General features: G+C 60.4%; 50 protein-coding genes (2 of these 50 running past the window's edge). 17 read left to right on the forward strand and 33 right to left on the reverse strand.

The window, feature by feature from the left end; all coding sequences use genetic code 11:
* On the forward strand, positions 1–1,211 hold the 3' portion of the coding sequence (locus ACL2XM_RS18795; protein WP_413731384.1) for a sugar porter family MFS transporter. 220 nt of this gene lie to the left of the window's left edge; the window shows 1,211 of its 1,431 coding nt (coding positions 221–1,431); its start codon lies beyond the left edge, outside the window; its stop codon occupies positions 1,209–1,211.
* A gap of 164 nt (positions 1,212–1,375) precedes the next feature.
* Here ACL2XM_RS18795 and ACL2XM_RS18800 read toward each other — a convergent pair whose 3' ends face one another.
* The 5 genes from ACL2XM_RS18800 to ACL2XM_RS18820 all read right to left on the reverse strand — a co-directional run bounded on the left by ACL2XM_RS18800 (position 1,376) and on the right by ACL2XM_RS18820 (position 6,565).
* On the reverse strand, positions 1,376–2,299 hold the full coding sequence (locus tag ACL2XM_RS18800) for a carbohydrate ABC transporter permease (protein ID WP_410012356.1): 924 nt from the start codon (positions 2,297–2,299) through the stop codon (positions 1,376–1,378).
* 9 nt (positions 2,300–2,308) lie between these two features.
* Positions 2,309–3,541: an ABC transporter substrate-binding protein gene (locus ACL2XM_RS18805; protein WP_410012357.1), complete on the reverse strand. Its 1,233-nt coding sequence runs from the start codon at positions 3,539–3,541 to the stop codon at positions 2,309–2,311.
* A 128-nt stretch (positions 3,542–3,669) separates the two neighbouring features.
* Positions 3,670–4,470, reverse strand: a complete 801-nt coding sequence (locus ACL2XM_RS18810) for a carbohydrate ABC transporter permease (protein WP_410012358.1) — start codon at positions 4,468–4,470, stop codon at positions 3,670–3,672.
* A 19-nt stretch (positions 4,471–4,489) separates the two neighbouring features.
* The gene (locus tag ACL2XM_RS18815) at positions 4,490–5,614 is read right to left on the reverse strand and encodes an ABC transporter ATP-binding protein (RefSeq protein WP_410012359.1); all 1,125 of its coding nucleotides are present in this window, start codon (positions 5,612–5,614) and stop codon (positions 4,490–4,492) included.
* A gap of 150 nt (positions 5,615–5,764) precedes the next feature.
* On the reverse strand, positions 5,765–6,565 hold the full coding sequence (locus ACL2XM_RS18820; protein ID WP_410012360.1) for an SDR family NAD(P)-dependent oxidoreductase: 801 nt from the start codon (positions 6,563–6,565) through the stop codon (positions 5,765–5,767).
* A gap of 155 nt (positions 6,566–6,720) precedes the next feature.
* Here ACL2XM_RS18820 and ACL2XM_RS18825 point away from each other — a divergent pair, with 155 nt between their 5' ends.
* From ACL2XM_RS18825 to ACL2XM_RS18835, 3 genes are read left to right on the forward strand one after another with little or no spacing between them, the layout of a single operon-like run.
* Positions 6,721–7,572: a DeoR/GlpR family DNA-binding transcription regulator gene (locus tag ACL2XM_RS18825; RefSeq protein ID WP_410012361.1), complete on the forward strand. Its 852-nt coding sequence runs from the start codon at positions 6,721–6,723 to the stop codon at positions 7,570–7,572.
* Positions 7,573–7,621: 49 nt separating this feature from the next.
* Positions 7,622–8,422, forward strand: coding sequence for a BtpA/SgcQ family protein (locus ACL2XM_RS18830; protein WP_413731386.1), 801 nt, complete (start codon positions 7,622–7,624; stop codon positions 8,420–8,422).
* 38 nt (positions 8,423–8,460) lie between these two features.
* Complete coding sequence (locus ACL2XM_RS18835) at positions 8,461–9,975, forward strand: FGGY-family carbohydrate kinase (protein ID WP_413731387.1); 1,515 nt, start codon at positions 8,461–8,463, stop codon at positions 9,973–9,975.
* Positions 9,976–10,091: 116 nt separating this feature from the next.
* On the opposite strand, the gene ACL2XM_RS18840 is transcribed toward ACL2XM_RS18835, so the two are convergent.
* The 5 genes from ACL2XM_RS18840 to dalD all read right to left on the reverse strand — a co-directional run bounded on the left by ACL2XM_RS18840 (position 10,092) and on the right by dalD (position 16,611).
* Positions 10,092–11,030: an ABC transporter permease gene (locus ACL2XM_RS18840; protein ID WP_410016644.1), complete on the reverse strand. Its 939-nt coding sequence runs from the start codon at positions 11,028–11,030 to the stop codon at positions 10,092–10,094.
* A gap of 55 nt (positions 11,031–11,085) precedes the next feature.
* The gene (locus ACL2XM_RS18845; RefSeq protein WP_413731389.1) at positions 11,086–12,585 is read right to left on the reverse strand and encodes a sugar ABC transporter ATP-binding protein; all 1,500 of its coding nucleotides are present in this window, start codon (positions 12,583–12,585) and stop codon (positions 11,086–11,088) included.
* A gap of 46 nt (positions 12,586–12,631) precedes the next feature.
* Positions 12,632–13,591 carry a substrate-binding domain-containing protein gene (locus tag ACL2XM_RS18850; RefSeq protein ID WP_331122048.1) on the reverse strand — a complete coding sequence of 320 codons (960 nt, stop codon included), beginning with the start codon at positions 13,589–13,591 and terminating at the stop codon, positions 12,632–12,634.
* Positions 13,592–13,709: 118 nt separating this feature from the next.
* A complete protein-coding gene (gene xylB, locus ACL2XM_RS18855; RefSeq protein WP_413731391.1) occupies positions 13,710–15,179 on the reverse strand; it encodes a xylulokinase in 1,470 nt (489 codons plus the stop codon).
* 31 nt (positions 15,180–15,210) lie between these two features.
* A complete protein-coding gene (gene dalD, locus ACL2XM_RS18860) occupies positions 15,211–16,611 on the reverse strand; it encodes a D-arabinitol 4-dehydrogenase (protein WP_410012366.1) in 1,401 nt (466 codons plus the stop codon).
* 186 nt (positions 16,612–16,797) lie between these two features.
* On the opposite strand from dalD, the gene ACL2XM_RS18865 reads away from it, so the two are divergent.
* Complete coding sequence (locus ACL2XM_RS18865; RefSeq protein WP_410012367.1) at positions 16,798–17,754, forward strand: sugar-binding transcriptional regulator; 957 nt, start codon at positions 16,798–16,800, stop codon at positions 17,752–17,754.
* Between the two features lies 1 nt (position 17,755).
* Here the strand turns inward: ACL2XM_RS18865 and ACL2XM_RS18870 are convergent, their stop codons facing one another.
* Positions 17,756–19,132 carry a hypothetical protein gene (locus ACL2XM_RS18870; RefSeq protein ID WP_413727266.1) on the reverse strand — a complete coding sequence of 459 codons (1,377 nt, stop codon included), beginning with the start codon at positions 19,130–19,132 and terminating at the stop codon, positions 17,756–17,758.
* Between the two features lie 224 nt (positions 19,133–19,356).
* Between ACL2XM_RS18870 and ACL2XM_RS18875 the strand changes: the two genes are divergently transcribed.
* Positions 19,357–20,121 carry an IclR family transcriptional regulator gene (locus ACL2XM_RS18875; protein WP_410012369.1) on the forward strand — a complete coding sequence of 255 codons (765 nt, stop codon included), beginning with the start codon at positions 19,357–19,359 and terminating at the stop codon, positions 20,119–20,121.
* Between the two features lie 59 nt (positions 20,122–20,180).
* Here the strand turns inward: ACL2XM_RS18875 and ACL2XM_RS18880 are convergent, their stop codons facing one another.
* From ACL2XM_RS18880 to ACL2XM_RS18895, 4 genes are all read right to left on the reverse strand, one after another.
* Positions 20,181–21,527 (reverse strand): GntP family permease, encoded by a 1,347-nt coding sequence (locus ACL2XM_RS18880; RefSeq protein WP_413731392.1) that lies wholly within the window; start codon positions 21,525–21,527, stop codon positions 20,181–20,183.
* Between the two features lie 232 nt (positions 21,528–21,759).
* On the reverse strand, positions 21,760–23,739 hold the full coding sequence (locus ACL2XM_RS18885) for a YjhG/YagF family D-xylonate dehydratase (RefSeq protein ID WP_413721991.1): 1,980 nt from the start codon (positions 23,737–23,739) through the stop codon (positions 21,760–21,762).
* A gap of 80 nt (positions 23,740–23,819) precedes the next feature.
* Positions 23,820–24,737, reverse strand: coding sequence for a dihydrodipicolinate synthase family protein (locus ACL2XM_RS18890; RefSeq protein ID WP_410012372.1), 918 nt, complete (start codon positions 24,735–24,737; stop codon positions 23,820–23,822).
* Between the two features lie 439 nt (positions 24,738–25,176).
* Positions 25,177–25,386 carry a hypothetical protein gene (locus ACL2XM_RS18895; RefSeq protein ID WP_410012373.1) on the reverse strand — a complete coding sequence of 70 codons (210 nt, stop codon included), beginning with the start codon at positions 25,384–25,386 and terminating at the stop codon, positions 25,177–25,179.
* Between the two features lie 352 nt (positions 25,387–25,738).
* On the opposite strand from ACL2XM_RS18895, the gene ACL2XM_RS18900 reads away from it, so the two are divergent.
* Both ACL2XM_RS18900 and ACL2XM_RS18905 read left to right on the forward strand, forming a co-directional pair.
* Positions 25,739–27,112 (forward strand): pyridoxal-phosphate dependent enzyme, encoded by a 1,374-nt coding sequence (locus ACL2XM_RS18900; protein ID WP_410012374.1) that lies wholly within the window; start codon positions 25,739–25,741, stop codon positions 27,110–27,112.
* Positions 27,113–27,167: 55 nt separating this feature from the next.
* On the forward strand, positions 27,168–28,319 hold the full coding sequence (locus ACL2XM_RS18905; RefSeq protein WP_410012375.1) for a trans-sulfuration enzyme family protein: 1,152 nt from the start codon (positions 27,168–27,170) through the stop codon (positions 28,317–28,319).
* On the opposite strand, the gene ACL2XM_RS18910 is transcribed toward ACL2XM_RS18905, so the two are convergent.
* The 4 genes from ACL2XM_RS18910 to ACL2XM_RS18925 all read right to left on the reverse strand — a co-directional run bounded on the left by ACL2XM_RS18910 (position 28,314) and on the right by ACL2XM_RS18925 (position 32,318).
* Positions 28,314–29,336: an isopenicillin N synthase family dioxygenase gene (locus ACL2XM_RS18910; protein ID WP_413731394.1), complete on the reverse strand. Its 1,023-nt coding sequence runs from the start codon at positions 29,334–29,336 to the stop codon at positions 28,314–28,316. The genes ACL2XM_RS18905 and ACL2XM_RS18910 overlap by 6 nt on opposite strands.
* A gap of 115 nt (positions 29,337–29,451) precedes the next feature.
* A complete protein-coding gene (locus ACL2XM_RS18915; RefSeq protein WP_410012377.1) occupies positions 29,452–30,750 on the reverse strand; it encodes a TRAP transporter large permease in 1,299 nt (432 codons plus the stop codon).
* Between the two features lie 17 nt (positions 30,751–30,767).
* The gene (locus tag ACL2XM_RS18920; protein ID WP_410012378.1) at positions 30,768–31,277 is read right to left on the reverse strand and encodes a TRAP transporter small permease; all 510 of its coding nucleotides are present in this window, start codon (positions 31,275–31,277) and stop codon (positions 30,768–30,770) included.
* A 63-nt stretch (positions 31,278–31,340) separates the two neighbouring features.
* Positions 31,341–32,318, reverse strand: a complete 978-nt coding sequence (locus ACL2XM_RS18925; protein ID WP_413721988.1) for a TRAP transporter substrate-binding protein — start codon at positions 32,316–32,318, stop codon at positions 31,341–31,343.
* A 416-nt stretch (positions 32,319–32,734) separates the two neighbouring features.
* On the opposite strand from ACL2XM_RS18925, the gene ACL2XM_RS18930 reads away from it, so the two are divergent.
* The 3 genes from ACL2XM_RS18930 to dhaR all read left to right on the forward strand — a co-directional run bounded on the left by ACL2XM_RS18930 (position 32,735) and on the right by dhaR (position 36,813).
* Complete coding sequence (locus ACL2XM_RS18930; protein ID WP_413727271.1) at positions 32,735–33,595, forward strand: SDR family NAD(P)-dependent oxidoreductase; 861 nt, start codon at positions 32,735–32,737, stop codon at positions 33,593–33,595.
* A gap of 317 nt (positions 33,596–33,912) precedes the next feature.
* Positions 33,913–34,707 carry a 5'/3'-nucleotidase SurE gene (gene surE, locus ACL2XM_RS18935; protein WP_413728964.1) on the forward strand — a complete coding sequence of 265 codons (795 nt, stop codon included), beginning with the start codon at positions 33,913–33,915 and terminating at the stop codon, positions 34,705–34,707.
* 186 nt (positions 34,708–34,893) lie between these two features.
* Complete coding sequence (gene dhaR, locus ACL2XM_RS18940; RefSeq protein WP_410016645.1) at positions 34,894–36,813, forward strand: dihydroxyacetone kinase operon transcriptional regulator DhaR; 1,920 nt, start codon at positions 34,894–34,896, stop codon at positions 36,811–36,813.
* A gap of 66 nt (positions 36,814–36,879) precedes the next feature.
* On the opposite strand, the gene dhaM is transcribed toward dhaR, so the two are convergent.
* Genes dhaM through dhaK form a run of 3 tightly spaced genes read right to left on the reverse strand, consistent with a single transcriptional unit; the run spans position 36,880 to position 40,138 of the window.
* Positions 36,880–38,391 (reverse strand): dihydroxyacetone kinase phosphoryl donor subunit DhaM, encoded by a 1,512-nt coding sequence (dhaM, locus tag ACL2XM_RS18945; RefSeq protein WP_413731395.1) that lies wholly within the window; start codon positions 38,389–38,391, stop codon positions 36,880–36,882.
* Between the two features lie 28 nt (positions 38,392–38,419).
* Positions 38,420–39,052, reverse strand: coding sequence for a dihydroxyacetone kinase subunit DhaL (gene dhaL, locus ACL2XM_RS18950; protein ID WP_410012383.1), 633 nt, complete (start codon positions 39,050–39,052; stop codon positions 38,420–38,422).
* Positions 39,053–39,067: 15 nt separating this feature from the next.
* Positions 39,068–40,138, reverse strand: coding sequence for a dihydroxyacetone kinase subunit DhaK (gene dhaK / locus ACL2XM_RS18955; RefSeq protein ID WP_410012384.1), 1,071 nt, complete (start codon positions 40,136–40,138; stop codon positions 39,068–39,070).
* Between the two features lie 275 nt (positions 40,139–40,413).
* Between dhaK and ACL2XM_RS18960 the strand changes: the two genes are divergently transcribed.
* The 4 genes from ACL2XM_RS18960 to ACL2XM_RS18975 all read left to right on the forward strand — a co-directional run bounded on the left by ACL2XM_RS18960 (position 40,414) and on the right by ACL2XM_RS18975 (position 44,162).
* Positions 40,414–40,917: a YgjP-like metallopeptidase domain-containing protein gene (locus ACL2XM_RS18960; protein ID WP_413721985.1), complete on the forward strand. Its 504-nt coding sequence runs from the start codon at positions 40,414–40,416 to the stop codon at positions 40,915–40,917.
* Positions 40,918–40,993: 76 nt separating this feature from the next.
* Positions 40,994–42,265 carry a putative hydroxymethylpyrimidine transporter CytX gene (gene cytX / locus ACL2XM_RS18965; RefSeq protein ID WP_413721984.1) on the forward strand — a complete coding sequence of 424 codons (1,272 nt, stop codon included), beginning with the start codon at positions 40,994–40,996 and terminating at the stop codon, positions 42,263–42,265.
* A 10-nt stretch (positions 42,266–42,275) separates the two neighbouring features.
* The gene (locus ACL2XM_RS18970) at positions 42,276–43,463 is read left to right on the forward strand and encodes a DUF1615 domain-containing protein (RefSeq protein ID WP_410012387.1); all 1,188 of its coding nucleotides are present in this window, start codon (positions 42,276–42,278) and stop codon (positions 43,461–43,463) included.
* A gap of 171 nt (positions 43,464–43,634) precedes the next feature.
* On the forward strand, positions 43,635–44,162 hold the full coding sequence (locus tag ACL2XM_RS18975; RefSeq protein WP_410012388.1) for a DUF1993 family protein: 528 nt from the start codon (positions 43,635–43,637) through the stop codon (positions 44,160–44,162).
* A gap of 151 nt (positions 44,163–44,313) precedes the next feature.
* On the opposite strand, the gene bhsA (ACL2XM_RS18980) is transcribed toward ACL2XM_RS18975, so the two are convergent.
* Both bhsA (ACL2XM_RS18980) and bhsA (ACL2XM_RS18985) read right to left on the reverse strand, forming a co-directional pair.
* Positions 44,314–44,571, reverse strand: a complete 258-nt coding sequence (bhsA, locus tag ACL2XM_RS18980; protein ID WP_410012389.1) for a multiple stress resistance protein BhsA — start codon at positions 44,569–44,571, stop codon at positions 44,314–44,316.
* Between the two features lie 119 nt (positions 44,572–44,690).
* Positions 44,691–44,948, reverse strand: coding sequence for a multiple stress resistance protein BhsA (bhsA, locus tag ACL2XM_RS18985; RefSeq protein WP_413721983.1), 258 nt, complete (start codon positions 44,946–44,948; stop codon positions 44,691–44,693).
* A gap of 297 nt (positions 44,949–45,245) precedes the next feature.
* Between bhsA (ACL2XM_RS18985) and ACL2XM_RS18990 the strand changes: the two genes are divergently transcribed.
* Positions 45,246–45,926, forward strand: coding sequence for a TetR/AcrR family transcriptional regulator (locus ACL2XM_RS18990; RefSeq protein ID WP_413731396.1), 681 nt, complete (start codon positions 45,246–45,248; stop codon positions 45,924–45,926).
* Between the two features lie 4 nt (positions 45,927–45,930).
* Here ACL2XM_RS18990 and ACL2XM_RS18995 read toward each other — a convergent pair whose 3' ends face one another.
* The 5 genes from ACL2XM_RS18995 to ACL2XM_RS19015 are packed head-to-tail and all read right to left on the reverse strand — an operon-like array spanning position 45,931 to position 52,000.
* A complete protein-coding gene (locus ACL2XM_RS18995) occupies positions 45,931–46,620 on the reverse strand; it encodes an amino acid ABC transporter permease (protein ID WP_410012392.1) in 690 nt (229 codons plus the stop codon).
* A 49-nt stretch (positions 46,621–46,669) separates the two neighbouring features.
* Positions 46,670–47,464 (reverse strand): amino acid ABC transporter ATP-binding protein, encoded by a 795-nt coding sequence (locus tag ACL2XM_RS19000; protein ID WP_413733238.1) that lies wholly within the window; start codon positions 47,462–47,464, stop codon positions 46,670–46,672.
* Between the two features lie 42 nt (positions 47,465–47,506).
* Positions 47,507–48,286, reverse strand: a complete 780-nt coding sequence (locus ACL2XM_RS19005) for a substrate-binding periplasmic protein (RefSeq protein WP_410012393.1) — start codon at positions 48,284–48,286, stop codon at positions 47,507–47,509.
* Positions 48,287–48,311: 25 nt separating this feature from the next.
* The gene (locus ACL2XM_RS19010) at positions 48,312–50,354 is read right to left on the reverse strand and encodes a hydantoinase/oxoprolinase family protein (RefSeq protein WP_413721980.1); all 2,043 of its coding nucleotides are present in this window, start codon (positions 50,352–50,354) and stop codon (positions 48,312–48,314) included.
* A complete protein-coding gene (locus ACL2XM_RS19015) occupies positions 50,351–52,000 on the reverse strand; it encodes a hydantoinase B/oxoprolinase family protein (protein ID WP_413731398.1) in 1,650 nt (549 codons plus the stop codon). Before ACL2XM_RS19015 ends, ACL2XM_RS19010 begins: the two co-directional genes overlap by 4 nt.
* 85 nt (positions 52,001–52,085) lie before the next feature.
* Between ACL2XM_RS19015 and ACL2XM_RS19020 the strand changes: the two genes are divergently transcribed.
* On the forward strand, positions 52,086–52,841 hold the full coding sequence (locus ACL2XM_RS19020; protein ID WP_413727277.1) for an IclR family transcriptional regulator: 756 nt from the start codon (positions 52,086–52,088) through the stop codon (positions 52,839–52,841).
* A gap of 62 nt (positions 52,842–52,903) precedes the next feature.
* On the opposite strand, the gene dhbA is transcribed toward ACL2XM_RS19020, so the two are convergent.
* The 4 genes in view from dhbA to ACL2XM_RS19040 are tightly spaced (at most 11 nt apart) and all read right to left on the reverse strand, a layout consistent with a single transcriptional unit that may run on beyond the window.
* Positions 52,904–53,662 carry a 2,3-dihydro-2,3-dihydroxybenzoate dehydrogenase gene (gene dhbA / locus ACL2XM_RS19025; RefSeq protein WP_413731399.1) on the reverse strand — a complete coding sequence of 253 codons (759 nt, stop codon included), beginning with the start codon at positions 53,660–53,662 and terminating at the stop codon, positions 52,904–52,906.
* A complete protein-coding gene (locus tag ACL2XM_RS19030) occupies positions 53,659–54,516 on the reverse strand; it encodes an isochorismatase family protein (RefSeq protein WP_410012399.1) in 858 nt (285 codons plus the stop codon). Before ACL2XM_RS19030 ends, dhbA begins: the two co-directional genes overlap by 4 nt.
* Positions 54,517–56,148 carry a (2,3-dihydroxybenzoyl)adenylate synthase gene (locus ACL2XM_RS19035; protein ID WP_413730977.1) on the reverse strand — a complete coding sequence of 544 codons (1,632 nt, stop codon included), beginning with the start codon at positions 56,146–56,148 and terminating at the stop codon, positions 54,517–54,519.
* 11 nt (positions 56,149–56,159) lie between these two features.
* Positions 56,160–56,842 carry the 3' portion of an isochorismate synthase gene (locus ACL2XM_RS19040; protein WP_410012400.1) on the reverse strand. The gene runs 490 nt beyond the window's last position, so 683 of the gene's 1,173 nt are visible here — the last part of the coding sequence; its start codon lies off the right edge, out of view — the gene reads right to left on this strand; it ends in the stop codon at positions 56,160–56,162.

A 56,842-nucleotide genomic window follows, 5' to 3' on the forward strand; every position in this document is an offset into this window, starting at 1 on the left:
TGGGCGCGGCGATCGGGGCGCTGGCCAACGGCTGGTTCTCTTCCCGTCTGGGACGCAAATACAGCCTGATGATCGGCGCCGTGCTGTTTATCTTCGGCTCTGTTGGCTCGGCGCTGGCCCAGTCGGCGGAAATCCTGTTGCTCAGCCGTGTGCTGCTGGGTTTTGCCATCGGCATCGCGTCCTATACCGCGCCGCTTTATTTGTCCGAAATGGCCACCGAATCCATACGCGGCAAGCTTATCGCCATGTATCAGCTGATGGTGACCCTGGGCATATTGCTGGCCTTTTTGTCCGATACCGCCTTTAGCGCTAGCGGCAACTGGCGCGCCATGCTGGGCGTGCTGTGCATCCCGGCGATCGTCTTGCTGGCGGCGGTGTTTTTTCTGCCCAACAGTCCCCGCTGGCTGGCATCCAAGGGACGGCATATCGAGGCGGAACAGGTACTGCGGATGCTGCGCGACACCTCGGAAAAGGCGCGGCAAGAGCTCAATGATATCCGTGAAAGCCTGAAGCTCAAGCAAAACGGCTGGGCATTATTCAAGTCCAACGGCAATGTGCGCCGGGCGGTGTTTCTCGGCATGTTGTTGCAGGCAATGCAGCAATTTACCGGTATGAATATCATCATGTATTACGCGCCGAAAATTTTCAGCCTGGCGGGATTCACCACCACCCGCCAACAAATGATCGCGACGGTTATCGTCGGTCTGACGTTTGTGCTGGCGACGTTTATCGCCATCGGCATGGTGGACAAGGCGGGGCGCAAGCCGGCACTGAAAATCGGCTTTAGCGTCATCGCCGTCGGCACGCTGCTGCTGGGGGTTTGCCTGCAATTGATCGATAGCGGCAATCATTCCGCCGGCATTTCCTATCTGGCGGTGGGCATGACCATGATGTGCATCGCCGGTTACGCCATGAGCGCCGCGCCGGTGGTCTGGATCCTGTGTTCTGAAATCCAGCCGCTGAAAAGCCGCGACTTCGGCATTACCTGTTCCACCACCACCAACTGGGTCGCCAATATGATTATCGGCGCCACCTTCCTGACCCTGATGGGACATATTGGCGCCGCCGCCACGTTCTGGCTCTACAGCGCGCTTAATGTGGTCTTTGTGGTGATCACCTTTATCCTGATACCGGAAACCAAAAATATGTCGCTGGAAAAAATAGAGCACAACCTGCTGGCGGGTAAAAAGCTGCGGCATATCGGCCAGTAGCGGCTAATAGCGGCTAATAGCGGCTAATAGCGGCTAATATACCGCTATCGTCAGTCGTTGCCGGCGCCAATACCGATATTAGCCGCCACCTGCCTTCATACGTGCCGGGCGCCAATCCCCTGGGCTGGCGTAACGTTATCAGGAACAGCGGGTTGCCCCGGCGATTAACGACGCCGCTCCAGCATGGCGAAAAAGATGACCGTCATGGCGAGCACAATGAGCAGCAATACCAGTGCGGCGGCCGAGCCTTCGTTAATCGACAGGCCGAGGAAGGCCCGACGGTAGGCAAAAAAACTCAGTACCTCGGTGGCGGTACCGGGGCCGCCGCGGGTCAGCACATAAGGCAAATCATAGGTTCGCAGCTCGTTAATCAGCTGGATGACCACGGCGATGGCCGCCACCGGGCGCAGCATCGGCAAGGTAATATACCAAAATTGCTGCCATTGCCTGGCGCCGTCCATTTCGGCGGCCTCGTAAGGTTCACGTGGCAGCGCGGCAAGACCGGCCGCCAGGATCAGCACCACAAAAGACATTTGCTGCCAGACATCAATAAACGCCATGCTCCAGAACGCCAGGGTCGGATTGCCCAACCAGTCCATGCGCGGTAGTCCCCAGGACTCGAACACATGGTTGATAATACCCAGGTTGGGCTGCAGCAACATACGCCAAATCAGCGCAACGCATACCGGCGACATCGCCATCGGGATGGTCAGCAACGCGAAATAAAGCGGCCGGGTCCTGACCACCCGGTTAAGCATCAGAGCAATGCCCAGCCCCGCCAAAAACTCGCCGGTGACGGTAATCAGCGAATATTTAATAGTCAACCAGGCAGCCGCCCAAAATGCCCCATCGTTCAGTACGGCGACAAAGTTGTCGATGCCGGCAAACGGCGCCAGGGCAGGCCGCATCAGGGTAAAGGAAGAGAAAGCCAGGGCGACGGCATACAGCACAGGGAAACCCAGCACGATAGCCAATGCGGTCAAACCCGGTGAGGCAAACGCCCAGCCGGTCAGGCGAAACCGGTCAAACCCGACGCGGTCGGGTTTTGTCTGTCGCAGGGAAGCTGCGGAGGTTTTAGATAGCATCATCAATGACTTCTACTTCTTCATCAGCTTTTCAAGCTGGGCGGCGGATTCCGCCAGCGCCCCGTCAACGGTGCCGCTGCCGCCGGCCACTTGGGAAAGTTGGGTGCCGAGCACATCCTCATACTGGGCGGAATAGGTGAAGATAGGGAAAGATTTGCCGCTGGCGACCACCTGCTGCGCGGTTTGGTAATAGGGGAATTTAGCCAGCACCGCCGGGTCTTGGTAGACATCGGCGCGCACCGGCGCATGGCCCTGCAGCGCGCGCTCGGTTTCGGTTTTTTTACTTTGCACCCATTGGATAAAGGTCCAGGCGGCCTGTTTTTCTTCAGGTGAAACATTATGTGGAATGCCCCATCCCCAGCCGCCGCTTTCACCATGGCCGCCCGGCATCGTCGTCAGCGCCAGTTTACCCGCCACGGCCGGGCATGCCTGCTGGTTGTCCAGTTGCGGCAGCATCCACCAGTAGGTGATCATGCTGAAGGCCTTGCCGCCGCACATCAAACGCATGGTATCGTCGAGGGTGGCGGACAGCGCGCCAGCTTGGGCCCCATGCTGGATGGCATCGACATATAAGGCCAGGGCCTTTTTACCCGCCGGGCTATTGAGCACCACCTTATTATCCTGGTCCAGGTAATCGCCGCCGGCGGCAAACAGATAGTTGGAGAATTCCATGCTGTTGGGATCCCCGCGTTGCCCCTGCATGGCCGCCCCGGCAATACCCTGTTTTTCTTTAATATATTTAATTAACGCGACATAGTCTTGAAGCGTTTGCGGTGGCACCAACGCCTTATTGGCGCTGGCCTGGTATTGCTGCTGTAGCGTTTTATCCGCCAGAATATCAGTGCGATATATCAGCCCCATGGAATAGTTATACATCGGCAAAATAAATAATTTATCTTTGTCGTGGTTGAGCAGTGAAACGGTGGATGGGATAAACGCCGACGTATCAAAATTATCTTTTTTAATGAGCGGGGTGAGATTGGTTAGCCATTGCGCGGCGGGAAATTCACCGGCCCATAGAAAATCCACTTCCAGCAAATTGTAATAACTTTGTGGAGCAATTAATTGTGCTACCAGCTTATCATGCATATCGCCGTAGCCGATCTTTTCAAACTCAACCTTGATACCGCTCTCTTTTTCGAATTGCGGCAGCATTTGCTCGATAATATGAGTCTCAGGGACATCTTCCATCAGGGCGCGCAATACCACCTCTTTTGCCTGCGCTGCCATAACGGTGGACAACATAACCAAACCTGATAAGAATAATATTTTTGTCTTTATTAACATGACCGGCTCCTGTTTCGTCGGATTGATGATTTTCTCTGGTGAAAAAGAACAATGGGCCGTGAGGTTTTAACTATTAAACGCTTATATTATTTAACGCTACCGAACGTCAGGCCCTTGACGATAAAACGCTGGATAAAATGCGATGCGATAATCAGCGGTAAAATGGCCATTACCACCCCCGCCGACACTTTGCCAATCTGTACGCCGTTGGACGTTTGCAACGCGGCCAGCGCCACCGGAATAGTCGAGGTTTGCGGCCCGCTCAGCACCAGGGCGAATAGAAACTCGTTCCACGAAAGAATAAACCCCAGCACCGCGGCGGCGGCCAGGCCCGGCAGCGAAACCGGCAGCACCACGTGGCGGAAGGCGCCCCAGGCGGTGGCGCCGTCGGTCATGGCCGCCCATTCCAGGTCGACTGGTATACCCTCGAAAAAACCCATCAGGATCCAGGTCAGGAACGGCAGGTTCAGCGCGGCGTACACCAGCGTCAACCCGACCAGCGAGTTGGTCAGCCCGAGCGTGCGCAATAGGGCAAACGCCGGCAATACCAGCGCCACCGCCGGCAGCATTTGGGTTGCGAGCATAATAAAGCGCGCCGCCCGTCCGCCGGTCCTGAAACGGGCAAACGCATAACCGGTGGCGGCGGCAAACGGCATCGCCAGAATCACCGAACATATCGAGACAATCAGACTGTTGCGGTAATGAACCAGAAAATTGTTTTTCTCAAGCAGTCCCTGGTAATTTTCCCATGACCAGCCTGGGAACAAATCGGCGCTGTAGGCCATAGGCTCGGGTACCAGACTCGTGCGCAGCGCCCATAACGGCGGCAGTATCACCAGCAGGCAGGAAAGTATCAGCCCAAGATGCAGTGCAATTTTGCGTAACATACCATGCCCTCGGTGTAGCCTAGCTGGCGAGTGGAGGGGAGGCCCGGCGCGGCAGGACATCCCCCGTCAGGCTGTCAAATAAATGCAGTGGGTCGGGGTCCATATAGAGGGTGATGGTACTCCCGGGCGACGGCAGAGTATGCCGGTCAAGCCGCACCACGAACCGGACATCGGCAATGGTGCCGATGACGATGTTCTCCGCCCCCAGGGCTTCCACAGCCGTCACCTTTAACATCACCGGCTGCCAGTTGGCGTTAAGCTGCCGCGCATGGAAATCTTCCGGGCGGATTCCCAGGATCACAGGCTGTCCGTCATAGTGCCGGTAATCCCCCCGCGCGTAATCCGCCACCCGCAGGCGGCAGGTGGCGTTCAGCTCAAGAGATACTCCCTTGGCCCACGCGCGCACCACGCAGGGGATCAGGTTGATGGGCGGTGAGGAAAGAAAACGCGCCACAAAGGTATTGGCCGGGTTGGCGTAAACCTCCAACGGCGTGCCGCTCTGTACCAGGTATCCGTCGCGCATGATGCAGATGCGATCACCCATGGTCATCGCCTCTATCTGGTCGTGGGTGACATACACCATCGTTTTACCCAACCTGCGGTGCAGTTTTATCAGTTCGGTGCGCATTTCGGCGCGCAGTTGCGTATCCAGGTTGGATAAGGGCTCATCCAGCAGAAAAGCCTGCGGTTCCCGCACGATAGCGCGCCCCAGCGCCACCCGCTGCCGCTGGCCGCCGGACAGGGCGCCCGGTTTGCGATGCAGAAGTTGGTCCAGTCCCAGCATGGCGGCGGTTTCGGCGACCTTTTGCCGGATAACGCCGGTCGCGGTGCCGCGCATTTTCAAACCGAAACCCATGTTTTCCGCCACCGTCATATGGGGGTAGAGCGCGTAACTTTGAAATACCACGGCAATATTGCGATCGCGGGGCGCCACATGGTTAACATTTTGGTCATTGATGCGCAGTTCTCCGGAGGTAATGCTTTCCAGGCCGGCAATCATGCGCAGCGTCGTGGATTTGCCGCAGCCGGAGGGGCCGAGAAAGATCACAAACTCACCATCGCGAATCTTCAGGTCGACGTCACGTACGCTGTACTGATTGTTTTGATAGATCTTGGAAACCCGCCGCAGTTCAATAGAAGCCATGGTATTCCCTCTCTTTGACGTTAACGCAAAACCGACCATCATCGGGGCAAACGATTGCTTTTACCGGTGGCGCGCTTTCGCCGGTTGCCTATCGGATCCCGCAGAAGTGTTGTCCGCATCTGATTAGAATGTTTCTTTTTGTTGTATTTATCAGCCGGTATAAACGCCACCGGTGACATTAACACCCTGACCGGTCATAAAGCGGGCGGCGTCCGAGCACAAAAACGCCACCACATCGGCGACATCATCGGGGGTTTCCAGACGTCCCAACGGCGTCTGCGCGATATAATCGGCAATGACCCGTTCCGGCTCGACGGAACGCAGCTCCGCTTCCCATTCCACCTCTCGCGACTGCATCCCCGTTTTAACAAATCCGGGGCACACGGCATTCACCCTAATGCCATGTACCGCCAGTTCACGGGCCAGCGCCTGGGTCCAGCCCAGTACCGCGAATTTACTGGCGGAGTAGTGCGCCAGAAGCGGCGCGCCAACTTTCGCCGCCAGGGAAGCGGTATTGACTATCACCCCCCGGCCCTGGCCGACAAACTGGCGGGCGGCGATCTGATTGGTCAGAAACACCCCGCGCGCATTGACGTCAAAATTAAAATCCCATTCGTCATCGGTGAGTTTTAACGCATGCTGCATCGTAGAAACCCCGGCGTTGGCCGCTAAAATCTCAAAACCGCCAAAAACCTCATTTACCCGGGCAAACCCGGCGGTGACCGATGCGCGGGAGCATACGTCAAGATGAAAACCAAACGTCTCGCCGCCTAATTCCTCGGCGGTGCGTTTCGCCTTTACCTCATCGATATCACCAATGGCGACGCGCACACGCTGCGCGGCCAGCGCGGCGGCGATGGCCCGGCCGATACCGGTGGCGCCGCCCGTGACTACCGCGGCCTTTCCGGCCAGATCGTGATACTGATAGGGACTGGCAATATCATAGCTCATGTTGCTGCTCCTCTAAGTTATCCACTATTATCTACAACAAAATATCGAACAAATCAAAACATAAATATGTTTGATAAAAAAATAATTCTCCGTATTATGTGAATTATTGTTTGATCATAGACAAACCCAAACATTAAGCTGCAATGGATGTCGGAATGAATACCAATAAAGAACAGTTTTCGGCCTATGACGCGAAACCGGAACGCCCCAGGCTTCTGGCACAAGACCGCCATTTACATATCATCGAGACCTTGGCGCAGCAGGGATCCGTTTCGGTTACCGGCATCGCCGCCGAATTGGACGTTTCAGATATGACCATCAGGCGCGATCTCCTCGAGCTGGAGTCGGAAGGGAAACTGGTGCGGATCCACGGCGGGGCGGTGCTGCCGGACCACATTACGCCGGTGGCGATAGACCGCGAAGAACCCAGTTTTGACGCCCGCCTGGTAAAGCATTGCGAGGCAAAGGCCCGCATTGCGGCGATGGCGGCGGATATCGCCTGCGGTTACCGCACCGTGGCGCTGGATGTCGGCACCACCACCTATTTGGTGGCGGAAAGACTACTGGAGCGCCAGCGGATGAAAATTTTCACCAACAGCGTGCGCATTGCCCACCGTATGAGCAGCGGGGCGCCGGATATTTATCTCGCGGGCGGGCATATGCGCGGCGATGAAATGGCCATGGGCGGCCCGGCCGCCATCGCCCAGTTTGAACAGCTGTGGTTTGATGTCGCCTTTATCGGTGTTTCCGGCATTACCGCCGACGGCATTTATGACTACTCCTTTGAGGATGTGGACCTGAAACGGCTTTACCTAAACCGATCGGGTTATACCGTGGTGCTGTGCGATTCATCCAAATTCCAACGCATGTCGCTGGTGAACATCGCCCCGCTCGAGGGTGTGGACATGCTGATTACCGAGAGCTCGCCGCCACCGGCAATTGCCCTGGCGCTCGAGGCAGCCAGGATTAAGGTGGTCATCGCTCCGCCTTTGTCGGCAGGCTGCTGATACGTGGCCCGGGGATACCGGTCCCCGATAACATCGTCTGGAGTGTCCTATGATTTTTGATTTTTTTGGTAATAAAGCCAAGGCGGTTATAGCCATGGCGCATATCGGCGCGCTGCCGGGGTCCCCGCTCTATGATGCCGGCGGCGGCATTGATAAACTGATCGCCGATGTGCTGGCCGATGTGGAAAAGCTACAGGCGGGCGGCGTGGACGCCATCATGTTCGGCAACGAAAATGACCGGCCTTATGTGTTTAACGCGGCATTGGAAGGCGTCGCCGCCATGTCGGCGGTGGTGCAGGCCATTAAACCGGCGCTTAGGGTACCCTTCGGCGTCAACTACCTGTGGGATCCGAATGCCAGCGTCGCCATCGGCGCCGTCACCGGCGCCAGTTTTGTGCGGGAAATTTTTACCGGCGTGTTCGCCTCCGACATGGGCATCTGGCAGCCCGACTGCGCCACCGCGTCCCGGCTGCGCCATAATTTGGGCCGGGACGATATGAAGCTGCTGTTCAATATCAACGCCGAATTCGCCCATTCCCTGGACTGCCGGCCGATTGAGCTGCGCGCGCGCAGCGCGGTATTCTCCTCTCTGGCCGACGCCATTCTGGTTTCCGGCCAGATAACCGGCGAGGCGGCGGATAAATCCCATCTGCGTAAAGTCTGCGAAGCAGTTCCCGACGTGCCGGTATTCGCCAACACTGGCACCACCATCGATAACGTGCGCGACGTGTTAAGCATGGCCAGCGGCGTGGTTATTGGCACGCATTTCAAGGTGGACGGCTATACCTGGAACGCGGTGGACGGTGATCGGGTCAAGCGCTTTATGGATGTGGTGGAAAGCCTGCGTTAATGAACTGACATCGCGACGGCGGCCTGACGGGAGGGCGCATGAACTGCTTACTGGGTATTGATATAGGCACCACGTCCACCATCGGCATGCTGATCCGGCTCCCGGATGACGTATTGGGCTTGGTTTCCCGTCCGGTGCGGCTCTCCTCGCCGCAGCCGGGATGGGCCGAGGAGGATCCTGAACAATGGTGGCGCAACGTCGGCGAAATTTGCCGCGAGCTGCTGGAGAGTAGCGGCATAACCAACACCGATATCGCCTGCATCGGCATCACCGGCATGTTACCGGCCGTGGTGCTACTGGATGGAGAGGGTCGGCTATTGCGCCCCAGCATCCAGCAAAGCGACGGCCGTTGCGGTCGGGAAGTGGCAGAACTTCGCGCCGAACAGGATGAGCAGGCGTTTATCCGCCGTAGCGGCAACGGCATCAACCAGCAGTTGGTCGCCGCCAAGATCCGCTGGATCGAACGCCATGAACCCGCGATCTATCAACGGATCGCCACGGTATTCGGCTCCTATGACTTCATCAACTGGCGGCTGACCGGCGAAAAGGCCATCGAGCAGAACTGGGCGCTGGAAGCGGGTTTTATCGATATCGCCTCCCATAGGCTTGACGACGAACAGATTGCCCTTGCCCATCTGCCAAGATTGGCGGTGCCGCGCCTGGTACGATCCCATGACATCCTGGGCAGGGTATCGCCGGCGGCGACTAAGTCCACCGGCCTGGCGGCGGGCACGCCGGTTATCGGCGGCGCGGCGGATTTTATTGCCTCCGCGCTGGGCGCGGGCGTCACCCGGGAGGGCGACGTGTTGCTGAAATTCGGCGGGTCGGTGGATATATTGACCGCCACCGCCACGGTCAATCCGGATGCGCGCCTTTTTCTTGATTATCATCTGGTGCCGGGTATGTATATGCCGAACGGCTGTATGTCCACCGGCGGCTCGGGACTAAACTGGTTTGCGGAAAATTTTGCCGGCCAGCACCGGCCGGCGGCGGCGCAGGCCGGCCTTTCACTGCATCAATATATCGATAGCCTGGCGCAACAGAAACCGCCGGGGGCCGGCGGGGTGATATGCCTGCCCTATTTCCTGGGCGAAAAGACGCCGCTGCATGATCCGGCGGCGCGCGGCGTATTGTTCGGCCTGACGCTGTCCCACGACGCGGGTCATATCTGGCGCGCGTTATTGGAAGCCTACGCCTTTGCCATCAGGCACCATATCGACACGCTACATGATATCGGGTATCCCACCCGTCGTTATATCGTTTCCGACGGCGGTTCCGGCAGCCGGTTGTGGATGCAAATTGTCGCCGACGTGCTCGGTGAGCCGTTGCAGCGCCTGGAGGGACATCCCGGCTCTTGCCTGGGCGCCGCCTGGACCGCCGCCATTGGAGCGGGTCTAAGCGACGACTGGAACGGCGCCAGCCGGTTTGTGCGTTTCGGCGAGGTCATCCGGCCCAGTGCCGCGGCACGGGATTTTTACCACCAACTGTACCCGCGTTTTCGCGAGCTTTATCAGCAGTGCCGCCCCTTGACCGACGCTGCGCAGACGCGTTAATTTTAGGCGAAAACGGGCGTATGCACGCTCGTTGCATACGCCCGCACCCAGCGCTGGTTTGCCCACCAAAACCACATGCCCCGATCGGTTTGGCCGCTCTTCCCGCCGCCGTGGCTTTACGCCCGCGCCCGGGATTTAAAGCTTTCCAGCATCACCGCGATGATAATGATGGCGCCTTTGACCACCTGTTGGTTATAGCCGGAGATATTCATTAAATTCATCAGATTGGAGATGATACTGAGAATCAGCACGCCGATAATGGTATTGACCACCGTGCCGCGGCCACCCGCCAGGCTGGCGCCGCCCACCACCACCGCCGCGATCACATCCAGTTCGAAGCCGATGGACATCACCGGCGAACCCACGCCGGTACGGGTGGAGGCCAGCACGCCCGCCAGGCCGCAGGCCAGTCCGCTTAGGGCATAGACGGCAAATTTATACCAGTCGACCCGCACACCGGCGAAACGGGTGGCCGTTTCGTTGGACCCGATGGAAATCACCAGCCGGCCGAACACGGTGTACTGATAGACAAAATGGGCAATGATGGCAAATGCGATAAAGACATAGACCGGCAGGGGCAGTCCCAATAAATAGCCGGTGCCGAAATTCACATAAGACACATCGTCGATGAAAATCGGCTGCCCCTTGGCGGCAATCAGCGCCAGGCCGCGCGCAATGGTCATCATGGCGAGCGTGGCGATAAAGGGGGCGATATTAAAAAAGGTCACCAGGCAGCCGGCGGCGGCCCCCACCAGCGTGGCGATGCCCGCGCCCGCCACGATGGCCGGCATCACGCCGATTTCCGGGATCAGCAGCGCGACGGCCACCGATACCAGGGCCATGATCGACCCCACCGATAAATCAATGCCGCCGGTGAGGATAACAAACAGCATGCCGATGGCCGCCAGGCCCAGCGGCACGCTTTGCCTTAGCACATTGGTAATATTTTCCGGGCTGTAAAAGCGATCGGATAAAAAATTGGCCACAATCAACATCACGAAAAATACCAGTAGCGTGGAGTTGTTGGCGAAAAATTTCAGTACTTTGGCTCGCATGGCAAAGCCCGTCGTTTTAGTGGGATTGTTTACCGTTTCCATAATTTTTCCTCATCTACACTAAAGCACGTTTAGGTATGGCGAATCTCATGATGTTTTCCTCGGTAATCTGGGAGCCCTGCAACTCTTTGGTTATCGATCCCTCGCTCATCACATACACCCGGTGGGAGAGGGAGATAACCTCGATCATTTCCGACGAGATAACGATAATGGCGTAGCCTTTCTCGGCCAGTTCATGGATGACGTTGTAAATTTCCACCTTGGCGCCGACGTCGACGCCGCGCGTGGGCTCATCCAGGATCAGCAGATCGCATTCCGTGGCCAGCCATTTGGCGATAACCACCTTTTGCTGATTGCCGCCGCTCAGGCTGGATATCGGGTCCTCGACGGAGCCCAGCTTAATCGCCAGCCGTTGCCGCGACTGTTCGCTGAACGCCCGCTCACTGCGATAATTAATAATACCAAACCTATAACAAACGCGTTTCAGACTGGATAACGTCATATTTTCCCGAATCGGACGGGTTAAAATCGCGCCCTGCTCTTTGCGGCTTTCCGGCACCAGGCCGATGCCCTGGCGCATGGCGTCGGCCGGGTGGCGAATGGTGATTTCCTTGCCGTTTTTCACAATCCGGCCCTTGGTCATGCGGTCCAGGCCGAACAGGCAGCGGGAAATTTCCGTGCGCCCGGATCCGACCAGTCCCGCCAGCCCGACGATTTCCCCTTTCCTGGCGGTCAGGCTGATATCCTTTAACAGCGATTTGGTGGACATGCCGTACACCTCCAGCACCGTTTCGTCCTGGGGAATATTTTTGGTCGGATACAGGTTTTCAAATTTACGCCCCACCATGCTGGAAATGATGTCGTCTTCCGTGCAGGTCTTGGGGTCCAGATCGGTCACCGTCTCGCCATCCTTGATAACCGTAATGGCGTCGGCGATGGCGAATATTTCATCCAGGCGATGGGAGATGTACAAAATGGTGACTCCCTGCCCTTTCAGTAATTTCAGCTGGCTGAATAAAATATCGATTTCCCGGTTCGACAATACCGCCGAGGGTTCATCAAGAATCAATATCTTGACGTCCCGGGCCAGCGATTTGGCAATTTCCACCATCTGCTGGTAGGCGACGCTCAGCGTGCCCAGGCGCGCGGTGGGCGGTATATGGAAACCCAGGTTGGATAATACCCGGCCGGCTTTCTGGTTCATTTTCTTCCAGTTCACCAGTTGGCCACCGAACCCCAGGTCGCCGAGGAAAATATTTTCCGCCACGGTCAGATCCGGCGCCAGCGCCAGTTCCTGGTAGATAATGCCGATATTATTTTCCCGGCTTTGTTTTGGCGTGGTGAAATGCACCTCTTTACCGTTGATATAGATGGTGCCGCTATCCTTGACGTAGATACCGGAGAGGATTTTCATCAGCGTCGATTTACCCGCGCCGTTTTCACCGACGATGGCGTGGATGCTTCCTTTCTTCACCTTCAAATCAATACTCTTTAGCGCATGGACTCCGCCAAAGCTTTTTTTAACCTTTTCGATAACGACTGCATACTGGTCCATGAACATACCTCATATCAGCCCCCCTTGTGGCAAGGGGGGGGAGACGTTAGAAAAGCGATTTAGCATCGTAGACTTGTTTCACGTTATCTTTGGTAATGAGCACGGTGGGGGTGTAAACATAATCCGGGAAGTCTTTATTGCCCGCCTGGTATTTGGCGATAACATCCAGCACGGTATTGGTCAGCGTATTGGGGTTATTGGCCGCCGTCGCCTGCAGGTCGCCGCGTTCAATGGCTTCCAGGCCTTTTTTATAGCCGTCGTGGGCAAACACTTTTACGTCCTGGAGTTTATTGGCGCCTTTTAGCGACAAAATGGCGCCCAGGGCCATATCGTCCATTTCGCTGTAGACGCAGTTGATCTTATTGCCCTGGGCGACAATGATGTCTTCCATGGCTTTCAGGCCGCCCTGTTGATCCCAGTTGCCCCAGCCCTGGCTGACAATGGTCAGGTTGGTTTGGTTATATTTACGCAACTGCGCTTCCATCACGCCGCGAATAAAATTGGTGCGCCTGGCTTCACCCACCAGGTTGCCCTGGTTGCCGCTGATAATGACGCAGTTCATCGGCTTATTGCCAAACTGATCGACCGCGAATTCCCCGATGGCGATATTGTTCTTGGCGTTATTGGCCTGCACGCGGGTGATCACCGGCGCATCCAGTGAAATATCGCTGTCGAGGATAACGGTAGGAATACCCGCGCGTTTAGCGATTTGCGTAATACGCATGCCGGCTTCGGGATCCTGCGGATTGAGCACCAGATAATTAATGCCTTGGGAAATCATATCCTCGACATCGGAAATCTGCTTGTTCAAATCCCCGCGCGCATCGGTGGTGATCAAATCATAGCCCCGTTCCTTGGCATGGATTTTCATATACTCGGTCAGGCCGTTGAAAAAGGCACCATTGAGGGTTCGGTTGGCAAAACCGACTTTGATTTTATCTTCGGCATGGGCCGATATCGCCACCGAGGCCACGGCCAGCAAAAGACCCGCTAATACTTTTTTCATCGATATCCTTCCTTCTGTTTGTTTACGTTAGGGTAGAGGTAACGTCTTTATTGTTCTGTTCAGCGTGCGTGAATGGGGGCGGCCCGCCGGATACGGCGCCCGATCCGGCGGGCCGGGATCATAGCGCCAGTTTCCTGGCGTTCACCTGCTGGCGATAGAACAGCCGGTAGAGCGCCAATCGGTGTTGCAGCTGTTCGGTGCGGTCGGTCCCGGCGGTGAAACGGGTATGGATTGCCGGTTTGCGGCACACGTCCGCCTCGTTGCCGCCCGCCGCCAGCCAGCCCAGCCTGGCCGCGCCAAGCGCGCCGCCGGCCGCGCCGTCGCGATGGGTTACCACCGGGACGGCCACCACGTCGGCTATCAGCTGCGCCCACCACGGGCTGCGGGCGCCGCCGCCTATCAGCGAAAATTGTTCGATATGGCTGCCGGCCTGTTTCATTACCGCCAGGCCGTCGTCGAGACCGAACGCCACGCCTTCCAGCACCGCGTAGCCCAGCGATGCGCGCTCCGTGGAATGCGTCAAGCCATGGAACGATCCGCTGGCGACGGGATCGTTATGCGGGGTACGCTCGCCGGAAAGATAAGGCAGGAAGATCGGCGCCCGCCGCTGTTCCTCAAGACTCAACGCGGCCACCTCCGCCAGCAGGGTGGGTTCGTCGGTATGCAGAATCTGGCATAACCACCGCAGCGCGCTGGCGGCGGTGAGCATGACGCTCATCTGATGCCAGCGGCCCGGCAGGGCATGGCAAAACGCATGCACCGCCGACTGCGGGTTGGGGCGGAAACATTCGTTAACGGCAAAGATCACTCCGGAGGTGCCGAGTGAGATAAACGCATCGCCGGTATTCACCGCGCCGATGCCCACGGCGCTGGCCGCATTGTCGCCGCCGCCGCCGGCTATCACCACCGATGGCGGCAGGCCCCATTCCCGGGCGACATCCGCCTTCAGGGTGGCGGACGGCGCGGAGCCTTCCACCAGCGCCGGCATATGATCCCGGGTCAGGCCGCAGGCGCCGAGCAAGGAATCCGACCAGTCGCGTTTCGCCACATCCAGCCACAGCGTGCCCGCCGCGTCGGACATATCCGACACTTTTTCACCGCTCATCATCAGGCGCAGGTAATCTTTGGGTAACAGTACGGTCTTGACGCGGGCAAAGATCTCCGGCTCATGTTTCGCCACCCACAGCAGCTTAGGCGCGGTAAACCCCGGCATCGCCAGGTTACCGGCTATTTGATGCAGCTCCGGCGCCAGCCGGGTAAGCTGTTCGCACTCCTGCGCGCTGCGGGTGTCATTCCAGAGAATGGCCGGGCGCAGCACGTTATCCCGGGCGTCGAGCAATACCGCGCCATGCATCTGGCCGGAAAGGCCGATGGCGCGAATCCCCGCCCAAAGATCGGTATGCCGCGCGCGCAGGCGGCCGACGGCGCGGTTGGTGGCCGCCCACCACTGCGCGGGATCCTGCTCGGACCACTGCGGATGCGGGCGCTGCACCGTCAGCGGTTCGCCTTCACTGGCGACCAGTTGTCCCTTGTCATCGATAATCACTACTTTGATTTCCGAGGTGCCTAAATCAAGACCGAGATACATATTCGCTCCCCTTCGTTATTGGCTGATGCGGTTACTGAGCGGCGACCTTCGGGGCCTTGGCCAGCGCCCAGGCGTCAAGCCGGGTGATGGTCTCGCGCAGTAATTTTTCAAAATCCTGGTCGGTGGCCAGCGGCCCGAACAGTTTGGCGTCGCGGGCAAAGAGCGCGACGGGGTCGGCCGCGCTGAACATGGCGTGGGTGGCCGCCGCGTCCAGGATGCCGTCCTGGTAGTCGTAAGGCAGTTCGCCGTCATGCCAGCGGCGCATGAAGATAAAAAACAGCGCCGGCAGCACGGCCGTGGCCTTGGGCGGCTGTCCCCGGCGGTAACATTCAATCAGGGTCGGGGTGATCATGCCCGGGATCTTGGAGAAGCCATCGGCGGCGACCCGTTGATTGGTGTCGCGGATATAGGGATTGCTAAAGCGGTCCAGCACCACATCGCGGTATTGCGCCAGGTCCAGCGGGCTTGGCGTCAGCGAGGGGATCACGTCCTGAGTGACATAGTCGTAGGCCATGCGGCGGATATCCGCGGTGCCGGTACTTTCATGGATATAAGACTGGCCGATAAGCGTGCCCGCCCAGGCAATGCAGCTGTGGCTGGCGTTGAGGATGCGGATTTTCGCTTCTTCATAAGGCACCACGGAATCCACCATTTCGACGCCGACATTTTCCAGCGCCGGACGTCCGGCGATAAAATGGTCTTCCACCACCCATTGGATGAAAGACTCGCCCATCACCGGCGCGCGGTCGTCCATGCCCAGATTTTCCTTGACCCGGCCGGCAATATCAGCGGACGGACGGGGCGTGATGCGATCAACCATAGTGTTCGGCGTGGTAGTATTGGCCTGGAACCAGGCCAGCAGATCCTGCTCGCCGCGCAGGGTCAGGAATTCGGTCAGGCCGTCACGGAACCGTTCGCCGTTATGGCGCACATTGTCGCAGCTGAGCAGGGTGACGCCGCCGGTGTCCTGGCTGCGGCGGGTTTGCAGGATGCGCGCGATGGTGCCGTAAATCGTGCGCGCGCCGCCCTTCAGGTCGGCCTGCAGATCCGCGTTGGATTGGTCGAGTTTAAAATGGGTATCCAGGTAATAACCGCCTTCGGTCACGGTAAAGGAGATAACCCGGGTATCGGCGCTCGCGCCCTGCCCGACCAGCGCCGACAGTTGCTCGTCCCAGGGGATGATTTTGCGGATGGAGGTGATTTTTTCATAGCTGCGCTCCCCGGCGGGCGTCACGGTTTCCAGTGCATATTCCCCTTTCTGTGCCGCCAGGATATCCAGCAGTGGGTTGGCGTCGTCGCGGATATTACCCAGCGCAATCGACCAGCGTCCGTCGCCCTGCATCAGCAGACGGTGCAGATACCAGGCTTGGTGCGCGCGGTGGAAAGAACCGGCGCCGATGTGCATCCAGGTAAAGTGTTGTGAAGTGGTCATAATGTATAGTACCTCGCGAAAGGGAGATGAGCATAAGCTCACAAAATGAGTAATTGCCTAGATGGAGAGCTTAATCGAATAATAGCCCATCAAATGAGCTTTAGCTCACAGTTCGCACATGATCGATTTACGCCCTCCATAAATGATGGGTATAGTTCCACCACTGCTAAAAGCTGAGTATGATCAATGGGTAAAATCGACAGGAAATTGGATCAGGCCGCCCGGGCCGCCTGGATGTATTACGTGGCGGGCAAAACACAGCATGAAATCGCCGATGTGCTGGGGGTGTCGCGCCAGGCGGCGCAGCGCCTGGTGGCGCTGGCGTCGGAAAATGGCCTGGTCAGGGTGAATATCACCCATCCGGTGGCTGAATGCACGGCGCTTTCCCAACGGCTGGCCCGGTGTTTTGGCCTGTCGGTATGCCTGGTGGTGCCGTCGGGAGGCATGGATACCGGCAGTATTAACAGCATGATCGCGGTGGCCGGCGCGGAGGTGATGATGCAGTTTCTCGATCAGCCGCAGCCCAGGACCATCGCCGTCGGCTCCGGCCGGGCGCTGCGCGCCACCATTAACGAAATGGCGCCCATCGATCGCCCGCAGCATAGCTGCGTATCGCTTATCGGCGCCATCGCCTCCGACGGCTCCTGTACCCGTTACGATGTGCCGTTATGGATGGCGGAAAAAACCCAGGGTAAATATTTTATCCTGCCGGCGCCGCTGTTCGCCGATAACCTGACGGATAAAGAGCTGTGGTGTAATCACCGTATCTACCGCATGGTGACCGATAAGGCGGCGCAGGCGGATGTCACCTTTATCGGCATCGGCCAGATGAACTACCTTTGCCCGTTGCATAAGGATGGTTTTATCACCACCGACGAAGTCAACCGGCTGACGCAGGCGGGCGTAGTGGCGGAAATCGTCGGCCATTTTATCGGCGCAAACGGCCAGCGGGTGGCAAGCGAAATGGACGATCGCCTGACCAGCGTCGCTATCCAGACACGCCCCGAAAAACCGGTGATCGCCTTTGCCGGCGGCCGGGAAAAGTTCCAGGCTATCCAGGCGGTGCTCAGCGGCGGCTGGATTAACGGCCTGGTAACGGATGAGGATACCGCCGTAAAACTGCTGGCCGCCGCCGAGGCGTGATTCAGGCCGGATGCGGAATACGCAGTTCGAAATAATTACCTACCGCGCTTACCATCTTGCCGAAGGAAACGGTTTGCCAGGCGGTATGCAAGGCGTTGAGGGTCCCGCCGGGCCGTATATCCCGCGCATTACCCGCCGCGCGCAGCAGTTTGCCAAAGGATACGGTGCGCCGGGCGGTATCGGCCGCCTGGCCTATGCGGGTTATTTCCCCCCCGGTGTAAATATCGGCCACCTGCGTCACGCCGCCCAGGGTGCCCCCGGATATCGCCGCCAGCCATTCCGCGGGACCGGCCGCGGGTTCTTCCGATGTCCAGGGTAATAAATACCAGGATTTAGCGGTGTTGATATACTGATTTTGTATATTGCGAATCAAACCCAGCCCGAGGGGAGAAAAAATAAAATCATCGATTAAACGGCCAACTGACGCCCCGGTTTGGCTGCCAGACGCGGCGCCATCGGCAACTTTGCCAAGTTCGTGCTCCGCCAAATCACTGTACCATGCCAAACAGCCCGCCACGGCGGTGCCTACGGCCGCGCCCCATTGTTTAGCCACATTAGCCGTTCCACACATCATCGTATCCATTACGCCAACGGCTTTGCCAATGGGCGCCAACAAAACCTTGGTCAGTTCAGGTTTCCCGATTGTGGCGCAGCAATAACCGGCTATGCCGCCAACGTAGGCGGCGGTTTGCATTCCACGGGTGCTGGCATTGTGGCCAAATGCCGACATCAGAGCCACCGCGCCGCCGGTTTTGGCCTGGGTTTCGGCGGATTTATTTTTGACCACATGAACCGCAGCCTTGGCGAAAGCGCGGGATAAACCCTTGGCCGTTAAACTCACCAGCGCGCCAATGGCAAAACCTACCGCGACGACGATAAGCAAAGGTCCCCCCGCCACACCGACTAAGGTCGCCACGGCGGAGAATAGCGCGGCAGCGGTCATGGCCACGCCCACCACTCTGATGGCCTTGTTAATATTTTTAGCCGTAAATAACGACTTAATGAACATCTTAATGCGCTGGCTTGCCGTGGTTTCGGCGTTAGCGGGTATGGCCTTTATAGCGGTGGTCTTGTGTGCGGTGCCGGGGGCTACCGCCATGGAAGAACCCGCCGCGGCGCGCGCTGCCGCAACACCCGGATTGATAGGCTGAACCGGCAAAGGAAGGAATCCAGACGCACGATGGCCGTTTGGTGCTAACGGGCTTCCCGCCGGCCGGTTACTGACTTTGATGATATGTTGCGGCACGCCCGGCTGTTCATACGCTCCTTCGCTGCGATCATCTAACCGCAGCGCGCCCGACATTCTGTTCACGCCTGTGTTGAACGCATTATTATCCTCGGGACGGTAAAAAGAGTTGTTAGTGATGTTTGTCGTCATAACGAATTCTCCCCTGATTTACCGCCACAAGGTAGCGACCGTCCGCCAAAAAAACTTTCAAATTTAGATGATTTTGAAATTATTTTTTTAAAATCCGTGTTCGCGATCGCATAAGACGATAAACGGACGCGTCGCGCGGCGGATGGGGTTAAATTGATTTTCCCGACCGGACGTAGTACCGTCAAGCCCATAACATGTATCATTCTTTTCCCAAGCGGTCAGCCATGCCAATCATCCAATCCGTTGAACGAGCCCTGCATATTCTGGACCTGTTCGATGAACACGACACCGAACTAAAAATCACCGAAATCAGCAATAAAATGGGCCTGCACAAAAGCACCCTGCACTCCTTGCTTAAAACCCTGCAGGTGCAGGGTTATATCGATCAAAATCATGAAAACGGCAAATACCGTCTGGGCATGAAATTGGTCGAACGGGGAAACCTGGTGGTCAATTCCATTGATATCCGGCAAAAAGCCAGAAGTTTCCTGCTTGAATTATCGATTAAAACCGGCCAGACCACGCATTTGGGTATTCTTGACGGTAAAGAAGGCGTGTATATCGATAAAGTGGAAGGGAAGATGGCGGTAATTTCTTATTCCCGCATCGGGCGCAGGCTGCCGGTGCATGCCACAGCCATCGGCAAAGTGCTGTTATCCTTTCTTAAACCGGCGGATATCCAGGCGTTGCTGGAGAATTACGACTATACCCGGCAAACGCCGCAATCCATTACCGATGAAGGCCGGTTTTTAGCGGAACTGGCCGAGGTGCGCAGCCGGGGATATGCCCTCGATAACCAGGAAAATGAACAGGGAGTAAGATGTATTTCCGTGCCGATATGGAATGTTGAACGCAAGGTTATCGCCGCCATCAGTATCTCTACCTTAATTTCCCGCGTCAGTGATAACGAATTCGATGACTATATCCAATTATTAAAACAGGCCGGGCAGGAATTATCACAGCAATTAGGATATACGGCCGGGAACTGACGGCGACAAGGGTTACCGCGCTCCCGGCATCAAGATCGTCATTCATCACTCGCCGGGGGTTATACCACCAGGCTCAGTAATAAGATAAACCCCAACCCGGCCACCGAGACTATGGTGGACAGTACCGTCCAGGTGGCGAATGTCTCTTTCATGGTCAGGCCGAAGTATTCCTTGATCATCCAAAAACCGGCGTCGTTGACATGCGAGGCGATGGCGCTGCCGGCGCCGGTGGCCAGCGTCACCAGCGCCAGGTTGGCATCGCTGTGCGCCAGGGTGGGTATGACCAGCCCCGCCGTCGAGATAGCGGCCACGGTGGAGGAACCCAGCGAAATACGCAGGATCGCGGCGACCACCCAGGCCAGGATAATCGGCGAGGCGGCGGTGCCGGTGAATAAATCGGCCACATAGTGCCCGACGCCGCCATCGATCAGCACCTGTTTAAACGCCCCGCCGCCGCCGATAATCAGCAGCATCATGCCGATGCTGGTCACCGCCGAGCCACAGGAGGCCATAAGGTTTTTGATGGGGATATCGCGCGCCAGCCCCATGCTGTAGATGGCGAACAGCAGGGAAAGCAGCATGGCGACAGAAGCGTTGCCCAGCAGGCGGATAATGGCCAGCGCGGTATTATCGGCCAGCCCCGTTTCCTGCTGGATCATGGTAATAATGGTCGCTAACGACATCAATATCACCGGCAGCATGGCGGTCAGCATACTGATGGCGAAACCGGGGGTATCCTCAAGCCTGAACAGCTTTGATTCGCCAAGGGAATCGATATTGCCGATTTTGTTAAACCCCTCAGGCACGATTTTTTTGGCCAGTTTATTATAAACCGGACCGGCCAGGATCACCGTCGGCGTGCCGACAATAATGCCGTACAGCAGCACTGAACCGATATCGGCGCCATATTCCCCGGCGATCATCGTCGGCCCCGGATGCGGCGGTAAAAAGCCGTGGGTCACCAGCAGCGCCGAGGCCATGGGAATCCCCAGATGCAGGATTGACACCTTCAGCTGTTTGGCGATGGTGAAGATTATCGGGATCAGCAAGACCAGGCCCACTTCAAAAAACAGCGCGATGCCAACGATAAAAGACGCGACCATCACCGCCCATTCGATATTTTTCTCGCCAAATTTGCCGATAAGGGTAATGGCGATGCGCTGGGCGCCGCCGGCATCGGCAATAAGGCGTCCCAGCATGGCGCCGATACCGAATATCAGCGCGATATGACCGAGCGTGCCGCCCAGGCCGCCTTCGATGGATTTCACCACGTTATTCAGCGGTATGCCCAATGCCAACGCCACGCCGAATGAAACAATAATCAGCGAAACAAAAGTATTAAGCTTACACTTCATGATTAAAAATAAGAGGGTTACTATTCCCAAAGAAACAATAATTAAAGGCATTCTCTCACTCCGGTTTTATTGTGTTATCAATTAATAAAAAAGACACACGCTTTCGCCAACCTTATATAGAGAAATAAGGCTGCGGTTATTATCACTGGAGCTATAGTCAGCGCAGAGATATGTTCTATCATGACAACAATATGAAAAAAGAGGCGGCAATCCTGTTAATAAGATTGCCACTTCATATCAGTGAGCTATTAATAGCTTCGTCGTTATAGATCTGAATAGTAATTTAATTATGCGTTTTTTCCGCCAGGGCTTTCACGCCCGCATCGAGCACCGCGATAATACGGTCGGCGTCGTAGACGCAGCCGCGCCAGGTTCCACCGCTGACCGCCTGGAGCGCCGCCCAGAGCCGGGTGTCGTCGGGCAATTGGGGATGCGGGCGCAGCCCGGGGTGGCTGGGACGCTGCGCCAATACCGCGGCGCCTTCGCCGGGGGACAGCGCGGCGGAATCGGTGCCGATAAAATTAATCGATCCCACCAGCCGGTCGCGGTCGACGATCATTTCAATGATATCGCCGTCGCGCAGTTTGCCTATCGGGCCGCCCACCAGCGCTTCGGGCCCGATATGACCGACGCAGGCGCCGGTGGATACCCCGGAGAAACGCGCATCCGTCAGCAGGGAAACATGCTTGCCGTAGGAGAGGTGCTTTAACGCGGAGGTTAACTGATAGGTCTCCTCCATGCCGGTGCCCGACGGGCCGCCGCCGATCACCACCATCATGTCGCCGGCGTGGATATGACCCTGCTTGATGGCCTTGATGGCGTCGGACTCGGCGGTAAATACCCGGGCTTTGCCGGTATGGCGGTAAACGCCGTCGGCGCCGACCACCGAGGGGTCGATGGCGGTAGATTTGATGACCGACCCCTCGGGGGCGATATTACCGGTGGGGAAGGTAATGGTCGAGGTCAGGCCGCGTTCCTTTGCCTGGCGCGGCGACATGATTACCTCATCCGGATGCACGCCGTCAAGCTGTTGTAAACGTTCGCGGAACAGTGCGCGCCGCGGCGACGCCTCCCACCAGTCCAGATTGGCGCCCAGGGTTTCGCCGGTCACGGTCAGCGCATCCTCATGCAGCAAACCCAGCCGGCGCAGATGCAGCATCACCTCGGGAACGCCGCCGGCGAGGAACGCCCTTACCGTGGGGTGATATACCGGGCCGTTGGGCAACACGCTCACCAGCCTGGGCACGCGGCGGTTTATCGCCGCCCATTCGTCCACGGTGGGGATATGGCATCCGGCGGCGTGCGCGATGGCGGGAATATGCAGCAGCAGGTTGGTCGAACCGCCAAAAGCCGCATGGATGACCATGGCGTTTTCTATGGCTTTATCGGTGATGATATCCTTGGTGGCGAGTCCCTTGCGCCCCATCACCAGCGCGGCGCGGGCCGATTGGCGGGCAATTTCAAACCAGACGGCCTGGCCGGACGGCGCCAGCGCCGAATGCGGCAACGCCAGGCCCAGCCCTTCCGCCACTACCTGGGAAGTGCCGGCGGTGCCGAGGAACTGGCAGCCGCCGCCGGGTGATGCGCAGGCCCGGCAACCCAGCTCCGCCGCTTCCTCAAGGGTAAGCTCATGGTTGGCGAAACGGGCGCCGATGGTTTGCACCTTGCCCGCATCCTCACCCTGGGTGGGCGGCAGCGTCGCGCCGCCGGGCACGATAATCGTCGGCAGGTCGTGCATCGCCGCCAGGGCGATCATCATCGCCGGCAGCCCTTTGTCGCAGGTCGCCACGCCTATGACCGCCTTGCGCGTCGGCAGGGAGCGGATCAGGCGCCGGAATACCACGGCCGCGTCGTTGCGATAGGGCAAGGAATCAAACATGCCGGTGGTACCCTGGGAGCGTCCGTCACAAGGGTCGCTGACGTAACCGGCGAAAGGAACGCCGCCGTGCCGGCTGATTTCCTCCGCCGCGGCTTTCATTTGCAGGCCGATTTCCCAATGGCCGGTATGGTAACCCAGGGCGATGGGCGCGCCGTCATGATCGCGAATCCCGCCCTGGGTACCCAGGATCAGTACTTCGGTACCCAATAGCTTATTAGGATCCCAGCCCATGCCGGCATTCAGGGTCAGGCCGAAAATGTTGCCGCTGGGGGAATCCATCAGCATTTCCGGCGTCAGCGGCAGCGACCCCCTGGGCCCTTCCGCGTGCGTCTGGATATCATATATCGACGCATCGACATCAGTGAAAATAGTATTGATAGACATAATATTACTCACCTGCTGCTATGACTTCATTCTCTGTGATTCAACATACCGCGTAGCGGCGACATTAACGTTGCGGCGCATCATTGTTGGTTAATGACGCCGGCCCGTTGCAGTACCCGCCTGACGGCCGCTTTGCCCGCGCTATCCAGCGGCTGCGCCGGCGGCAGTACATAATCGGATACCGCCAGTCCGCATACCCGCATCGCCTCCTTGACCACATTGACGAACGGGCTGTCGATGGCATACAGCGCGGGCAGCATCAGCAAGGATTGGTTTAATTCGGCGGCCCTGGCCAGATCGCCGGCGCGTACCGCGTTATAAATGCCGACGGAGAGCTGGGGGGCGAAATTGACGCTGGCGGAAATCGCGCCGGCGCCGCCCAGCAACAGGGTATTAAGCAGATGATCGTCAAAACCGCAGAATACCGAGAAAGCGGGATGGGCATCCTTCAGCGTGATAATCATTTCACGCAGATGGGCCACGGAGTCGATCGTGTCCTTGATGCCGACGATATTGCCATGGGCATCGGCCAGGCGCTTGACCAGGGCCGGCGTCAGATCCTGCCCGGTCAGGAAAGGGAAATTGTATAAAATCACCGGCAGATCGACGCTTGCGGCGATGTCGCCGTAATAGCGCAACAGGTTGGCGTCGGTGAGATGCCAGTAATAGGGATTGATCACCACGATGGCGTCCGCGCCGATAGCCTGGGCATGGCGGCTCAGCGTCAGGGCCTCGCGCGTATTGGTGCTGCCGGTGCCAATCAGCACCGGCACCCGGTGGTTAACATAGCGCACGGCGAATTCGGCCACGGTCTGCCGTTCGGCGCACGACATTTGCGAAAATTCGCCGCCGGTCCCCAGGAAAAACAGGCCGTTGACCCCGGCGGCGATCAGATGGTCGATGGTCAGGCCCATGCCCGCCTCATCAAGCTGACCTTCCTGGGTCAGGATGGTGGACACCGGCGGAATAATCCCGCGAAACTTCTTGTTATCAATCATAATAGTAACCTTTTACAACCGGGAATGTGGGAAGGCGCATTATGCGGACCGGCCAAAAAATCAGGATCATTACCGGCAATCGTCAGTGGATTTGTTCTATATTATAGAACACGGTTGTATAATGCTTAACGAGATACTAGCACCGTCATTTTGGCGGTGTAAATACCCACCGTGGGAATGCGTGTTCGTTCTGTATCTTGGATCACAAAAACCCGCCGGATTGATCCTGGCGGGCCGGTCTTGCGTCGCGGGAGCGTTTGCGGGAAATAACAGGTGGGGAAATGGCCGCCGGACGGGCGCAAAGGTGGGACCGTCGTCGCCACCGGCGCGGCGAACGTGGCGTGCGGCGGCGGCGCAATGGCGGCGATGCCGGGCGCAGAAATCTACACCGGGAACGGGTTTCGGCCCGGTTTATCAGGGTTATATCGGTGCCGGCCGGTTAACCGCCCTGGCGTCCCGGCGCTGTTTCCGGCGCCTGGGCGTTATCGCCGGCGGACGCCTTCAGCCCATGCAGCGCCGTCAGGAAAAGCTCTTCCTCTTCTTCCTCGTCCAGCCCGCCATACACCATATGTAAAAATTCCACGGCGAATTCCTGATCATCGCCTAGCATCTCGATGATGGCGCGATCGTCATTACGTGGCTTACGCATATCTCCCCCCGCGTTGCACCTGTCCGGATATGGAGATCATAGTTCATACCACGCCGGTGTTTCAGTATGGCGTCAACTTATACTTATTTTGTTTAAGCTAACGCATTTTTTGCCTATTGGGCCGCAGGGCCGGCACCGGAACGCGATACCCGCCGTCGCCGGACCCAGCGCCGGCGCGGAAGAGGTTTTATTTTATCTTTCCTTACCGCTATACGGCCGTACATCCCGACGTCTAAACAGAGCAATATATTACTTTATGGCATATAAAGTAGTTATTTGTTCTTTAAACACCGGCTTGATTCAGCTCTATTATCCACGCAAATCATCCCCGGCACGTTAAAGGACATTGCCCATGCCATTACCTGATTCCGTTCTCGATCTGATAGGCCATACCCCGATGCTGGAACTTACGCGGCTGGACAGCGGCATCTGCCGGCTGTTTCTTAAGCTGGAAAACCAAAACCCGGCGGGATCGATCAAGGATCGCGTGGCGCTCGCCATGATCGAGCAGGCGGAGCGCCAGGGCATCCTGGCCCCCGGCGGCACCATTATCGAGGCCACGGCCGGCAATACCGGCCTGGGCCTGGCGCTGGTGGCCGCGCAAAAAGGCTATAGCCTGATATTGGTGGTGCCGGATAAAATGAGCCGCGAGAAAATATTCCATCTGCGGGCGCTGGGGGCGAAAGTGCTGCTGACCCGCTCCGACGTGGGTAAGGGACACCCCGATTATTATCAGGACTACGCCCGTCGCCTGGCCGGGGAAACCCCGGGCGCCTTTTATATCGATCAATTTAACAACCCCGCCAACCCGCTGGCCCATTACCAGGGCACCGCGCCCGAACTGTGGCAGCAGATGGATCAGGATATCGACGCCATCGTGGTCGGTGTCGGCTCCGGCGGCACCCTGGGCGGACTCAGGCGCTTTTTTGACGAGGTATCGCCCAAAACCGAATTTATCCTCGCCGATCCGGCGGGGTCAATCCTGGCGGATGTGGTGGAGCACGGCACCGCGCCCGAGGCCGGCAGTTGGCTGGTGGAGGGGATTGGCGAGGATTTTGTGCCGCCGCTCAGCCAGGTGGAGCGGCTGAGCCAGGCGTTTCGCATTACCGACGGCGAGGCATTCGCCACCGCCCGTACCCTGTTGCATAAGGAGGGCATCCTGGCCGGGTCGTCCACCGGCACCCTGCTGACGGCGGCGCTGCGCTACTGCCGGGCGCAGCGTACGCCCAAACGGGTGGTGACCTTCGCCTGCGACAGCGGCAACAAATATCTCTCCAAAATGTTCAACGACGACTGGCTGCGCCAGCAGGGTTTGCTGGCGCGTCCGGTTACCGGCGATCTGCGCGATTTTATCGCTTTTCGTCACGATGAAGGCGCCACCGTGTTCGCCCTGCCGGCGGATACCCTGGCCACAGCCCACGCCCGTATGCGCCTGTACGATATCTCACAACTGCCGGTGCTGGAAAACGGCCGGCTGGTGGGGCTTATCGATGAATGGGATATTCTTACCCAGGTACGGGCCGATGCCCGGCGGTTCGCCCTGACGGTCGACGCCGCCATGACGCGGGAGGTGATTACCCTGGCGAAAGAAGCCGACGAAGCGACGCTATTGCGTACTTTCGCCCAAGGCCATGTGGCGGTGGTAATGGATGGCGGGCAATTCCTGGGGCTCATCACCCGCGCCGATGTGCTGAACACGTGGCGCAACCGCCTGCCTTCAACATGATGTGCTGAACACCCGACGCAACCGCAACCTCCATAATCATAATAAGGATAATAGCATGACCCATATCGCCACCCTTGCCGTGCACAGCGGTTATACCCCGGACGCCACCGGCGCGGTAATGCCGCCGATTTACGCCACCTCCACCTTTGCGCAAACGGCGCCAGGCGAACACAGCGGCTACGAATATTCGCGCAGCGGCAATCCCACCCGCCACGCGCTGGAACAGGCCATCGCCCAGCTTGAGCAAGGCACCCGGGGATTCGCCTTCGCCTCCGGGCTGGCGGCCTGCTCAACGGTGCTGGAACTGCTGGATCAGGGTAGCCATATCGTGGCGGTGGACGATGTGTACGGCGGCACCTACCGGCTGCTGGAAAACGTGCGCGCCCGCACCGCCGGCCTGCGCGTCAGCTGGGTCAAGCCACAGGACGCGGACGCGCTGGAGCGGGCCATTCAACCCGATACCCGGATGATTTGGGTGGAGACCCCCACCAATCCGCTGCTTAAGCTTGCCGATCTGGCGGCGATTGCCGCTATCGCCCGCCGCCATAACCTGATAAGCGTGGCGGATAACACCTTTGCCTCGCCGGTATTGCAGCAGCCGCTGACGCTGGGGTTCGATATCGTGGTGCATTCGGCGACCAAATACATTAACGGCCATTCCGACGTGGTGGCCGGGCTGGCGGTGGTGGGGGATAATCCCGCGCTGGCGGAGCGGCTGGCCTATTTGCAAAACGCCATCGGCGGCGTGCTCGACCCGTTCAGCAGTTTTTTAACCCTGCGCGGCATTCGCACCCTGGCGCTGCGCATCGCCCGCCACAGCGAAAGCGCGTTGCGCATTGCCGCATGGCTGGAAACGCAGCCGCAGATTGAGAACGTTTATTACCCAGGCCTGGCGAGCCATCCGCAGCATGAGCTGGCGCGGCGCCAGATGCGCGGCGCGGGCGGCATGATTTCCATCCGCCTGCGCGGCGACGATGCGCAGGCGGCCAATCGCTTTATCCGGCAGCTTAGCCTGTTCACTCTGGCCGAAAGCCTGGGCGGCGTCGAAAGCCTGGTAAGCCAGCCCTTCGCCATGACCCACGCGTCCATTCCGCTGGAGCAACGGCTGGCCACCGGCATTACGCCGCAGCTGGTGCGGCTGTCGGTGGGCATTGAGGATGCCGGGGATTTGATGGCGGATCTGGCCCGCGGGCTGGCGGCGTTATAATAACGCCGGGATATCGGGGTAATAGCGCTGCGCCACATCGGGGTGGGAGCGCAACCGTCCTTTCAGATAATTCCAGCCGACGTCGCGCAGCAGCGGATTGCGCGGATCGCTTGCGGGGCCGCGCGCCTGGGCGGCCAGCGCGGGCGGCAGTTCAAACAGCGGCACCACCGCGTCCAGCCGGGCGCCAAGGAAAAAGGCGATGGACAGGCGTTCGGCGCCCGCGGGCGGCGACACCACCCGGTGCACCGTGGCGCGCAGGTAGCCGTTGGTGGCCAGTTCCAGCAGTTCGCCGATATTGACCACAAAGGTGCCGGCAACCGGCGCGGCATCCGTCCAATGACCTTCTTCCACTTCCACCTGCAGGCCCTTTTGCCGATCCTGCAGCAGGAAACTGAGAAAACCGGAATCCTTATGGGCGCCGACGCCCTGGCTGCTGCCGGTCTGGTTGCGGGCGGGATAACGGATAAGCTTAATATGCTCATTGGGCTTATCGCCGTACAGGGGATCGAACGCGTCCGCCGGCAGCGACAACGCCTCGGCAAAGGCGCGCAGCAGGCGCAGGGACATCGCGGTCATCGCGGCCTGCCAGCGCAGCAGCGCCGGTTTTAACCCGGGCAGTTCCGCCGGCCACTGGTTAGGCCCCTGCAACCGGGTCCACGCTGGCGTCCGCTCCGTCTGCGGCAGCGGCGCGCGCTCGGCGCCAATATCGAACTGTTCGCGCCAGTCGGGTTGTCCCCGGGTCAATTCCGACGCGGCGCGGTTATAGCCGCGAAAATGGGGAGAGTTGATCATCGCCACCGCATGTTTTTGCGCGTCGGACAGCGCAAAAAATTCACGCGACAGCCGCTGCACCTGGTCAAGCAACTGCGCATCCACGCCATGGCCGGCCAGGTAGAAAAAACCGATATCCCGCGCCGCGAGACGCAGCTCGGTTAAAAAGACCGTACGCTCCGCCTGGCCGCCATCAAGCCGGGAAAGATCGAGCAAGGGTAAAGATGCCGCTACTGCCGTACTCATAGGCTGCTCCGTTGTTCATACCTCAGAGCCCAACATGCATCATCTTTAAAACGTCGCCCAATACTGATCGGTTCTAAGTTATTGCCGGTACTGCTAAGAAATCGCGGCGCACCCTTCAACCGTTGCCGTTATACACCCCGGTGACCGCGGGCAGCCATAGCGAGATAATCGGCACATAGGTAATGATCAACAGCACGATAAACAGCACGCAGTAAAACGGCAGCATCGCCTTTACCACCGCCTCCATTTTCTGCTGGCTGACCGCGCTGGCGACAAACAGCACGGTGCCCACCGGCGGAGTGATCAGGCCGATGCCGAGATTGACCAGCATAATCATGCCGAAATGCACCGGGTCGATACCCAGCGAGGTGGTGACCGGCAGTAGCACCGGGGTCAGGATTAATATCAGCGGCGCCATATCCATCAGGCAGCCGACAATCAGCAGCATGATATTAATGCACATCAGGATAACGTATTTGTTTTCTGAAATGCTCAGGAAAAAGTCGGTAATAATCGTCGGCAGCTGCATAAAGGTCATCACCGAACCAAAGGCGGCGGCAAAGGCGATCAGCACCATGACGATAGTGACGGTTTTAATGGTGCGGAACAGCAGCAGGTGCAGATCGCGCCACCTGAATTCGCGGTAAATGAACATGGTGACAAAAAAAGCCCAGATACAGGCGATAGCCGCGGATTCAGCGGCGGTGAACACGCCGGAAAGAATACCGCCGAGTATAATCACGATGGTGAACAGGCCCCAGAACGCATCGATAAATATTTTCAACGCCTGGCGGAACGGCACCAGTTCGCCTTTGGGATAATTGCGCTTGCGCGCAAAGCCGATACACATGATAACCAGGCACAGTCCCAGCAATAAGCCGGGAAAGATACCCGCCATAAACATGGAGGAAATGGTTACGGTGCCGCCGGTGGCCAGCGAATAAATCACCGAATTATGGCTGGGCGGGGTTAACACCGCCTGCACCGAGCCGCTGGCGGTCACCGCGGCGGCGAAATCGCGCGGATAGCCCTGCGCCTCCATTTGCGGGATCATTACCGAGCCGATGGAGGCGGTATCCGCCAGCGACGAGCCGGAAATCGCGCCGAAAAAGGTCGACGCCACAATATTCACCAGCGACAGGCCGCCGCGGATAAAGCCGACGAAGATGTACGCGAAGTTCACCATTCGCCGCGCTATGCCCCCTTCGGCCATAATGGCGCCGGCCAGAATAAAGAACGGAATCGTCAGCAGGGAAAACTTGTTAATGCCGTTGGTCAGCTGGATAACAATCGCCTCCAGCGGTAAATCAATCCACCACGCGCCGATAAAAGCGCTTAAGCCCACGGCAAAGGCCACGGGAAACCCGAGGGCGAGAAGCACCACCAGGCTGCCTATCAAGATTAACGCATCCATAGCACCGCTCCGCTTTATTAATGGGAATTGCCCAGCATCACCAAAGGACGGTGATCCTGGGGCCCGGATATCATGCGTTCGATGACAAACAACATCATCAGGAACGAGCCTACGGGGATGGGCAGGTACATTTCTCCGTACGAAAAGCCCGGCAGCGAGGCCATCATCTGGTCCCACATGGCGGCGCACAGGCTGGTGCTGTACCAGATCATGATCAGGCAGATCACGCACATCAGGATATCGCAGGCCAGCTCGCAGAGACGCTTTCCGGCGGGGGACAGCCGATCGGTCATGATCGAGACGGAAATATGGGTGTTGGCGCGATACCCCACCGGCGCGCCGATAAAGGTAAAGATAATCATGCAGACAATCGCCACCGGCTCAGGCCAGGACAGGGCGTTATCAAACAAATAACGGGCGCCGATGCCGATGGGGATCACGGTGACCATAATCATCAGCGCGATGCTGGCGATCAGCAGACATATCGCATACAACCCGTCCATTAACCGGGAATAATTAAAAGGCATAATGTTCCACCTGAAAGGTTGCAGGCGGCGGGACGTTATCCCCGCCGCAGGGAGGGATAAGGATTAATGCACATCGGCAATACGTTTCATTAATTCTTCATGTCCTTTGCCAAACTGATCTCTTACCGGCTGCGTCGCCTTAATGAAATAATCATGATCGATATTCTGGAACGTCACGCCGGCGGCTTTCATTTTATCCAGCGATTGCTGGTTGTAGGTGGCCCATAATTGCCGCTCGTCCAGTTGCGCTTCCTTGCCCAATTTCAGCATGGTCTGCTGATCCGCGGCGGATAATTTATTCCACACCAGCGAGGATACCAAAATCATTTCCGGCTGGATAAAATGGCCGGTCAGGGTGTAATACTTGGCCACCGGAATATAATTATGGGCAACAAAGGTCGGCGGATTATTTTCGGTGCCGTCCACCACGCCGGTCTGCATGGCGCTGAAGACTTCGCTTACGCCCATGGCGACCGGATTGGCGCCCATGGCTTTTAATGTCGCCAGCGAAATCTGGCTATTCTGTACGCGGATCTTCATGCCGTGCAGATCCTCCGGCTTCACCACCGGTTTTTTGGTGATCATATTGCGCACGCCGGCGTCGGTCCAGCCGAGGAAGACCATTTTAGCCTTGGGATCCGCACTGACCTTGGCGGCGATTTCCTGCCCCACTTCGCCGTCAAGCACCTTATGCATATGATCTTCATCGCGAAAAATATACGGCAGGGTGAGCACGCTGGTTTCCGGGGCAATGGTGGTCATCGGCGCCAGCGAAACGCGAATCATATCCACCGCGCCGATTTGTACCTGCTGCAGCGTCTGCTCTTCATCCCCCAGCACGCCGCCGGAATAGACCTTCATCTCCAGGCGCCCGTCGGTAGCCTGCTTCAGCTTTTCCCCCATATGCTGCAGCGCCACCACCGTGGGATAGCCGTCGGGCTGCACCTCGGCGACCTTGAGCACCCTGGCCGTGGCGATGGGGGCGGACAATGCGGTGGCCAGGGTTATCGATAGTGCAATCAATAATTTATTCGTTTTCATTATTTTAACTCCGGACGGGTTTCAGAGGTCGCATACGCCTGGGCGGACGGGCAGCTCGCCGCTGGGCGCTAAAATGTATAAGCAAAAGGAAAGTAACAAAATGAATATATCTGGAACGGTGTTTTATAAAATACACCATCAATCAGTAGAATGAAGTGGGTCACATTTTTTGGTTATCAAAATGTGAAATTTTAATGTCTGTCACAAATTGAAATTAAATGCCAATTTTTGCGGCAAACCGTTTTGAAGAGCAATTAAAGAGAAATAGGCAACAAATCAAAAGGACTGTATATTCGCGCGCGGCGGACAACCCCGTACCATAGCATGGTCATTCTCCAGCCGGACGGCGTCGACGTCGGCAAACCGATCGCCCGTCAGACCGACGGCCCGTTTCATTATCCTGAGGAATAACTGCTATGCGCACCCTACCACCCAAGACTTGGTTTATTACCGGCGCCTCCAGGGGCCTCGGTCTGACCCTGGCCCGCCTGCTGCTGGCGCAGGGCCACAACGTGGCCGCCACCTCGAGAAACCGCGCGGCGCTGGAGCGCGCCGTGGCGCCCACCGCCGACCAGTTCCTGCTGTTCCTGCCGCTGGAAGCCGATCTCACCGACGAGGACAGCGTCGGCGCGGCGGTGGAGCAAACTATAAAGGCGTTCGGCGTTATCGATGTCGTGGTAAATAATGCCGGTTATGGCCTGCAGGGCACGGTGGAAGCGCTGACCGACGCCGAACTGCGCCGTAATTTCGACGTCAATGTCTTCGCGCCGCTAAACGTACTGCGCAAGACCTTGCCGCAGCTGCGCCGCCAGCGCGCAGGGCACATTATCAATATCGCGTCCGTTGCCGGTTTCCAGGGCGGCTATGCCGGCTGGGGCGGTTATGTCGCCGCCAAGTTCGCCCTGGCCGGACTGACGGAATCGCTGGCGGCCGAAACGCGGGAGTTGGGCATCCATGCCACCGTGATCTACCCCGGGCCGGTGCGCACCGACTTTCTCTCGGCCGGCTCCCTGGCGGTGGCGCAGCGCCAGATTGACGACTACGCCGCTGCCCAGGCGTCGCTGGATCTGCATAGGGACACCCTGGCGGGCAACCAGGCCGGCGATCCCGACAAGCTGGCCGCACTTATCGTCCGGATCGCGTCCGTGGAAAAACCGCCGCTGCATCTGTTTGCCGGCAATCTTGCCTGGGATCTGGCGTATCAGAAACTCGGCGAGGTTAAGCTGGATCTGGCGGCGTGGAAGGATGCGTCGCTGGCGACGGATTTCCCGCAGTGATATCAATGAGAGGTCGTTGATGATGGCGGGAATAATCCGGGACTTATGGCCTCCCTCAATTTAATGAACTAGCGTATTGATGGCAAACACGTAGTGCGCTTGGGGTAACCGCTTTATTTCTTTGATTTGTCATATTTTTGTCATCCGCTGTTCAACCCCTTTTTTTACCCTTGCGCTGCGCTTTATGGCCCGCCCCAGGGCGGGCAGCCGCGCGGCCGCGCAGATTTTATCCCCTGCGCACGTGATTTTTGTCTTATGATGTCAGGCAGAGCCCGTGGCGAAATCAACTCGACATTCATTCATTTTTGGCCTGACCCATGGAGAACAACCCTGTGATGAAAAAAGTGAATCGCGTTTTATTGACCAATGATGACGGCATCGACGCCCCCGGTCTGGAGCTGCTGGCCAAGGCCGCCCAGGAGATTGCAGAAGAGGTGTGGATAGTCGCCCCCGCCCAGGACAAAAGCGGCGTGGCCAACTCCCTGAGCATGCGCGAGCCGGTGCGGGTGATCAACAAAGGTCCGCGGCGGTTTGCCGTCTATGGCACGCCCGCCGACTGCGTGGCCTACGCCGTGCACCAGGCGATGCTCGGTTCCCCGCCCGACCTGGTGCTTTCCGGCGTCAACAACGGTTCCAACCTGGGATTTGAAACCCTGCTCTCAGGCACGGTGGGCGCGGCGATGACCGGCATGCTGTCGGGCATTCCCTCGATTGCGCTAAGCCAGAACCGCGATCCCGATCAACCGGTAAACTGGGATAGCGCCACGCGCTACCTGATACCGACCCTGCGGCATGTGTTGCAGGCGACATGGGACCGGCAGGTGTGCCTGAATGTGAATTTCCCGGATATGCCCGCCGATCGGGTGAAAGGCATCAGGGTCACCAAGCAGGGCATGGGCAATGTGGACGGCATGATGGTCATTCCCGCCAAGGATCCCCACGGCGAGGACTATTTCTGGATCCGGGTGCAGCACGGCGGCCTTGAACGCCCGGAGAACAGCGAGCTGAAGCTGAATGACGAAGGCTATATTTCGGTGACGCCGCTCACCTTCGAGCGGACTGAAATGAAAGAGTTCCAACGTCTCGGCAGCCTGTACGGCCAGGACTTTTAGCCCCTGCCTAACCGCGCCCCGCCGGTGCGGTTGCTCCCCCCGCGTTATCGCCGCCTGCGATATTTGCCTGAGGCTTAACAGAAATCCCGCCGGGATTCTGGAGTAATACCTCCCTTGATGCCGTTAATCCGGGGAGACGATACCTTGGTGCTGAAAACTGCCTTGCCCCACCCTGGCCGCGACGACCTGCCCAAGCGGGAACCGGCGTGCGCCGTTCCGGCCCTGGAGGAATCCCGGCGCCGCTGCCGCAAACTGATGCAGCCCGCCGACTGGCGTCCCGCGCACCGGGCCGCCGGCGTGACCTTCGCTTCCATTTGCCGGCGTAAGGACGATTTGCTGGTACTGGGACAGGCGGCGCTGGAGGATGCGTATGAGTATATGGAGTCGCGGCCCTGCGCGTTGCTGATCCTGGATGAAAGCGGCTGTACCCTGTGGGCGTGCGGCCATCCGTTTACCCAGGCCCGGCTGGAGGCGCTGGGCATCGGCCCCGGCAGTTACTGGACCGAAGGCCTGATCGGCACCAACGCGCCGGCGCTGGCCATCGCCGGGGGCTATCCGGTGCAACTGGCGGGAGAACAGCATTTCCGCCAGGCGCTGCACCCCTGGCACTTTTGCGCCGCCCCGGTGTACGACAACGGCGGCCGCCAGCGGGCGGTCATCGTGCTGGCCAGCCTGGTGGAGGACAAGGCCGCCAGCGATCTGTCGCTGACGCTGGTGCTGGCGCGCGAAGTGGGCAATTACCTGCACGCCGACAGCCTGCTGGCCGAAACCAACCGCCACCTTAACGCGCTCAACGCCCTGCTCGACGGCGTGGAAGACGGCGTGCTGGCCTGGGATCAGCACGGTTGCCTGCAATACCTTAACGCGCGCGCGGCGGCCATGCTGCGCCTCGATGAAACGGAGAGCCTCGGCAAGCCGGTGCTGACCCTGCTGACGCTGCCGGCGCTGGTGATCCAGGCCATGCATAACCGCAGCCCGCTGAGCCATGTCCAGGTCACGTTTGAGAACCGGCAGCAGTTTATCCCGGCGCTGCTGACGCTAAAGCCTATTCCCGACGGCGATCGCTGCGGTTTTATCGCCCTGCTTCACCCGCAGGAACTCCTGCAGCAGTTGGTGCATAACCAGCTGGGCCGGGTGAGTTATACCTTTGCGGATATGCCGCTGGCGTCGCTGGAAATGCGGCGGCTGGTGCGTTATGGCAAACAGGCGGCCAAAGGCAGCCATCCCATGCTGCTGCACGGCGAGGAAGGCGTGGGCAAGCAGCGTCTGGGACAGGCCATCCATAACGGCGGCGAACGCGCGCAGGGTCCGTTTATCGCCCTGAACTGCCAGGCGTTGCCGCAGGATTTGATGGCGCGGGAATTTCTGGGCAGCGATGCCAGCGAGGGCGAGGCCGGGCAGCCGAGTAAATTCGAACTCGCCAACGGCGGCACCCTGTATCTGGAACAGGTGGAATATCTGTCGCCGGAAATGCAGTCAGCCCTGCTGCAAATCATCAAGACCGGCATGCTGATGCGCGTCAATTCGAACCGGGTGATCCCGGTGAATGTGCGGGTCATCGCCGCCACCGGCGCCGATCTGCCGCTGCTGGTCAAGCAAAACCGTTTTCGCCGCCAGCTGTTTTACACGCTGCAATCCTTTGAACTGCATATCCCGCCGCTGCGCCTGCGGACGCAGGATATTCCCGTGCTGGTGCAGGACAGCCTGCAGGCGCTGGGCCGCCATTTCCAGTGCCGCTATCAGATTGGCGGGGACGTCATTCGCCAGCTGTGCCTGTACCCCTGGCCGGGCAACGATCAGGAGCTGAAAAGCGTGGTGGAGCGCGCCGCCATGACCTGCCGCAACAATCGTATCGAGCTTAACGATCTGCCGGAGCATTTGCTGCAGGAACGGGCGCTGGTGGAACCGGACGCGCCCGCGTCGCAGCCGGTGCTGTCGTTTCCGGACCTGGAGCGCCAGGCGATTATCCGCGCGGCGCTGGTATGCCGGGGTCAGCTAAACGAAATGGCGCCGCTGCTGGGCATCGGCCGCACCACGCTTTGGCGCAAGGTGAAGCAATACCACCTGGAAATGGCGCGGTTCAAAACGGGCGCCGAGGCGGAATAAGCGCCGGCGGGTCCGCCGGCGCCGGGAAAATACTCGCGTCAAACATCGCTGCGAAAGCGCCAGGCGTTAAACCAGCGCGCCGCCGCGCGGCTTTTTGTCTTCGCTCTCCTCCGTCCCCGCTTTTTTACCACCGGCGGGCTTGTCGACGGTGAGGGTGCCGGCGGCCATGTCCAGCGCCGCCGTTTGGCCGTTGCGGGTGGCCTGTAAACATCCGCTCACGCCCACTACCATCGGTATGCCCAGCCCCCGCGCCAGGATGGCGCTATGCGACCAGATATTCCCCGCGCTCAGGCAAATGCCTTTCACCTTTTGCCGGTCCAGGCCAAGCATCTCGGAAGGCATCAGTTCCTCGGCCACCAGCAGCACGCCGTCGCCGTCGCCAACGCCGGGCGGCGCCACCGGCCCGGCGCCAAGATGTCCCAGTACCCGGTTGAGGATATCGCGGATATCCAGTTCCCTGGCGCGCAGGTAGGGGTCCTCCATGGCGCGGTACTCGTCGACCATGGCCATCAGTTCCCGCGACGCCGCCGCCTCGGCGCTGGAGAGTTCCGTTGCGATGCGTTGATCCAGCGCCCGCAGTAGATCCGCATCCTCAATCAGCAGCGCGTGGGCGCTGAAAATGGCCGCCTGATCCGGCCCCATGGCATCGCCGGCCCGATGCGCCAGCCGCCGCAGATCGCCGCGGGTCGCCGCCAGCGCCGAACGCAGCCGCTGCTGCTGTCCGGTTATCTGCTGGCGCGAAATCGTCTCCGGCCGCGCATGATAACGGGCCGGACGCAGCTTCAGCACCGGCGCGCGAATACCGCCGGGGGGAACCGGTATGCCGGTAAGCGTCATGCCGGCGCGCACGTCGACCTGTTCGCCGAAACCCCGGCGCGCCAGGGCGATAAACGCGTCCAGCGCCGCCCCCGCCTCCGGTCCGCTGGCCAGCAGGCGCAGGGTATCGCCCTGGCGGATTTGCAGCGTCGCCAGTTGGTTAAGACTGCGCGGGTCGACGCCGCGCCCGCCCTTTTCAAGACGCAGGTCCGCCTTAAACGGCGCCAATACCCCGGCCAGCCGCGCCGCCGGACGGACATGGAGTCCGTTCGGGTTAAGCACCGTCCAGCTGACGCTTTGGCTGTCGGCGGGCATTACCGTCTTGCCCGGCCCCTCGTCGCCGGCGTCATCCGGCTCGCCAAGCTGGCGGGCCTTAGCCGCCAGCGCGCCCAGCGCCTCCGCCTTCACCTGCGCCAGGCTACCCCCCGCCGACGCCGCCACCACCGCCGCCAGGGTGCCTTCCACCAGCGGCGCGGCGCACAGCGTTACCCGCTGCGCCAGCGCGGGGTCCAGCAGTTCCAGTGCGGTTTCCGCGCTCAACAGGGCGCTGCCGAGATCCATCAGCACCAGCACCCCGGAGGGATCGTCCGCCGATTCAATGGCGTCCATCACCTTGACCGCATCGGTGCCGATGGGATGATCGCCGTCGTCCACCCCGGCGGCGATAACCAGCCGGCAGCCGCCCTGGATCATTTGTTCAGCCAGCTCAGCTACGCCCTGCGCCAGAAGAAGGCTGTGGGACACTACCACGATATTGACCATCTTTCCTCCTGCCCGCCCGGGCCTGCGACTAACGGGTCGTCACCTGGTAAAGCGCCTGGATCATCAGCATCGCCGAGGTGGCGCCGGGATCCTGGTGGCCGATGCTGCGTGCGCCCAGATAGCTGGCCCGTCCTTTACGCGCCTGCATGGTGATGGTGGACTCCAGCGCCCGCTGCGCCCGCTCGACGGCCTGGCGCAGGGCGTCGGGCAACGCCAGGTGGTCCCGGCTGTCCTGTTCCAGTTGCTCGACCACCGGCACCCAGACGTCGCACATGGTCTTGTCACCGGGTTCAGCCTTGCCGCGCATGACCACCCCTTCCACGCCCTCCTTCAGCATCTGGCACAGGGCCGGCAAATCGAGGCTTTGTTTGGCGTTGGCGCTTTGGGCGGCGCGGATAAAGAAGGTGCCGAACAACGGGCCGCTGGCGCCGCCCACGCTCGACAACAGCGTCATGCCGGTATTCTTGAGGATAAAGCCGATATCCTTGTCCGCGACTGAAGGCAATTTCTCCAGTACCTTATTAAAACCGCGGTTCATATTCAGACCGTGATCGCCGTCGCCGATATCCGAATCCAGTTGGGTAAGGAAGTCCCGCTGTTCGGTGAACACCTCGGCGCACAGTTGCAGCCAACTGACGATATGCTGTCTGGTAATAACCATTATTGCCTCCATAAATTAACAGCCCCAGCGCAGGGCCGGCGTGTTGACCGGCGCATCCCACAGTTCCAGCAGCGCGTCATCCACCTTCAGCAGGGTGATGGACATGCCTTGCATATCCAGCGAAGTGCAATAGGAACCGATTAATTTACGTTCCACCTGCAGGCCGAACGCCGCGCAGCGCTCCGCCAGGCGATGCCAGACGCCATACAGCTCCGACAGCGGCGTCGACCCCAGGTTATTGACCAGCGCAATAACCCGATCGCCTTTTGCCAACGGCTGCTTGGACTGGCGGGTTTCACGCCAATCGCCCGCCTGGCGATCCCAGTGCCGCAGGGTGCGCTGGTAGCCGCCGTTTTCGATCAGGGTGGCGAACAGGGTATCCACCGTGTCGTTAAGCGAGATAAACGGACGGCGCTCGATGCCCGGCTCGCCGTGGATGCCGATGCCGAATTCCATCTCGTTGTCCGCCAGCGCAAACGACGGTTTGCCGGCGGCGGGCACGGTGCAGGCGCCCAGGGCGATGCCCAGGGAATGCCCCTGGTTGTTGATGCGCTCCCCAAGCGCCGCGCAATCATCGAGCGAGTCGCCGCGCGCCGCCGCCGCGCCCAGCAATTTTTCCAGCAACACGGTATTGGCCACGCCACGCCGCCCGGTGGTAAACAGGCTGTCCTTTACCGCCACGTCATCGTCGACCACCAGGGTCGCCACCGCCGTCCCGCTGGCGTGCAGCAATTCCGCCGCCGTCTCGAAATTAAGGATATCGCCGGTATAGTTTTTAATCAGCATCAATACGCCCTGGCCGCCGTCAATCGCCTGTCCGCATTCATACATCTGATCCGGCGTGGGCGAGGTGAAGATTTCCCCGGGGCAGGCGCCGGCCAGCATACCCTGGCCGATATAACCGCAGTGCATCGGCTCATGGCCGCTGCCGCCGCCGGACATCAGCGCCACCCGCCCCGCCACCGGCGCGTCGGCGCGGGTGATAAACAGCGGTTCCTGGTGCAATGCCAGTGTGGGATGCGCCTCTACCAGGCCGTTGAGCTGTTCCTGCAACACCGTTTCAACGCTATTGATTAATTTTTTCATACGCTGCTCCGCCAGATGAATAGGAATAGATCATGACTATAAGGCAGCTTTGGCCGGACGGGATAACGACGTAAATAGTTCCGTTTTGGAACGTTGCGGCGCGGATAAGGTTTCATTTTGGAACATCAGGCGGGCGTAGCGCGGCAGAGGGTGAACTGACGCACATTACGGGCCGGCGATAACACCGGGGCGACGCGGCCGCGGCCGTTGGTTTTAAACCCGGGATCCGTTACCCTTAGCCGGGTCGGCATCTTTTGCCGCGCAACAGGGCACTTATGACACCACTTATCTATTTGCAGGGTTACCCGGAGCACCTCCTCGCCCAGGTGCGCACGCTTATCGCGGAGCAGCGGCTGGCGGCGGTGCTGGCGCAGCGCTATCCCGCCGCGCATGAGATCGCCAGCGACAAGGCGCTGTACGCATATACGCTGGAGCTGAAAAACCGCTACCTGCGCAATGCGGCCCCGATCAATAAAGTCGCCTGGGACAGTAAAATCCACGTGCTGAAGAATGCGCTGGGTTTGCACACCGCGGTATCGCGCGTGCAGGGCGGCAGACTGAAAGCCAAGGCGGAGATCCGCATCGCCACGGTATTCAAAACCGCGCCGGCGGATTTCCTGCGCATGATCGTGGTGCATGAGCTGGCCCACCTGAAAGAGAAAGAGCATGACAAGGCGTTCTATCAGCTTTGCTGCCATATGGAGCCGCGCTATCACCAGTTGGAATTCGATACCCGCCTGTGGCTGACGCAGCTCGCGCTGCAAGGCAAGCCGGATTGACGCCGGCGCCAGGATTAGCCGACGGCGCGCGCGGGCTATGCTATGCTCGCTTATCCTTGTGTGAACAGATAACCCCATGAAAAACAGTGATACTTATGCCCCAGACCGGTTGATTGCCCCTGGCGGGCGCGTATTGGGCTGGCGGGACCTTTTTTCCTTATGGTTCTCTTTAGGCCTGGGGCTGGCGGTGTTGCAGGCCGGCGCCCTTCTTACGCCGGGCCTGGGCATGCTGGGCGCCCTGTCCGCCATCGCCATCGGATCGCTGGCCGGCTGCGTGCTGCTGGCGCTGTCAGGCGTTATCGGTTATGACACCGGGCGATCGTCCATGGCGGGCATGGCCTTCAGCCTGGGTAATACCGGCGCGTCGGTACCCGCGCTGCTCAACTTTTTGCAGTTGGTCGGCTGGGGCGCGTTTGAAATTGTGATGATGCGTGACGCGGCCAGCCTGCTGGCGACGCGCGCCCTGGGTGGCGGCAGTCCGTGGGCGAATCCCATTCTGTGGACCTGGCTGTTCGGCCTGTGCGCCACGGCGCTGGCGTTGTCGGGGCCGCTGGCGTTTATCCGGGTGGTGCTGCGGCGCTTCGGCATCTGGCTGTTGATTATTGCCTGCGGCTGGCTGAGCTGGTCGTTATGGCGGCGGGCGGATATGGGCGCGCTGGCCGCCAGCCCCGGCGACGGCACGCTGCCGTTTGCGGCGGGCTGCGATATCGTGATTTCAATGGCCTTATCCTGGCTGCCGCTGGTGGGGGATTACACCCGTTTCGGCAAAAGCGCCCGGCAAACCTTTTTCGGCACCCTGGCCGGCTATCTGTGCGGCAGTCTGTGGATCATGGCCCTGGGCGGCGCCTATGCCCTGGCGTTCGTCAGCAATAACGATACCAGCGCGCTGCTGGTGGCGTTATCGGGCGCCGCCATGGGCATTCCCCTTTTGCTTATCCTTATCGATGAAAATGAAAACGCCTTTGCCGATATCCATTCTGCGGCGCTGTCGTCGGCGCTGCTGGTGCCGCTGCGGGTGAAACCGCTGACCCTGGTTATCGGCCTGGCCTGTACGCTGATAGCCTGGCGGGTGCCGCTGTCGCAGTATGAAAACTTTCTGCTGCTGATCGGGTCGGTGTTCGCGCCCCTGTTCGGCGTGGTGCTGGTGGAGCATTTCCTGGTGCGCCGCCGCCATGACCTGGCCCCGGGCGCCGCCTTGTCATGGCGGGCCTTCCTGGCCTGGGTCTGCGGCATCGCGGTCTACCAGGCCATGTCGCACTGGTTGCCGCAGGTGGGCGCCACCCTGCCGGCGCTGCTTATCTCGGGGCTGCTGCATTGTGCGTTGTCCCGCCGTCCCCGTCAGGTTTAACAGGAAAGCCATGCTTTTATACCGCGTTATCTCATTTTCACCTGTTGCCCAGGTCGCCGACAGGATCGGCGGCCAAGCGGGAAACCGCCCGGCGGCGGCATTATCGCGCGCCTGCCGCCCCTGGGCGGGCATCGCCCTGCTGCTGGCGCTGGCCGGCTGCGGCAGCCAGCAGCGCCAGCCCGCCAAGCCGCAGCCGGCGGACGTCCAGGCGCATATCATCCGGTTACTGCCGGCCAATACCGCCGATCGCGCGGGCTGGGCCAAGGATATCTATACGGCGTTCGCCGTTCGCAATATCGACCCCAATAGCGAGAATATCTGCTCGGTACTGGCGGTAGCCCAGCAGGAATCAGGGCTGCAGGCCGACGCGCCGGTAGCGGGCCTGGGCAAGATAGCCTGGGATGAAATCGACCGCCGCGCCGCGCAGGCGCATATCCCGGCGATCGTGGTCCATGCGGCGCTGCATATCAATTCGCCCAACGGCAAGACCTATAGCGAACGCCTGGACAACGTGCGCAATGAAAAGGAACTGAGCGGCATTTTCGAGGACTTTATCGGCATGGTGCCGATGGGGCAAAAACTGTTCGGCAACCTGAACCCGGTCCATACCGGCGGGCCGATGCAGGTCAGCATCGCCTTCGCCGCCGAACACGCCGACGGCTATCCCTACCCCATCGAGGGCTCGATCCGCCACGAAGTGTTCAGCCGGCGCGGCGGCATGTATTTCGGCATTGTGCATTTACTCGGCTACCCTACCCATTATCCCCGGCAGATCTTCCGCTTCGCCGATTTCAACGCCGGCTGGTATGCCAGCCGCAACGCCGCGTTCCAGAATGCCGTCAATCGCCTCTCCGGCAAGCAGCTGGCGCTTGACGGCGATCTGGTTAACTATGGGTCGGATGCGGCGAGCGCCACGGAACTGGCCGTACGGGCGATCGGCAAGCGTCTGGATATCGGCGACGCGGCCATCCGCCGGGCGCTGGAAAAGGGCGAACGTTTGGATTTTGAAGAAACGGATCTTTACCGGCGCGTGTTTGCCCTGGCCGATAAAACCCAGGGCCAGCCGTTGCCGCGCGCCATACTGCCGGGCATTACCCTGGAAAGCCCGAAAATAACCCGCAAGCTGACCACCGCCTGGTTCGCCAAACGGGTTGATGAACGGCGCCTGGCCTGCCTGGCCCGCGACCGGGCCGGCTGAGGCGTTGGCCTGCGTATGCTGTACCTGAAACCAATGCCGCCGGGTTATCACATTTCATAGCGATCGTTAAAAAAACATTGACGGGCCGGATGCCGCGCCCTAAGTTGATGGCGGGCAGAATCAACGGCCCGCTGTCTATCCTGATGTCCGATAACGATGAGAAGACGAAAAATGGCTAATCCGGCACAACATGACCTGACCTACTACCAGGCTTCGATCCCGGTATTTATCCGGGCACTGAACAATCTGTCCGCGCTGCTGCATAAAGCGGTCGCTTACGCCGCCGAGCAGGGCATCGACGAATCCCAACTGGTCAACGCCCGCCTGGCCCCCGATATGTTCAGCCTGGCCCGGCAGGTGCAGTCGTCCAGCGACGCGGCAAAATCCTGCGCGGCGCGCCTGTCCGGCGGCGACATTCCCAGTTTTCCCGATACCGAGACCACCTTTGAGCAGTTGCAGGAGCGTATCGCCAAAACCATCACCTACCTCAACAGCCTGTCCCAGGATCAGTTTGCCCATAGCGGCGAAAGGCCCATCGTGATGAATATGCGCGGTACGGCGAAAACCTTCACCGGCTATGATTATTTATTCCGCCTGGCGTTGCCGAACCTGTTTTTCCATATCACCACGGCCTATGACATCCTGCGTAACCAGGGCCTGGCTATAGGTAAAAGCGATTATCTGGGTTCATTTGAATAAGTGATTTGACAAGCGATGAGCACGCGAACGCGGCGGATAAACAGGGAGGTTAACGGCGGGAGAAACTATTAAGACGCCGCGCTGACGGCGCAATAATAGCGAATAAAAAAGAACGGAAGGCCGGTTAAACGGCGCTTCCGTTCTTTTTATATTATTCATAAATAACCGCGGTGCCGTGCAGGTTATTCTGACCGGTGGTCGAGGTGATCTGGAACGACTTGGCGCCGGACTGGGCGGCTTTATCGGCCAGCTGGCTTTCCAGCGAGGACAGGTTGCTGCCGCCGGTGGCGGAAATCACCCCGACCTGGCGCTGGTTGGCCGGCGCTGAATTAACCAGGTCGGCGGCGAAGCTACCGAAGGAAATAGCGCTCAGGGCGATGGCGGCAACGGCATATTTTACGTTTTTCATGATAGCGACTCTCTGTATTCAAATGACATTATCATTATCCGCGGGTAAGCGCATAATTAACGATTGTGGGTTTGTTATTTATCTGCGGCGCGGGGGATAGGCCCCGCGGCCGGCCACACTTATTGATAAATCACCGCGGTGCCGTGCAGGTTATTCTGGCCGGTAGTCGAGGTGATCTGGAACGACTTGGCGCCGGACTGCGCGGCTTTATCGGCCAGTTGGCTTTCCAGCGAGGACAGGTTGCTGCCGCCGGTGGCGGAAATCACCCCGACCTGCTGTTGGTCGGCCGGTGCGGCGTTAACCAGGTCGGCGGCGAAGCTACCGAAAGAAACAACGCTCAGGGCGATGGCGGCAACGGCATATTTTACGTTTTTCATGATGTGTACTCTCTAAAGTTAGTCAGGATTCAGTTGGCGACGTTAATTTATTAACGTTCGATAACTAAATACTATCCTCCCGCGGCGCGGCACGCAACTTCTTTTTATTATCGATCGTTAATTTAATAGTTAAGCAACTGATAATAATACGATTAAAGTTGAAAATTTTTTGTCTTTATCCCCTTTACGACCCCCTTGGCAATGCGTCACCTCCCTGCGTTGCCACGTGGTGCTTGTAATTTTCTTAATGATCGTTAATTATATACTGATACATCACCATCATTAAGAGAGGATTTTATGGACACACATCTGACTGCGTGTGTCAAAACCGCCAAAGGACCGGGCCGGCCAAAACAGTTCAGCCGGGAGTGCGCCCTGGATAAAGCGCTGGAACTGTTCTGGCGCCATGGCTATGAAGCCACCTCCATGTCCGATCTGGTGGCGGCCACCGGCGCCAAGGCGCCGACGCTTTATAGCGCGTTCGGTAATAAGGAGGGGCTGTTTCGCGCCGCCGCCGAACGTTATATCGCGCTGTACGCCGAGCGGGGTAAAAACCTGCTGGCCGATGCGGGCCGCCCGCTGGATGAGGTACTGAGGGATTACCTGCGCGACGCCGCAGCGATGTTTACCAATGAGACGCTGCCGCCGGGCTGCTTTTTAATCTGCACCTCTGCGGCGCTGTCTTCGTCCTCGCACAACGTGGCGCTGATGCTGCGCGCCCGCCATCACCGGCAGGAGGATATGCTGCTGGCATTTTTCCGCCAGCGCCAGACGACGGGAGAGCTGGCGGCGGATATTGACGCGGCAGGCCTGGCCAAGAATCTGGTCTGCGCGCTGCACGGCATGTCGGTACAGGCGCGCGAAGGCGCCAGCCGGGATGATCTGCTCGCCATCGCGGCCACCTGGATGGCGGTTTGGCCGGCGCTGACCGTACCCAAGCCTGACGCGGGAATGAGGGGCAAGGAGAGTAAAGCGTAGCGCCTTAGCCTTTCGGCAGGCTCAGGCGGCGTTCGACGGCGCTGGCGAGCACTTGCAGCAGGATCACCAGCACCACATAAAACGCGGCGGCCAGCAGGTAGGCCTGAAGATTAAGGAACGTGGCCGACGCCACCATCTGGGCATTGCGCATCAGCTCGGTAACGCCGATAACCGACGCCAGCGACGTTCCCTTAAGCACGATGATAAACTCATTACACAACGGCGGAAACGCCACCCGCAGCGCCTGCGGCAGGATAATGCGCCGCATGGCCTGCGGATAGGTCATGCCAATGGAGCGGGCGGCCTCCATCTGCTCGCTGTGAATCGAGGTAATGCTGGCGCGAATGCTTTCCGCGGTATAGGCGCCGGCGTTAACCGCAAACGCCAGGGTCGCCGCCAGCAGCCGGTTATCCAGCGGGCTGAGCAGGCTTATCAGCAGCGGGCTGCCGGCCTGGCTGGCCCAGGCCGGCAAGCCGAAATACACCAGATACAGCAATACCAGCGGCGGCACGCCGCGAAAAACAGTGACATACGCCAGACAAAACAGCCGCACCGGCATCCGCCGGGATAAACGCCCGAGCGCCACCAGCAAACCGATGACCAGGGCGCCCGCCATAGCGAAGACGGTTAAAGAAAGACCGACCAGCACGCCCTGCAAATACAGCGGCGAATAGGCCGCCACAAATTCCATCATAACCCGCGCCATCCTGTATCAAGATTAAATATTGCCGTCGCCGGCGCGCTTATTTTGCCTCGCTGGCCGTCAGGAACGCCCGGATACGCTCGTTGGGCGGCTCGGCAAAAAACTGCCGGGCCGGCAGGTCGGCCACCACGCGTCCCTGCTCCATAAACACGATGCGATCGGCCACATCGCGGGCAAAGCGCAGCTCGTGGGTGACCATCAGCATGGTACGCCCCTCCTCGCTGAGGCGGCGCATCACCGCCAGCACCTCGCCCACCAGTTCCGGGTCCAGCGCCGAGGTCACCTCGTCAAACAGCAGCACGTCCGGTTCCATACACAGGGCGCGCGCAATGCCGACCCGCTGCTGCTGGCCGCCGGAAAGCCGGGCCGGGTAGGCATGGGCCTTATCCGCCAGTCCCACGGACGCAAGCGTCGCGGTCGCGCGCGCCACCGCCTCGCGATGGGATTGTCCCAGCACCCGCGTCGGTCCCTCAATCAGGTTTTCCAGCACGCTCAGGTGCGGAAACAGCGCAAACCGCTGAAACACCATGCCGGTTTTACGGCGCATCCGGCTGATATTGGCGTCGCTATCCTCCACCCGCCGGTTGCCCAGCTGCCGGTAGCCGATTTGCTCGCCGCGCAGGGTCACGCTGCCGCTGTCGTAGGTATTTAAAAAATTGACGCAGCGCAGCAGTGTGGTCTTGCCGGCCCCGCTGGGGCCAATCACCGCCACGGTTTCCCCGCGCGCGATCTCAAGATTGACATCGGTCAGGACAGGCACGCCGTTAAACGACTTGCAGAGCTGGCTAATCCGCAGGATCGGCGGCTCTGGCGCCACCGACGGCGTTTCCGTCATTTCCGGCATCTGTTGACCTCATGGGTAACGTTGGCAGTACAATCAGTGTGGCACATTCAGGGTATTGCCGAACCACTTGGTGGCGATGGCGGCCAGGGTGCCGTCCGACTTCATTTTATCAATGGCGGCGTTAACCTGCGCCAGCCCGTCGGTATCCTGCTTGCGCAGCGCCACGCCGTTCAGCTTCACATCGTCGGTGAGCGGCTTCGGCACCACTTTCAGCTTGCCGGCATACTGGCTGGCGGCAATATAGGTACCATTAACGCTTTCCACCGCCACCACGTCGATGCGCCCGAGCATCAGATCATTATAGGCGTCCACCACGGTGTTATAGGTGGCCGGCGTTACCCCCTTCATGCCCTGCAGCGCGGTGGCGGCGGCGGTGTTGACCATCACCCCGACCTTAAGCCCCGGCAAGTCGGCGGCGGTCGCCTGCGGATGCTGGCTGTCGGCGCGCACCACCGCGACAATCGTTTGCGTCATGATCGGCTGGGAAAACGCCACGACTTTCTTGCGCTCGTCGCTTATTACCAGATTGGTGATGGCGTCTATTTTTCCGCCCTGGAGCGCCGGGATAATACCGTCCCACGCCATGCCCTCATAGGACACCGGCACCCCCATATGCTGGCCGAGGGCGGCGGCGAAATCGGCGTCGAAACCGATAAGCTTGCCCGACGGGTCGACGAAGGATATCGGCCGGTAGCTGGGATCGGCGCCAACGCGCAGCTGGGTCAGGCCCTGCGCCTGGGCCGACAGGGCGGCGACGGTCAGGCTGGCGGCCAGTACAATCAGCGCCGCGCCGTGCTTAGCAGAAAATCTCATAGGGTGCTCCTTCGGGTGAATGGTTTCAGTCGGTGTGTGGGTGGATGCGAATCGATAAGGCGCGCGTGCCGGGCAGGACCTCGGCGATATCGCCGCGGCCGAGTACGGTCACGGCGTCGAACTGTTCAATCACCAGCGGGCCTGTGGCGCGCCAGTGGTCCGGCAGCGTGGCGCGCTGATAGACCGGGCAGGCGACGCATTCGGCCTCATCAAGCCAGATATCGCGTTGACCGGCCGGTTCGGCCGCCGTCGCGGGCGCAGCGCCGACCTCGCCGCCGCCCCCGCGCGGCCGGCTGATTTTCAGCCGCAGGTTGAGCAGCTCCACCGCCGCAGTGGCGGAGGCGTGGCCGTAGCGCAGCAGATGCTCGGCCAAAAACGCCGAGCGGCTGACGGCCAGGCCCGCCGCGTCCGGCGACGGCAGCGCCACGGTCAGCGCATGGGACTGGCCGCGATAGCGCAGGTCGGCCGACCAGGCGATGGCCAGGTCGCCGGCGCTAAACCCGTCTTCGGCGGCGCGGGCCAGCAGCGCGCCGAGCATCTCGTCGGTCAGTTCCGCCAGTGCGTGGGCATCGATGGCGGACAGCTCCCGCAGCCAGGTGCGCTGGGCGTCATAGGCGATATCCACCGACAAAATACCGTGGGCCGAAAACACGCCGGAAAAATACGGAATCAGCACGCGCGGAATCTCAAGCGCGCGCGCCACGTCGACGGCGTGCAGCGGGCCGGCGCCGCCGAAGGCGATAAGCGTCATGGCGCGCGGATCGTGACCGCGTTCCACCGACATGGCGCGGATGGCGCGCACGATATTGGCGGTGGTGATTTGCAATATGCCGTGCGCCGCCCGCTGCCAGCTGACGCCCAGGGGCGCGGCGATATGCCGTCCGATGGCGGCGACGGCCGCCTCCCGGTCGAGGGGGAATCCGCCGCCGAGCATGCTGTCGACCCCCAGGCGATTGAGCGCCACATGCGCGTCGGTGACGGTGGGCAGTTCGCCGCCGCGGCCGTAGCTCACCGGCCCCGGCGTCGAGCCGGCGCTGCGCGGCCCGACCTTCAGGGATCCGGCGCGGTCCAGATACGCTATCGAACCGCCGCCGGCGCCGATGGTTTCAATTTCCGCCGAGGCCACCGCCACCGGATAGCCGCCGATCGCCCGCTCGTCGGTCACCGGGATGGCGCCGTTGCGCAGCAGGGCGATATCCGAACTGGTGCCGCCGATATCCAGCGTCAGCGCTTCCCCCAGGCCATGGCGGGCGCAGAGATCCAGCGCGCCCACCGCCCCGCCGGCGGGGCCGGACATGGCGCATTTTATCGGGAAACGGCGGGCTTCGGCAAAGGTCAGGCAGCCGCCGGCCGATCCCATGATAAAGGCCCGGGCCGGTCCCTGGTCTTTCAGGGTTTGCAGGCCGGCTAAAAACTGCGCCATCACCGGCATGGTGGCGGCGTTCAGCACCGTGGTGGCGGTGCGTTCGTATTCGCGGAATACCGGCAACACGTCGGAGGACAACGAGACCGGCACCCCCAGCACCGCCAGCTTTTCCAGAATGCGCCGCTCATGGTCGGGATTGACGAAGGAAAACAGCAGGCTGACCGCCACCGCCTCCACTTTTTCCTCAAGCAGCTGTTCGATACAGCGGTCCAGCGCGGCCTCATCCAGGGGCAGCAGCACCTCGCCACGATGATCGAGGCGTTCCGGCACCTCCAGGCGCAAATGCCGGGGCGCCACCACCGGCGCGCGCCGGGCGTGCAAATCATAGGAGGACGGCCGGGTCATGCGGGCAATTTCCAGCACGTCGCGAAAGCCCGCCGTGGTCACCAGGGCGGTCTTGGCCAACGCGCCTTCCAGCAAGGCATTGGTCACCACGGTGGTGCCCACCACCGCGGCATCGATGTCGGCGGCGCCGGCATTCATCTGCCGCGCCAGCCCGTCCAGCGCCGCCAGGATGTCATTGCCCTGATCGCCCTTGCGGTGCAGGACTTTGGCGATGCGGGTTTCGCCGGTGGCGGGATGGGTCACCACCACGTCGATAAAGGTGCCGCCGACGTCAACGGCGGCCAGTAATCCGCTCATGCCTGAGCCTCCCTGATCTGGATATCGCCATAGCCGTACAGCCGGTCCTGCGCGCGCGCCGGCGCGGCGCGTTCGCACGGCGGGCCGTAGCCGCCGCCGCCCGCCGTTTCCACCCGGATGACCGTGCCCGCCACAGCGGAGAGTTCGCTAAAACCCGTGATGGACAACGGCGCGGCGTCCGGCCCGGTGACGGTAATGCGCGTCGGCGCGCCGCCGCCGCCGCCCAGCAGGCCGCCCGGCCCGTGCGTGGGCATGCTGACCTGGAAAGAGCAGCGCACCGGCGTCAGCACCTGGAATTCCCGGCGCAGGCCAAAGCCGCCGCGCTGGCGTCCGGCGCCTGCGGAACCCGGCACCAGTTCATAACGTAAAATACGCACCGGCAAACTCATTTCCAGCACTTCCACCGGCGTGTCGTGCAAATTGGCCACCGGCGGGATCATGCCGCTCTCGCCGTCGGCCACGTTGCTGGCGCCCGAACCGCCGCCCAGCGCCTCGCCATAGGCAAAAAGCCGGCCGGTCAGCGGGTTCGTGCCGCCGAAGGAAAACACCCCGCCGCCGCCGGTGCCGGCCAGCACCCGTTCCGGCGCAAAGGCGGACAGCGCGTCCATCAGCGCCTCAAAGGTATGATAGGACACCTGGGTGGCGGCGGAAATGGCCGCCGGGAAAACGGGGTTGAGAATGGAACCCGCGGGAATGGCGATCTCAAGGGCGCGGTACATGCCGGCGTTGGCCGGGATGCCCTGCGCCAGGGTGATGCGGATGGCCATGTAGACGCAGGCCAGCGTATTGGCCAGGCAGGAATTAAACGGGCTGTTGGTCTGCGGGCCGCTGCCGGAGAAATCAATCTTCAGGCGATCGCCCTGATGGGAAATCGCCACCCGCAGCGGGATCATCTCGCCGCCGAAATCCGCCGCCGCCGCGCCGTACCAAACCTCGTCGGGCAGCGCGGCGATACAGGCGCGGGTCGCCGCCTCCGACCGGCGGATAATCTCGGCCAGGGCGTAACGCAGCTGATCGGTATCATAGCGGCGCGCCAGTTCGTCAATGCGGCTCTGGGCGACGCGGATGGTGGCGATTTGCGCGCCGAGATCCGCCATGCGCTCGTCGGGCAGGCGCGAGTTGGCGGCGATAATGGTCAGGATATTGTTATCCACCAGGCCGGCGGCCGCCAGCTTCACCGGCGGGATGCGCAGGCCCTCATGGAAGATCTCGGTGGCGGTGGCGGGCATGCTGCGCGGCGTCAGGCCGCCCACGTCGGTATGGTGCGCCATGCTGGCGCCGAAGCCGACCATCCGGCCGCCGGCGAACAAGGGCCCCGCGACGATAAAATCCGGCAGGTGATTGGCGCCATAATACGGATCGTTGACCAGGAACACGTCTCCCGGCGCCATCTCCGCCGCCGGGAACGCCGCCAGGATATGGCGCAGCGCCCCCGCCATCACACCGAGATGGATGGGAATATGCTCCGCCTGCACGGCGATATCGCCGGCCACGTCATAGACGCTGCATGAGCAGTCGCGCCGCTCCTTGATATTCGGCGAGTGGCTGGAACGCACCAGCGACTCGGCCATTTCATCGCAGATGGAATGGAAGGCGTTGCGGACAAGCTCGATGGCTATCTGGTCCAGCGGCGCTGTTTGGTTCATCGCGGATCCCGTATCAGGAAAAGATTGTGTTCCGAGTTCTAACACAGTAAAAATAAGTTCAGCAACAAGAATAGGGTTCACATACATGAACGAAGTCAAAAGCGCGGTGCGCGTATTGGAAGTACTCGAACTGCTGGCGCAGGCGGAAAAACCGCTCGCCCTGAAAGAGGTGGTGGACGAGTTGGGCTACCCGAAAAGCAGCACCCATAACCTGCTGGCGACCCTGGTGGCGCGCGGCTATGCGGTGCGCGGCGAGGCGGATCGGTATACGCTGAGCGACACGTACCGCAACGGCCCGGGCTGGATCTGCGGGCCGGAGGCCAGGCTGATTGAACTGGCCGGGCCGGTGATGCGCGAACTGCGCGACGGCTGCGGCGAAACCATCATGCTCGGGGTGCTGAACCACGATTGCCGGCTGAAAACCCTGGAGCGTTGCAGCGGCACCCAACCGGTGCGTTACGAGTCGCCGCTGGGCAGTTGCCTGCCGTCTTATTGCACCGCCATGGGGCGCGCCCTGCTGGCCGCCCGGGACGACGGCCAGATCGAGCGTTACCTCGCCCATGAACGCATCGTGCAATACACCCGGCATACCCTGGTGGACCGCGATCTTATCCGCCAGCATATCGCCAAGGCCCGCCGGGACGGCTTCGCGGTCTCGGATCAGGAGATGGATATTGGCGGTTCGGGGGTGGCGGCGCCGGTGCTGAACGCCAAGGGGGAAACCGTGGCCGCGCTGAATGTGGCGGCCCTTTCCAGCCGTTTTGCCGAGCGGCGCGAGGATATTATCGCGGCGGTGAAACGCCATGCACTAGTATTGAGCAACCGGCTGGGCTGGCACTGAAGCAGGCCGGCCGGCGATGAAACACGTCCGCCGGCATTAGCGCCCGGCGGGCCGTAACGGCATCAGGCGGCAAGCGTCGCGCCGCCGTCGATGACGATATCCTGCAAGGTAATATGGCCGGCATGTTCCGAGGCCAGGAACAGCACCGCGTCGGCAATCTCGCGCGGCCGGGCGATTTTCCCCAGCGGAATGCCCAGCTTGAATTGCCCGGGAAACCCGGCAATGGTCCGCTGTTCCGCATCCGCGCTTTGCCACAGGCCGCGCTGCATCGGCGTATCGGTCGAGCCGGGCGACACCAGGTTGCAGCGCACCCCGAACGGCGCCATTTCCAGCCCGACGGTCATGCACAGGCTTCTCAGCGCCGCTTTCGAGGCGCAGTAGGCGGACATGCCCACGCGCGGCACGTGGGCGGCGTTGGAGGCGATGCTGACGATGACGCCTGCCCGCTGGCGGCGAAATACCGGCAGGGTATGGTGAAAAAGGTTAAACGCGCCGCCGGCGTTGACCGCCATGCAGTCTTGCCAGTCCTGGAGGTCCAGGCTATCGGTGGCCCCCGTGCGCAGGATGCCGGCGCCGTTGACCAGGACATCCAGCCGTGGGTTTTCCTCAAGCAGCGCCCCGCACACCCGTCCGACCTGGGGGGCATCGGTGATATCCAGCAATTGCGTGCGAAACGGGTAGCCGTCGCCGGCAAAGCGCCGGTCCAGTCCGACCACGTCGGCTCCGGCCTCGCTGAACGCCAGCGCGGTCTGGTAGCCGATGCCCTGGCCGGCGCCGGTCACCCAAACGCGCTTACCGCTGAAATCCAGGCTGATAGTCATACGTTATGCTCCGGCGCCAGTAATTGCCACCAGCCGTTAAGGGTCGGGTTCCGCGCCAGCGCGACAAAATCCAGCCCCGCGCGCGCCTGCCGCCAGCGGGTGGCCAGCGTCATGATGCGCACCGAATCCAGGCCGTAGTCGATCAGGTTGTCATCATCGCCCAAATCACCGCAGTCGTCGTCGAGCATCGGCAGGATCAGCGCGCGCAGGTGCGCCTTGCTGATGGGCGCCGGCAACAAATCGGCGGTCATCAGCACGCGCCCGCAGCGGCCGGCGGCATAACGCAGGGCCATCAGATGGTCGTCGCGGGTAAAATCGGCCAGGGCGTCCGCCACCAGCAACGGTTTGATATTGCGCATAAACGCATCGGCGGCGGTCATCAGGCAGCCGATATGCGCATAAACGCCGCAGATAATAAGCTGGTTGCGGCCGCGCTCGGCCAGCATATCCGCCAGCGGGGCGCGGTGAAAGGCGCTGTAACGCCATTTGACCAGGACCTGGTCATCGGCGTCGGGCGCGAGGGCGGCGATGACCGCCTGCTGTTCGGGATACTGGTTTAACCCCGGCCCCCACATATCGTTTAACAGCCCGCGATCTTCCTCGCTCTGCCGCGCCGGTTGGGCGGTATAAAACACCGGGATGCCCTGCGATTTACAGTAGCGGCGCAGGGCGGCGATATTCTCCACCAGCCGGCTGACCAGCGCGCTGTCCCCGCCCCAAAAGTTAAGGAAATAGTCCTGCATATCATGGATAAGCAGCGCCGCGCGCTGCGGCTCAAAGGCCCAGTTGACCTTATTGGCGGGCAGTTCCGCCGGAGTGGGCATGGCATAGGAAACCAGTTTCGGGATGGCCATTTATTTTTCTCCTGTGGCGGGGGTGGCGGTGGCGGCGTCGATCAGCAGGCGCAGTCGTTTTTTATCGACCTTGCCCACCGGCGTAAGGGGCAATGCGTCCACCCGTTCAAAACGGTCGGGCAGTTTAAATTCCGCCACCCCCAGCTGGCGCAAATGGCGGCGCAGCGCCACCGGTTTGATCTCCTGCGTAACGACAATATAGGCGCAGCTCTTTTCCCCCATCAGCGCATCGGTCATGGATACCAGGGCCGCATTCACCACGTGCGGATGGCGCAGCAACAGGTTCTCGACTTCTTCGGCGGCAATCTTTTCCCCGCCGCGGTTGATCTGATCTTTTTCGCGTCCCTGTACTTTCAGGTAGCCGTCGTCCGTCAGCTCGATTAAATCGCCGGAACAATAAAACCCGTCGGCGTCAAACGCCGCGGCGTTGTGCTCCGGGCTTTGGTAATAACCGCGAAACGTATAAGGCCCGCGCGTCATCAGGCGTCCCACGCGGCCCGGCGGCAGCGGATTGCCCTGCCCGTCGGCCACCCAGACTTCATCATCCGGCGATATCGGACGGCCCTGGGTGGTAAAGATATGTTCGTCGTCATCGTCCAGCCGGGTGTAGTTCACCAGCCCTTCGGCCATGCCGAACACCTGCTGCAGCCGGCAGCCCAGCTCCGCCGGAATGCGCGCGGCCAGGGCCTCGCCAAGCTTGGCGCCGCCGACCTGCAATAATTGCAGGCTGGCCAACTGCCCGCTGTCGCCCCATTGTTCCATCGCCTGCAGCCACAGCGTCACGGCGGGCGGCACCAGCCCGGTGACGGTGATCCGATGTTGCGCTATCAGCGGGAAACAGACGTTGGCGCTCGGATCGCTGGCCAGTACCACGCTGCCGCCGCCGTAAAACACGCCCAGCGCGCCCGGCGAGCTCAGCGGGTAGTTATGGGCCGCGGGCAGCGCGCACAGGTAGCGGGTATCCTCATCGAAACGGCAGATGTCCACGCTGGCGCGAATACTGTAGTAGTAGTCGTTATGGGTGCGCGGAATCAGCTTCGGCGTGCCGGTGCTGCCGCCGGACAGCTGGAAAAAGGCCACCTCGTCGGCGGGCGACGGGGCGGCGGTGAACGCGCCCGGCGCTTCGTCGAATAATGCCTGTAAACTTGTTTGCGGCGCGTCGTCGCCGCGCATCGCCACCACCCGCAGCGACGAATGCTGCCGCCGCAGTTCATCGATAAAGCCATTATCGCTGAACAGCCCATGCTGCCGGTCGGCAATCAGCAGCGCCGGCCTGATTTGCAGCGCATAGGCGGTAAGTTCGCTGCGCTGGTGGCTGAACAGGGCATTTACCGGCGCCACGCCGATTTTCAGCAGGGCGAACAGCACCAGGTAAAATTCCGCCACGTTGCCCAGCTGCACCAGCGCGGTATCCCCCGCCGCCAGCCCGCGCCGGGCAAGGGCCGCGGCCAGCCGGTCGGACAAGGTGTTGACATCCCGGTAGCTCAGGCGGCGCTCGCCGCAGGCCACCGCCAGCGCGCCGCTGTCTTTACGGCGGTCGATAATATCGGTCAGGGGTAAGTCCAGCCAGTATCCCCTGGCGCGGTAGCGGGCCGCGAACTCATCCGGCCAACGGTTAAATACAATGCTCATCATCTCTCCTGTTAATGCAATCCAAACGCGCTCAGCATGGTATCGAGCTTGACGCCGGTTTCGCGCCACTCCGCGTCGGGGAGGGAGGCGGGCACGATGCCGGCGCCGGCGAACAGCCGCACCTGGTTGCCCGCCACCCTGGCGCAGCGGATGGTTACCACCCATTCGCCATTGCCCTCCTCGTCGCACCAGCCCACCATGCCGCCGAACAGATCGCGGTCGAAGGGCTCCAGGGTCTGGATTAAGCGCCGCGCGCGATCGGTGGGGGCGCCGCACAGCGCGGGCGTGGGATGCAGCAGGCAGGCCAGCGCCAGGGCGTTGACGGCGGGGTCCGCCACCTCGCCGTCGATGGCGGTGGCCAGATGCCAAAGGGTGGGCGTATTGACCAGGCCGGGTACGGGCGGCACGTTTAAACCCGCGCTGTAGGGCGCCAGCACTTCGCGCATCTGGTCGATAACCAGCTGATGCTCATAGCGGTCCTTGACTGAATCCAGCAATTGGCGGCCGGCGGCGGCGTCACGGCCCGGCTCGGCGTCGCGCCGGGCGGAACCCGCCAGCGGCGTGGAGTAAAACCGGTTGCCGGTCTTGCGCAGCAGCAGCTCCGGGCTGGCGCCCAGCAGGGCGCCGTTGTCGAGGGGAACATGGAAATTGTAACTGGCGGGATTTTGGGCCGCGATGCGCCGCATCAGGGCCG

This window comes from Sodalis sp. RH20 (assembly GCF_047324205.1).
Classification (GTDB): domain Bacteria; phylum Pseudomonadota; class Gammaproteobacteria; order Enterobacterales; family Enterobacteriaceae; genus Acerihabitans.

Excerpts from the sequence above, each read along its gene's own strand:
- ACL2XM_RS18800 (WP_410012356.1), bottom strand. The coding sequence starts at position 2,299 with ATGATGCTATCTAAAACCTCCGCAGCTTCCCTGCGACAGACAAAACCC.
- ACL2XM_RS18805 (WP_410012357.1), bottom strand. The coding sequence starts at position 3,541 with ATGTTGTCCACCGTTATGGCAGCGCAGGCAAAAGAGGTGGTATTGCGC.
- ACL2XM_RS18810 (WP_410012358.1), bottom strand. The coding sequence starts at position 4,470 with ATGTTACGCAAAATTGCACTGCATCTTGGGCTGATACTTTCCTGCCTG.
- ACL2XM_RS18815 (WP_410012359.1), bottom strand. The coding sequence starts at position 5,614 with ATGGCTTCTATTGAACTGCGGCGGGTTTCCAAGATCTATCAAAACAAT.
- ACL2XM_RS18820 (WP_410012360.1), bottom strand. The coding sequence starts at position 6,565 with ATGAGCTATGATATTGCCAGTCCCTATCAGTATCACGATCTGGCCGGA.
- ACL2XM_RS18825 (WP_410012361.1), top strand. The coding sequence starts at position 6,721 with ATGAATACCAATAAAGAACAGTTTTCGGCCTATGACGCGAAACCGGAA.
- ACL2XM_RS18830 (WP_413731386.1), top strand. The coding sequence starts at position 7,622 with ATGATTTTTGATTTTTTTGGTAATAAAGCCAAGGCGGTTATAGCCATG.
- ACL2XM_RS18835 (WP_413731387.1), top strand. The coding sequence starts at position 8,461 with ATGAACTGCTTACTGGGTATTGATATAGGCACCACGTCCACCATCGGC.
- ACL2XM_RS18840 (WP_410016644.1), bottom strand. The coding sequence starts at position 11,030 with ATGCGAGCCAAAGTACTGAAATTTTTCGCCAACAACTCCACGCTACTG.
- ACL2XM_RS18845 (WP_413731389.1), bottom strand. The coding sequence starts at position 12,585 with ATGGACCAGTATGCAGTCGTTATCGAAAAGGTTAAAAAAAGCTTTGGC.
- ACL2XM_RS18850 (WP_331122048.1), bottom strand. The coding sequence starts at position 13,591 with ATGAAAAAAGTATTAGCGGGTCTTTTGCTGGCCGTGGCCTCGGTGGCG.
- xylB (WP_413731391.1), bottom strand. The coding sequence starts at position 15,179 with ATGTATCTCGGTCTTGATTTAGGCACCTCGGAAATCAAAGTAGTGATT.
- dalD (WP_410012366.1), bottom strand. The coding sequence starts at position 16,611 with ATGACCACTTCACAACACTTTACCTGGATGCACATCGGCGCCGGTTCT.
- ACL2XM_RS18865 (WP_410012367.1), top strand. The coding sequence starts at position 16,798 with ATGGGTAAAATCGACAGGAAATTGGATCAGGCCGCCCGGGCCGCCTGG.
- ACL2XM_RS18870 (WP_413727266.1), bottom strand. The coding sequence starts at position 19,132 with ATGACGACAAACATCACTAACAACTCTTTTTACCGTCCCGAGGATAAT.
- ACL2XM_RS18875 (WP_410012369.1), top strand. The coding sequence starts at position 19,357 with ATGCCAATCATCCAATCCGTTGAACGAGCCCTGCATATTCTGGACCTG.
- ACL2XM_RS18880 (WP_413731392.1), bottom strand. The coding sequence starts at position 21,527 with ATGCCTTTAATTATTGTTTCTTTGGGAATAGTAACCCTCTTATTTTTA.
- ACL2XM_RS18885 (WP_413721991.1), bottom strand. The coding sequence starts at position 23,739 with ATGTCTATCAATACTATTTTCACTGATGTCGATGCGTCGATATATGAT.
- ACL2XM_RS18890 (WP_410012372.1), bottom strand. The coding sequence starts at position 24,737 with ATGATTGATAACAAGAAGTTTCGCGGGATTATTCCGCCGGTGTCCACC.
- ACL2XM_RS18895 (WP_410012373.1), bottom strand. The coding sequence starts at position 25,386 with ATGCGTAAGCCACGTAATGACGATCGCGCCATCATCGAGATGCTAGGC.
- ACL2XM_RS18900 (WP_410012374.1), top strand. The coding sequence starts at position 25,739 with ATGCCATTACCTGATTCCGTTCTCGATCTGATAGGCCATACCCCGATG.
- ACL2XM_RS18905 (WP_410012375.1), top strand. The coding sequence starts at position 27,168 with ATGACCCATATCGCCACCCTTGCCGTGCACAGCGGTTATACCCCGGAC.
- ACL2XM_RS18910 (WP_413731394.1), bottom strand. The coding sequence starts at position 29,336 with ATGAGTACGGCAGTAGCGGCATCTTTACCCTTGCTCGATCTTTCCCGG.
- ACL2XM_RS18915 (WP_410012377.1), bottom strand. The coding sequence starts at position 30,750 with ATGGATGCGTTAATCTTGATAGGCAGCCTGGTGGTGCTTCTCGCCCTC.
- ACL2XM_RS18920 (WP_410012378.1), bottom strand. The coding sequence starts at position 31,277 with ATGCCTTTTAATTATTCCCGGTTAATGGACGGGTTGTATGCGATATGT.
- ACL2XM_RS18925 (WP_413721988.1), bottom strand. The coding sequence starts at position 32,318 with ATGAAAACGAATAAATTATTGATTGCACTATCGATAACCCTGGCCACC.
- ACL2XM_RS18930 (WP_413727271.1), top strand. The coding sequence starts at position 32,735 with ATGCGCACCCTACCACCCAAGACTTGGTTTATTACCGGCGCCTCCAGG.
- surE (WP_413728964.1), top strand. The coding sequence starts at position 33,913 with ATGGAGAACAACCCTGTGATGAAAAAAGTGAATCGCGTTTTATTGACC.
- dhaM (WP_413731395.1), bottom strand. The coding sequence starts at position 38,391 with ATGGTCAATATCGTGGTAGTGTCCCACAGCCTTCTTCTGGCGCAGGGC.
- dhaL (WP_410012383.1), bottom strand. The coding sequence starts at position 39,052 with ATGGTTATTACCAGACAGCATATCGTCAGTTGGCTGCAACTGTGCGCC.
- dhaK (WP_410012384.1), bottom strand. The coding sequence starts at position 40,138 with ATGAAAAAATTAATCAATAGCGTTGAAACGGTGTTGCAGGAACAGCTC.
- ACL2XM_RS18960 (WP_413721985.1), top strand. The coding sequence starts at position 40,414 with ATGACACCACTTATCTATTTGCAGGGTTACCCGGAGCACCTCCTCGCC.
- cytX (WP_413721984.1), top strand. The coding sequence starts at position 40,994 with ATGAAAAACAGTGATACTTATGCCCCAGACCGGTTGATTGCCCCTGGC.
- ACL2XM_RS18970 (WP_410012387.1), top strand. The coding sequence starts at position 42,276 with ATGCTTTTATACCGCGTTATCTCATTTTCACCTGTTGCCCAGGTCGCC.
- ACL2XM_RS18975 (WP_410012388.1), top strand. The coding sequence starts at position 43,635 with ATGGCTAATCCGGCACAACATGACCTGACCTACTACCAGGCTTCGATC.
- bhsA (WP_410012389.1), bottom strand. The coding sequence starts at position 44,571 with ATGAAAAACGTAAAATATGCCGTTGCCGCCATCGCCCTGAGCGCTATT.
- bhsA (WP_413721983.1), bottom strand. The coding sequence starts at position 44,948 with ATGAAAAACGTAAAATATGCCGTTGCCGCCATCGCCCTGAGCGTTGTT.
- ACL2XM_RS18990 (WP_413731396.1), top strand. The coding sequence starts at position 45,246 with ATGGACACACATCTGACTGCGTGTGTCAAAACCGCCAAAGGACCGGGC.
- ACL2XM_RS18995 (WP_410012392.1), bottom strand. The coding sequence starts at position 46,620 with ATGATGGAATTTGTGGCGGCCTATTCGCCGCTGTATTTGCAGGGCGTG.
- ACL2XM_RS19000 (WP_413733238.1), bottom strand. The coding sequence starts at position 47,464 with ATGACGGAAACGCCGTCGGTGGCGCCAGAGCCGCCGATCCTGCGGATT.
- ACL2XM_RS19005 (WP_410012393.1), bottom strand. The coding sequence starts at position 48,286 with ATGAGATTTTCTGCTAAGCACGGCGCGGCGCTGATTGTACTGGCCGCC.
- ACL2XM_RS19010 (WP_413721980.1), bottom strand. The coding sequence starts at position 50,354 with ATGAGCGGATTACTGGCCGCCGTTGACGTCGGCGGCACCTTTATCGAC.
- ACL2XM_RS19015 (WP_413731398.1), bottom strand. The coding sequence starts at position 52,000 with ATGAACCAAACAGCGCCGCTGGACCAGATAGCCATCGAGCTTGTCCGC.
- ACL2XM_RS19020 (WP_413727277.1), top strand. The coding sequence starts at position 52,086 with ATGAACGAAGTCAAAAGCGCGGTGCGCGTATTGGAAGTACTCGAACTG.
- dhbA (WP_413731399.1), bottom strand. The coding sequence starts at position 53,662 with ATGACTATCAGCCTGGATTTCAGCGGTAAGCGCGTTTGGGTGACCGGC.
- ACL2XM_RS19030 (WP_410012399.1), bottom strand. The coding sequence starts at position 54,516 with ATGGCCATCCCGAAACTGGTTTCCTATGCCATGCCCACTCCGGCGGAA.
- ACL2XM_RS19035 (WP_413730977.1), bottom strand. The coding sequence starts at position 56,148 with ATGAGCATTGTATTTAACCGTTGGCCGGATGAGTTCGCGGCCCGCTAC.